Here is a 56,797-nt window from a genome sequence, read left to right on the forward strand (position 1 = left end):
GTTCGGTGACCAGCTCCTGCCAACGTGTGAGGAGATCGAGAAGACTCACCTCGTCGGCAGCGAGATCGACGGCTGAGCGAATCTTGTCCACGGCCGCGCGCTTCGAATTGACCGGAACGTGGGTAATGTCCCAACCGAACACCTGGTCGCGATGCGCGCGAACGGTCTCAGAGGACTGCACGGCCAGCAGGTAGCGGAGCTCCCGCGGGGCGCCGGTGACGAGGGAGACCAACTGGCGAAGTGGTCGCACCCATTCGAGCCACCACTCGACGATCGTCAACGGCGTCGAAGAGGTGAGGCGCACCACTGGCCCGAACGCCATCGTGAACTCGTAGAAGTCCAGCGCCCGAACGGTGTAGTCGTACCCGAACGTCATCGAGTGATTGCCGGCGCTCCAGGCGAGCTTCGCGTTACTTCCCACGGTCGCGGACCAGACAGGCTCGTCGCCGGCCTTGCGCGGCATATGTACGTGCGAGATCGGAGCGATGCCGGCCACGGACTCGAGCCCCTCGATCTGGAGCTCGATGGATGAGTACTTTCGGTGCTCCGTGGCGTCGAACTTGTCGAGCGATAGCACCGCGAATGCGCCCCTAGCGCGCCCTTGTGTCTCGAAGAAGTAGTCAAGCTGACCGTTCATGAGAGCGACATAAGCGCCGCTCGAGAGCCGACCCGTGAACGTCTCGAAGTCGTGTCGCTGTGGAAAGGAAGCTACGCGGCTCCCGTTCTCCGCCTGCCACACGATTGGCATCGCGCCGTGAAGAATGCCGGTCGGGTACTTGCCCTGCTCGAGGGTCAGGAGCCCAGGGATCTCGAGCTCGCCCCCGAGGTGATTTGGTACGTCCCAGGTGGCGAGATACTCGCCGGTTTCGAAGGGAAGCTTGATAGCGGTGGGTTCGACACCAGCGCTCATGATGTTCCTCCGTTACGCGCCGCAGCAAGCATTCGCTGGACGGGCGCTGGCAGCAGCTCCATGACCGAAACCTCGTGGACGAGTCGGGCGAGGTTCGCCCAGACCTCGGTGCGGACGTTGGCCGGACTGGTCCCATAGATGCGGGCAAGTGCCACCTCGACATCGTCCACTGCGCCAGGCTGGCGCGGTTCGGGTGTGCCTCGATCACCCGACGGATGGTCGGTCTCGGTGAGGATCCGACCCAGAGGGATCGGGGCAACGAGATCGGGGTTCCTCATGCTCGCAGCATTGAGAGAGAACCAGCATCCAAGCTCAACCGCGCGTGCTGTCTGTGCTGGCGTCCCGCGCCACCAGTGAAGAATCGCACCGCGGGTGGGCGTTTCAATTAGCGCATCCAAGACGCGACCCGGAGCACCACTGCTGTGGATCGAGGTGATGCGAGGCCGGACTGCGAGCTCCGTGAGCACCGCACGGAAGGTCGCCTCCTGCTGCGAGACGGTCACCTTGGATCGCCCCTCGAGCCCGACCTCGCTCACAAATGCGGTCTGTGAGATCAAATCAGCGAATCGCTTTCGATCGAAGCCACGCTGGGCGGCCTCGACGCCGGGGTGACACCCGACGCCCCAGATCGTCACCGGGTCGCGGCGTTCGTGGGTGAGGGCGAACTCGTCCAGCGACCGCGTGGCGACGAACACGACCGCGCCGAGCCGTTCGAGATCTCGCGCCGGGATATTCGGCTTGACATGGGCATGCATGTCAAGCGGTGGGAGGGATGGGCTCATCCGAGGATGCCTCGCAGTTCGTCAACACCGAGTCCGCAGAGTGCCAACGCATCCTGCGCGGCATAACCTTCCGGCAGCGACATCGCCATCACGTCGCGCGGGCGAACGCCGCGGTCGACGAAGTCACGCATCGGCTCCACAATGCTCTTGCCATGGACGAACTCATCGAACCGGCCGGCCCGGTCGTCGACGAGGTAGGTCGTGGCGTCGGTGACGCCCGAAGCGGTGAAGGCAGATTGCCGAACCAGGCATCCAAAGCAGACGCCGCAGGATGATCCCGCGGGCGCGCCGCTAAAGCGGCCATCGGTGTGAGAACAAGAGTTCGTGGCGCTCAGATAGCGCGAGGCCRCATCGACCCCAACACGAGCTGCGAGACGTCGGAACATCTCGCCCTTGGTGATTGCTTCAAAGGGGTTCTCGAGCGCGCCGTGGCCACCGGCCGCCTTCACGAGGGCACTGAGTCCTCGAAGGAAGCGCGGGTGGGTGGTGTGGGTAGACAGAGCCCCCCGCCGATCCGGTCCGAGTGGTGGGTTGAGCGACGCGAACCCGTTCTCCGGAATCCACAGCGTGGACTGGGCGCGCTCGGCGACCGCAAGGCCGAGCGCCAGGAAGAGGAATGATCGCGAGCGTGTGGACGATTCGTCCTTGAAGTTGGTGCCGTCGAGCCGCCGCGCCCCGCGACTCAGGTGGAATTGGTGATGCACCTGCTGGCGGTTCGGGGCTAGCTGTCCGATCGCCGTCACGAGATCACGCTGGACAGGCGAGATTGCCGTCGAGCTGAAATGCGATACGAGCGCCTGCGAGCCTCCCGCGGCAATGTCAAGCGCCGACATGAGCGCGCCGACCGCAGAGTCCGCGCCACCACTGAGGAGCACGGTGCGTGCGTGATGCTGGCCTTCAAGCGGCAGTGAGGGGATGGCCGGCGCGGGTGCCTGGCAGAAGATGAACCGCCAGTGGTCCCCCGTCAGGAAACCGATCAGAGTCGAGAGGTCCTCGGTGCGTGCCTTCCATACATCGGGACTCCCGACCTCGACAGTCAGGTCGAAGTCGCGTGCGTTCCAGCTCGAGCCCCCACGCTCGCGAAGAATCGAGCGGTCAGCAGCGAGCACCGCGAGGGCGATTCGAACGAGGTCGACATTGATCAGGTTCACCGCGCCGAGCTCGGCGAGGTGCGGGCCGGTCGAGCCGGTGAAGGTCGTGGGTCCGCTGGTGCTCCAGAGGAACACCTCGTCGAAGTCCCCGCTGGCGAGCGCTGCGTCCGCGGCGGAGCCCGAGAGGGTGAGGATCAGCCGGCTCATGATTCCACTCCGAAGATCACGCCGATATCCCTGATGCCTATCTCGATAGCAGTGGCCATCTCTTGCTCGGTCGCACCGGTGGCGCTCAGATCAGCCTGGGCCGCATACTCGGCGGCGACATCGCGGATCTGCTGCTCGACACTCTGCCGTTCGGCGCGACTGGCGCCCTTCTCGTAGAGGGTGGATGAGATCTCCGTGAGTGCCGTCTCAGCGATGGTCGTTTCGATGGTCTTGCGCACGACCTCCTCGGGCGAGGGTGCCCGGTCAGCGGGATGCTCGAGGATCCAGGCGACCACCTCAGCGACGATGTCGCGGGCTTCGGCATCAGCCAGCGTGCTGTCCGCCTGCGCCTCGAACGCTGCCTCGACGATCTTGATGCCGATGGCCACGGGGTCGCCGAGCGCCTGAAGCTGGTCGTAGTTGAGGCCTGCGCGCTCGAGAGTTGCGCGGTCGCCGGCGGAGTAAGCAAGGGCCAATCGACCAGCTCGACCCGCGGCGCGCGACATCCGCCCAACCGAACGGGTCACCCCGCCAGAAGAACGCCCACCGCCGCCACCGCCGCCTCCCCCCGCACCGCCGCCGGGTCCGTCGCCACCCCCGCCGCGGGAGCGGAAGAGAAGCCGGATGGCGGGTCCGAGATCGATCGTCGGCCCGGGTGCGCCTGGGGCGCCCTGCGGATTCTGCGCGCCGCTGTTGCCCTCGCTGCCGTCAGCGCCGGACGCTCCATCGTCACCAGTAAAGCCACCTCCGTCGCCCTCGAGCCAGGCTGCGATGTTGTCGCGGAGATCCTTGGCGTCGGCGCCGCCACTCCCGCCGAACGAACCGCTCGTTCCCATCAGGCCCAGCCCTTCTCGACGACCGCGATCGCCTTCACAACAGGATCGGCAGTTGCGCCGGCCTTCCACGAGGCGAGGACAGGTCCATACGTGTCCTTGTCGAGGAGGCGAAGCTTGACGACCGTCGCCGCCTCGACGTCCACACCACGCACCGATCGAAGCGCCGCGACGACGTCAGGCGCCACAACCGGCTGGGTAAGTGCGAGACGAAGCAGACTCTCCACCGAGTACTTCTGAATGGAGGGTTGGTCACGAGTACGTCGACCAAGGAAGCCGACGAGAGTGCGCGCATCCGCCTCCGGCAGGGCCTGGAGCGCCGCATCGGTGATGCCCGAGCGATCCACCTTGAGTGAAGAAGTGAGAGCGGATGCGAGATCACGAAGGCGTTCGGGCAACCCGGAGTCGATGACCTCGATCTTGGCGAACGACGCGGCGAGGTACAGGTACCCCGAGATATCCGTGGCATCGAGGGTTGGCGGCAGCTTCGCCCACCGGCGCAGGGTGTCACTGAATCCGTCGTCGAGGCTTGGTGCGGGCGCGACATCCTCCACGGCCGCGATCTTGAGCTTGGTCTTCACGGCTGGCTTCTCGGTCGTGGCCTCGGCTGGGGCGTCCTCGGCAGGGACCGCAGGAGTTGCAGGGCCGTTCGCAACGAGGTCGAGTGCCTCGAGCTTGTCGCGCAGCTGGTTCGTCGCAAGCCAGTCGAGCACCTGCTCGAAGTCTTGGGTCAGGATGCGCTCGAGCACCATCAGCTTGGCGACGGCATCGGGCTGCAGGTCGAAGCCACGACGCTGAGCGATGCTCTGGCGAACGTTCAGGTCGTTGAGGAACCGCTTGATCCGGCGAGGGTTCCCATGGAACTTCTCGTAGAGGATCGGGGTGAGGCGGGCGGCCGTGACCAGGTGGTCTGCGAGGGGGCTGCCGTCGGGCACCTCGATCGCGTTGAGCCCACCGCCGGAGATTCGGAGCGCATCGCACTGGTCCACGACCCTGCCGTAGGCCTCATCGTCCAGGCTGGACTTCCCGAGCAGGAGGAAGAGATACGCCTCGGTATCGAAGCGGCTGAGCGCGGGAACCGGGATCGTGGTCTGGACGATCTTGTGGAGATAGAGCTTGGCTGGCGTCTCGTCGTCATTAGGGTCTACGGGCGTCTTCAGCTTCTGCTGGATCGCATCCGCCACGCGATCCTCGTCCGCCGCGATCACGAACGACATGCCCTTGGCAGAGAGGAAGAGCCTGATCGCCTCGAGCGTCTCCACGACGGTGTCAGGGAGACAGCGGTCCAGGTCGTCGACGAGGACTACAACGCGTGAGATGTGCTGCAACGCGGGGTCCGCGAGGAGGGCCCGGAACTGCTGATGAAACTCGGCCATGCCCTTCTCGCCCTCGAGGCTCTCCGGGTCGTCGTTGACCAGGTCGAGCACGTCGTCGAAGTTGGGCAGCTGCAGGGTGATGGCGGTGCGCGTGGCCATCTTGACGGCCTTCGTCCAATTCACCTTGCGCACGAGCTTCCGGAATGCCTCGAGCCCTGCCTTGCCAACAGGATCCGCCTCGTTGAACTCACCGTTGAGCGCACGCAGCACCTCAGCGATGAGGCTCTCCTTGGGGCCGATCGCTGGATCGTATCGCCAAGGTTGGGTCGGTACGACAAGCACCTTGCCGTCGAAGCCCTTGGATCGGGCATCGATCTCTTCGACGACAAGCTCGAGCACGCTCGTCTTGCCACTCCCCCAGGCTCCTGACAGCCCGATAGCGATCGGATCGAGGTCGTCGTCGAAGATTGCGTCGGCCACTGTCTCAGCCACCGCACGAAAGGCGAGGAGGTCCTTCTCGGCCGGCTCGTCCGACCAGAGAGGAAATGTATTCGGCTGTGGTGATGTAGTTGTCGTCCCCATTTGCCCCTGATTATGACAGCGGCATACGACAGGCCAAGCCACCAACTCGCGCGCTCGGGACGAGTTGCCCTGGATCGCAGGCGACGATAGGGGGATCGGCGCGGACCCGTCGCGGCGCGTCGCGATTGCCTATGCCGCCAGATCCATGCTCCGGGCCGGAGGGTTCAGGGCCGCGCTACACCCTTGATCCCGAAGCGCCATCAACCATGTCATTCGTCGAGCGCCTTGACCAAGGCATCCTGGGCATCGCTGTAGAAGATGAACGAGACCTTCGTAGCGACCTCGTCGCTGACGTCGAGCAGTTGACGGCGAGCGGACACCGGCAAGAGCAAAGCGGTCGCCCCCTTCTCCATCGCGTGCTCGGCGAGCTGCGCGGCGTTGAGCACCGTCTCGACACCGCCGCCAAGCGACAGATTGCCGACCGCGATCAGCCCCCCTCGCACCGAACGCTGGAGCATCGCTGAGGCCATCGCGAGCAGAATAGGGAGGCCGAGGCCAGCGCCGGTCTTCGCGGCGTCGAGTGCGCGGACCTGAGCAGTGAGGTTGTGCTCGCGTGGGTCGCGGTCCCCGACGAGCTGTCTCGCCTGGGCGATGAGGTTCTGCTCGGCGACCTTGAAGCTCTCGCGAAGCGTGGCGGGCGCGGCTTGGTTGAGGAGCCCACGCGCCCCCGAGCCCGGAGTGTCGGCGGCCTCAATCCGGTAGAGTCCCGGCCCGACGTCGCCACTGCCTTCAGAGATCGCCCACACCTGCCCTGGGGGCAGCGGATCGAGGCCGATCGAGTCGGGGCTCGCCAGCTCGGGCGTCTTGCGAAACCTCAGCTGTGTGCCGACGCGGAATCCGCGGGGTCCACGGCCTTTGCTCCGCAGGTCGTAGATCGTCTGGACGGAAACCCGCAGCTCGGCGGCAAGCTCGGCCAAGGAGACGTAGTTCCCGGGTGCCGATTCAGAGGTGCCAACGCCATCCATATCTGGAAGGTGCGTGGGCGTTGCCGCGTACCTTCCAGATACTCCGAGAAGGCTCGAAAGCGCGCCGCGACGACTTGGCGAAGTGTCCAGTAAACGACTACCAAACATTCAAACTCCCTGGTCGGGGAGTGAAGATTTGGTGCTTTACCGGGAGTTTTGGTGGACCTGAGGGGACTCGAACCCCTGACCCCCTGCATGCCATGCAGGTGCGCTACCAGCTGCGCCACAGGCCCAGATGCCGCCCCGCTCAGCTCGAGGCAACCCCCCTAGCTTACAACAAGTCGAGGCGATCCTTCGACCACGCCAGGCATCAGTGGCCGGGTTTGACCGGCTCCGGCAGGTCGATCGGGACCACCGGGCAGTCTTTCCAGAGTCGCTCGAGTCCGTAGTAGACCCGCTCCTCCTCGTGGAAGACATGCACGACCAGGTCGCCGAAATCGAGCAGCACCCAGCGCGACTCCTGACGGCCCTCGCGACGAAGGCGCTTGTAGCCGGCTTCGAGAAGCTTGTCTTCGATCTCGTCGGCGATGGCGGCGACATTGCGCTCGCTGCGCCCGGTGACGAGCAGGAAGATGTCGACGAGCGGGAGCGGATCAGAGACGTCCAGGCCGACGAGGTCCTCGCCGCCCTTGGAGTCCGCCGCCGCAGCTGCGAGCTGCAGCATCCGTCGTCCGTTTTCAGTTGCTGTCATCAGAAGACTCCCGTCGTAACAGCCAGGATGAGGACACCCACGAGCGCGAGCGCGAGGACGCCGGCCGTGATCGCGAGCGTCAGCATAAGCTTGCCGCCCTTCTCGGGGGTAGGGGGCTTGATAATCTCGCCGGGCTGCTTCGCCGTGCTGATCGCAGCGCTTGCGGCGATAGGCGTCGGTGAGGAGTGAGCCGGCAGCTCACCGTCGACGAGCACAGCGTCGGTCTCTTTGCCGTCGGCGGTTCCGATGGCGTGACCCGTCGAACCGAGTCCTTCCGGCAGGTTGAACGTGCCGGTGATCAGCACCTCTCCGGTGGCATTGACCGGGGCGACGATCGATCCGCCGTTCGGAATCTGCGACAGGATCAGCGCATTCGGGGTCGCGACCGATCCGCTCGACGAGTGCGAGATGAGCTCGTCGAAGGAGGAAGGGAGCTCGGGCTCGGTCGGACCGTTCCCTGCGAGCAGCGCGGCTCCGAAATCGGGCGCCACGGATCGGGCGGGCTCCTGCTCAGGCTCCTCGTCGGCCTGCCCCTCGCCGAGGTCGGACGACTCTTCCACGATCTCGGCACTGGCGGCCGCCTCGTGAGGAGCCTCCTCGTCGCCGTCGTGCTGCTCGTCGACGCGGTCGTCAGCCGGATCGGCCTCGGCCCCATGTTCCACCGTGGGCTCTTCGACGGCCTCTTCGGCGCTGTCGTCATCGGCCGCAGAGGTGTCCGCGACCTCGGCGATCGGCCCAGAGGTCACTCCGAGAGCTGCGAAGGGATCATGATCGTCCGCCCCCCCGACCGCGGCTTCACGGTCCGGAGTTCCTCCCTCGGTGGACGCCACGTCGGAACCCCCGACCAGCGCCTGGGTGGCGTATGCAGCCGAGAGCTCGGGCGTGATGACGGGCACGGACGCCGTGCGGATCCGCTCCTGCTGGCGCGCCTGCCGACGGGTCAGCGGTGCGACGCCGAGGTCCACGCTCCGGTCGGGAGCGGGCGGCGCAGGCAGCAGCACCGGTTCGGCGGCGCGAGCGAGCGGAGCGGCGGGCGAGGGAGGAATGACGGGCGCGAGGGACTCCTCGATCGGAGGCGGTCCGGCGGGCGCGTCCTCGGCGCGCGCGTTGGCGGGCACCTCGTCGGCGGTGCCGACGGGGGCAGAACCCACGTCGATGATGGGGGTCGACCCCGTGTTCCGGATGTCCCGCAGCTGCTTTCGGGTCAGTTGCGGAGATTCAGGCTGCTCGGGTGTGCTCATTCCTCGCTCCGGTAGAGATGGTGCTTCGCAATGTATTGGACCACGCCATCGGGGACGAGGTACCACACCGGGTGTCCGCGGTGGACACGCTCACGGCAGTCGGTGGACGAGATGGCGAGGGCCGGCACCTCGAGCTGACTGACATTTTCGGACGGAAGACCGTCGATGTTCAGGACATGCCCTGGACGGGAGACCGCGACGAAGTGGGCGAGCTCCCACAACTCATCATGGTCTCTCCAGCTGAGAATCTGCGCTATTGCGTCGGCCCCTGTGATGAAGAAGAGCTCGGCGTGGGGCCTTTCGCGCTTCAGATCGCGAAGCGTGTCGATCGTGTAGGTCATCCCTGTGCGATCGATGTCGACCCGGCTGACGGTGAATCCGGGATTGGATGCTGTCGCGATGACTGTCATCAGATAGCGGTGCTCGCTGGGGCTGACCTCGCTCTTCATCCACGGCTGGCCGGTCGGCACGAAGACGACCTCGTCCAGGTCGAACGACTGCGCGACTTCGCTTGCGGCGACGAGGTGACCATGGTGGATGGGATCGAATGTCCCACCCATGACCCCGATTCTCGGGGCGCGTGTCACCGTCATGCGGTGCGGCTCAGTGGCCGTGCCCCGCCTGCTGCACGTCGTTCGCGTGGGCCCGGGCGTACGCCTCGGCCTTGTGCGCGTGTCGGTTCGCGACGTTGCGGTACGAGAAGGTCACGAGCGCGAGTGAGACGAAGACGACGAGGGCGATGATGCCGAAGCCGACGGTCTCGAGCGCCACGTTCCCGTGGTGCTCCGACTCTTCCGCTGCGAAGGCGATCAACGTGGCGACGGTCATTCGGGCTCCGTTTCGGCATGGCGCCGCGGGTCCGGGCGCTCGGACCAGTCTATGGGGTCAGGCGCGAACCTGCCCGGAGCCCCGGGCGAGCCATTTGGTGCTGGTCAGCTCCGAGAGTCCCATGGGTCCGCGGGCATGCAGCTTCTGGGTGGAGATGCCCACTTCAGCGCCGAATCCGAACTCGCCGCCGTCGGTGAACCGGGTGGACGTGTTCACCATCACGACCGCGGAATCCACTTCGGCCAGGAATCGCTCCGCGTTCGCGTCGTCCGTCGTGACGATCGACTCCGTGTGATGCGTGGAGTAGCGGCGGATGTGCCCGAGGGCCTCGTCCAGGTCGTCGACCAGCCGCATGGACAGGTCGAGCGAGAGGTGCTCCGTGGCCCAGTCCTCGTCGGTCGCCGCCACCACTCCGTCGGCGAGGCGGGCGACGGAGTCGTCACCGTGCACGGTCACCCCGCGCTCCTGGAGCGCGGCGACGACCGGCCCGACGAGGCGGGCCGCGGCATCCCGATGCACGAGCACGGTTTCGACCGAGTTGCACACGCTCGGACGCTGCACCTTGGCGTTCACGACGATGTCACGGGACCAGTCGAGCGGAGCCGTCGCATCGAGCACGATGTGCACGACACCCGCGCCCGTCTCGATGACGGGCACGGAGGACTCGGTCACGACAGTCTCGATCAGCTGGGCACTGCCCCGGGGTACGAGGACGTCCACGATGCCGCGAGCCTGCATGAGGGCTCGTGCCCCCTCGCGCCCGAACTCGTCGACGGACTGGATGGCCTCGGGATCGATGCCGCGGTCGGCGAGGGCGCCGCGCATCGCGTGGACGAGTGCAGCGTTCGTGCGCTCGGCGGCCGAACCGCCGCGGAGGACGACCGCGTTTCCTGATCGAAGCGCGAGCGCTGCGATGTCGACGGTGACATTGGGGCGCGCTTCGTAGATCGACCCGACCACGCCGAAGGGAACGGACACTTTCGTCAGCGCGACCCCGTTCTGCAGGGTGCGCTCGTCGAGCACCCGGCCCACGGGGTCCGGAAGCGCAGCGATCTCGCGCACGGCGGCAGCGAGGGCCGCCACGCGCGGCTCGTCGAGGCGAAGGCGATCCTGAAGCGCGGTCGAGAGGCCGGTGGCCCTTCCCCGCTCCAGATCCTCGACGTTCGCGGCCACGATGGCTGCGGACGCCGCGTCGATCGCGTCGGCGATGGCGAGCAGCGCGTCGCGCTTCTCCTCGTCGCCGAGGAGCCCGATGCCGCGCGCCGCCTCCTTCGCGAGCAGCATGCGTTCACGAGGCGAGGTCGCGGTGGTGGTCATCCGCTCAGTTTACCGAGGCGCCACCAGGCCGGCCGTGCGAAGCGGCCCGGTCGCCGCGGCCGCAGTCGGCTCCGGGTTCGGGTCGAACCACGTGCCGATCTCGGCTCCGGTCAGCGCCTCCCCGACCAGGTCGGCGCTCGTGACGAGCACTCCGATTCCGGATGCCGCAGCCAGGCGAGCCGCCGAGACCTTCGTGGCCGCCCCACCGGTGCCGACGCTGTTGACGACCACCGATCCGAACTCGAAGCCGTGCAGGTCATCGCCGTAGTGCACGCGGTCGATGGGCCGAGCACCTGGCTGGTCCGGCGGCCGTGTGTAAAGGCATTCGATGTCGCTGAGCAGGATCAGCGCATCCGCACGGACGAGCTCGGCCACCAGAGCTGCGAGGCGGTCGTTGTCGCCGAAGCGGATCTCGTGGGTCGCGACGGTGTCGTTCTCGTTCACGATCGGGAGGATGCGCAGTCCGAGGAGTCGTTCCATCGCGCGGCGCGCATTCGAGCGGTGTGTGGGGTTCTCGAGGTCGCCGGCCGTCAGCAGCACCTGGCCGGCGACGATCCTGAAGGGCGTCAGCGCGTCCTGGTAGCGGTAGATCAGGACGTTCTGCCCCACGGCGGCTGCGGCCTGCTGGGTGGCGAGGTCGCTGGGACGCTCATCGAGGAGGAGATACGGCATCCCGGTCGCGATCGCACCCGACGACACCAGGATGACTTCCGTGCCGCGGCCGTGCGCGGCAGCGAGTGCCTCGACGATCGGCTGGATCTTGCCGGCGTTCTCGCCGCTGATCGACGATGAGCCGACCTTCACGACGAAACGACGTGCGCCGATCAGGTCCGAGCGCGCGTGTGCCGTCACTCGTCATCCCCTTCGGCCCAGTTCTGCTGGGCGAGACGCTCCGATTCCAGTTCGGCGCGGGCGTCGGCCTTGGCATCCATCCGCTCGTGATACCGCTCGCGCCGCTCGGAGGTCGTGCGGCGGTTCGACGGATCGATTCGGGCATCCGTACCGCGGGGGGCTGTGATGAGCTCGGCGGCGGAGGTGAGCGAGGGATCCCAGTCGAAGATGACGCCGTCACCCTCGCCGATGACGACCGTCGCACCGGGCGTCGCGCCCGCGCGGAACAGGCCGTCTTCAACACCGAGCTTGGCGAGGCGGTCGGCCAGGTAGCCGACAGCCTCGTCGTTGGTGAAGTCGGTCTGCTGCACCCAGCGCAGCGGCTTGTCGCCGAGGATCCGGTAGAGCGGCCCGTACGAGCCGCCTTCGACACGGATGCGGAAGTCCTCCTCGGACCCCTTCGGGCGGATGACGATGCGCTCGGGTGCCGGCTTGACCGCCAGTTCGGTGCGGTGCTGCGCCACGACGTCGGCGAGTGCGAATGTGAGCTGACGCAGACCCGCGTGACTGACGGTGGAGATCTCGAACACGCGGTAGCCGCGCGCTTCGAGCTCGGGGCGGACGAGCTCGGCGAGATCGTTCGCCTCGGGGACGTCGACCTTGTTGAGCGCGACCAGCTGGGGGCGCTCGAGAAGCGGGGTCTGACCGTCGGGCACGGGGTAGGCGGCGAGCTCTGCCAGGATCACGTCGAGGTCGCTCAGCGGGTCGCGCCCCGGTTCAAGGGTCGCGCAGTCCAGGACGTGCACGAGAGCCGTGCAGCGCTCGACGTGACGGAGGAACTCGAGGCCGAGGCCCTTGCCCTCGCTCGCACCCTCGATGAGCCCGGGCACGTCGGCGACGGTGAAGCGCACATCTCCGGCCTGCACCACGCCGAGGTTCGGGTGCAGGGTCGTGAAGGGGTACTCGGCGATCTTCGGGCGGGCCGCGGAGATCGCGGCGATGAGGCTCGACTTGCCGGCCGACGGGAAGCCCACGAGGGCCACGTCGGCGACGGTCTTGAGCTCGAGCGCGACCTCCCCCTCCCACCCGGGCGTTCCGAGCAGGGCGAAACCGGGCGCCTTGCGCTTCTGCGAGGAGAGCGCGGCATTGCCCAGACCGCCGATGCCACCGGGTGCCGCGACGAAGCGCATCCCGGGCTCGATGAGGTCGACGATCGTCTCGCCGTCCGGGTCCTTGACGACCGTTCCGACCGGGACAGGCAGTTCGAGGGTCTCCCCCAGCGCTCCCGAGCGGTGGTCGCCCATGCCGAAGCCGCCGTTGCCGGCGTGGCGGTGAGGAGAGTGGTGGTATGACAGGAGCGTCGTGACCTGAGGGTCCGCGACGAGGATGACATCGCCGCCATGGCCGCCGTTGCCGCCGTCGGGACCGGCGAGCGGCTTGAACTTCTCGCGGCGGACGGACACGCATCCGTTGCCGCCCTTGCCCGCGCGCAGGTGGAGCGTCACGCGGTCGACGAAGGTGACCATGTCATTCTCCAGGGGTAAAGAGCGGATAAACGGGACGAGGGGCGAGCCGAAGCCCGCCCCTCGCTGAAACTCTGTGCGAGCCTCGGATCACTCCGCGGCTGCGACGATGTTGACGACCTTGCGGCCGCCCTTGGTGCCGAACTCGACAGCGCCGGGCTCGAGGGCGAACAGCGTGTCGTCGCCACCGCGGCCGACATTGGCGCCCGGGTGGAAGTGCGTTCCGCGCTGGCGGACGATGATCTCGCCGGCGAGGACCTTCTGGCCGCCGAAGCGCTTCACGCCCAGTCGCTGGGCGTTGGAGTCGCGACCGTTACGGGTGGAGCTTGCGCCCTTTTTGTGTGCCATCTCTGCGTGTCTCCCTGGGCTTACTTGATGCCGGTGACCTTGACGCGCGTGAGGTCCTGACGGTGGCCCTGGCGCTTCTTGTAGCCGGTCTTGTTCTTGAACTTCTGGATGACGATCTTCGGGCCGCGCTCTTCGCCGAGGACCTCGGCGGTGACGGTCACCTTCGCAAGCTTGTCGGCGTCGGTCGTGACCGAGTCACCGTCCACGAGCAGAACGGCGGGAAGCTGGAGCGTCTCACCGATCTTCGTCTTCTGACGGTCGAGGACGACGATCGTGCCGACCGAAACCTTCTCTTGCCGGCCGCCGGCGCGCACAACTGCGTAAACCACTTCACACCTGTTTTCGTCTTGGGAGCGCACGGCTCCGGTTGTCTTTGTGAGACTGGGAAGTCTTGATGCCCGGGCGTCGCTCGAAGCGACACTCTCGGAGGTTTCCGCCGTCAACATGCGGAACACGGCGCACCAAAGGACTACTTTACCGGATGCGGTGACAACCCGCAAAAGCTGGGCCACGCGTGTCGCGGCATCCGGTCAATATGATCAGCTCGTGGCGATCCTGATCGACGACCCGCGATGGCCCGCGCACGGCCGCCTGTGGGCGCATCTCGTGTCGGACAGCAGCCTGGACGAGCTGCACGCGTTCGCGGAGGCGAACGGGATTCCGCGGCGCGGCTTCGACCGCGACCACTACGACGTCCCGGACGAGGCGCACGCGCGGCTCATCGCCGCCGGCGCGCGGCACGTGGACGGTCGCACGCTGGTTCGTGCGCTGATCGCCTCGGGGCTGCGCATCACCGCGCGTCAGCGCCGCCTGTCCTGAGAGCCAGGACAGGCGACGCCGAACGCCGTCACTCCTGCGTCGGGAGGTGCGGCACGGGTGTGCCGGTCAGAGCCGCCGTCGTCACGCGGCGACGGGACCGGCCCTGCCCGGGAGCCTTCGGTTCGGGCAGCGCATTCAGGACGGAGTCGAGGAGGAGATCCTTCTCCGTCCGGGGCTTCGCCGGCTCGCGCTTCTTGCGGGGCTTCTTCGCACGCTCGGCGGGCGCTGCGGCCGCCGGTGCTGCCTCCGGCTCAGCCACGGCTTCGTCGACGACGGGGGCATCCTCGTGGTGGTGGATGGTGGATGCCGCAATCTGCGCAAGCGCGGACTTCACGCCTTCGGTGATCACGTGGGTGCCGTTGGCCGGGCCGGAGGGACCGCTGGTACGGGCCGGGCGGCGACCGCCGTTGGCGCTCTGCGTGCCGGTGCTCGGCGGGCGGTGGCGGACGACGGGATCGTGGTGGACCACGACACCGCGGCCCGCACAGACGTCGCACGCCTCGCTGAAGGTCTCGAGGAGCCCCAGTCCCAGCTTCTTGCGGGTCATCTGGACGAGTCCCAGCGACGTCACCTCAGCCACCTGGTGCTTGGTCCTGTCGCGGCTCAGGCACTCGACGAGCCGGCGCAGGACGAGGTCACGGTTCGATTCGAGCACCATGTCGATGAAGTCGACGACGATGATGCCGCCGATGTCGCGAAGACGCAGCTGTCGGACGATCTCCTCGGCGGCCTCGAGGTTGTTCTTCGTGACGGTCTCTTCGAGATTGCCGCCGGAGCCGACGAACTTGCCCGTGTTCACGTCGACCACGGTCATCGCCTCGGTGCGGTCGATCACGAGCGAACCACCCGACGGGAGCCAGACCTTGCGGTCGAGCGCCTTCTCGATCTGCTCCGACACGCGGAACTCGTCGAACGGGTCGTTGTCGCTCTCGTAGCGCTCGACGCGCTCGAGGAGGTCGGGAGCGACGCTCGCCAGGTAGCTCGTGATGGTCTGGTGAGCGTCCTCGCCCTGGATCAGCATCTTGGTGAAGTCCTCATTGAAGACGTCACGGACGATCTTGACCAGCAGGTCGGGCTCCGAGTGCAGCAGCGCCGGAGCCTGGATCGTCTTGATCTGCGTGCTGATGTGCTCCCACTGGTTGGTGAGTCGCTGCACATCGCGCGTGAGCTGATCCTCGGTCGCGCCCTCGGCCGCCGTGCGGACGATGACGCCGGAAGACTCGGGCAGCACCTCCTTGAGGATCCGCTTGAGGCGCGCGCGCTCGGTGTCGGGAAGCTTGCGCGAGATGCCGTTCATGGCGCCGCCGGGCACGTAGACGAGGTAGCGGCCAGGGAGCGAGATCTGGCTGGTCAGCCGAGCGCCCTTGTGACCCACCGGGTCTTTCGTGACCTGCACGAGGACCTTGTCGCCGGTCTTCAGTGCCAGCTCGATGCGGCGCGGCTGGTTGCCCGTCTCGACCGCATCCCAGTCGACCTCACCCGAGTACAGCACGGCGTTGCGGCCACGGCCGATGTCGACGAATGCGGCTTCCATGCTCGGCAGGACGTTCTGCACGCGGCCGAGGTAGACGTTGCCGATGAGCGAGGCGTCCTGGTTGCGCGCGACGTAGTGCTCGACGAGCACGTTGTCTTCCAGCACGGCGATCTGGATGCGACCGTACTTCGACCGCACGATCATCTCGCGGTCGACCGACTCCCGACGGGCGAGGAACTCGGCCTCGGTGACCACGGCCCGGCGCCTGCCGGCCTCGCGGCCGTCGCGACGGCGCTGCTTCTTCGCCTCGAGGCGGGTGGAGCCCTTGATGCGCTGTGGTTCGGTGATGAGCTCGACAGCGCGCTGACGCGGCTGGTGGACGGGTGCCGGAGCAGCGGGAGCGTCGGATGACTCGTCGCGTGGCTCGGGACCGCGACGGCGCCCGCGACGGCGGGCGGCGCTCGCCGTGGTGTCTTCCGCGACAGCCGGCGGGGGGGTGTGCGGACGCTGCGGCTCGGGGCGCTGCGGCAGCGCGATGACCTCGGGCGCGTAGAACAGAAGCTGGGTCGACACGGCCGAGACGAACGTCTCGGGCAGAAGTCCCAGGCTGACGGCCGTCACCGGGCCGGGGGCCGGCTCGGAAACCGGCTCGGCCTCCTGAATCGCCTCCGGATGGGCACCCGGCTCAGGGGCTGCACCGGATTCGGGGCCTGCGGCGGGCTCGCTCGGCTCGCGGGGCTCAGTCGGCACAGCCGCCGCGGCCGGTTCACCCGACTTGACAGGCTCAGCCTCGGCGAGCGATTCACTCCGCTCCGCCGGTTCCGACTCCGTGGCGGGCTCAGCCGTTCCCGCCTCCGCAGCGGGCTCAGCCTCGTCCTGTGCCTCGGCAGGGGCTGCCTCCTCTGCCGGAGCCGACTCGGCATCCGATGCCTCGACCGGCGCCTCGCCGCCCTCGACTTCTACGACCTGCACCGATTCGATCGTCGCCTCGAGCTCTTCGCGCGCGATCTCCGGCGACCCCTCCGTCAGAGGGGCGTCGGTCTCGCTGTAGGTGTCGAAGGGTGCGTTGTTCTCATCTGCCATCACCGGCGTACTCCCTGACAGGCGACGCCGCGCGTCACCCGCCGAAATCTTGGGTGGCCCCGCACCTGCGGTGCCACGAACTCACTCGGTCTGCAACGGGACCCGGCAATCGTCCGGGGCCTCTCGCTGCGAAGGGCATTCGTCGCCCTGAAGTCATCTGTGATGCGGTGGCGGCGCGGCCGCGACCCATCGACACCCATTATCGCACTTTCCCTTTGGGATTGCGCGGAGGCGCGATTCGGCAGCCGTCCGCACGGGTTCCCTGGCCGGCATCCACACCTGTCGGTGTCATAATCCGTGGCATGCCCACGCCTCCCTCCCACGCACGAACGCCTGTCATGGCGGTCTGGCTGATCGTCGCCGGAGCGATCGGGTGGTGGGCGGCATTCTCACTCACGATGGAGCGGCTGCATCTGCTGGCCGACCCTGACGCCGTCGCATCCTGCGATTTCAGCCCGCTCGTCCAGTGCACGCGCAATCTGGAGTCCTGGCAAGGGAGCGTCTTCGGCTTTCCCAATCCGATCCTCGGCCTCACGGGGTGGATGGCGCCCATCGTGGTGGGTGCGGCGATCCTTGCGGGCGCGCGGTTTGCCCGCTGGTTCTGGGTCGCCTTCTGGGCGGGGATCGCCTTCGCCTTCGCGTTCGTCATCTGGCTCATCAGCCAGAGCATCTACGTGCTCGGCACACTGTGCCCCTGGTGCATGGTCACCTGGCTGGTGACGATCCCCACCTTCTACGTCGTGACGATCCACCTGTTCCGGAGCGGGATCGTCCCAGCGCCCGCCTCTGTGCGCCGCGGCGCCGACAGGCTGATGGGGTGGGTTCCGCTGCTGGCTGTCGCCAGCTACGCGATCATCGCGATCCTCGCCCAGATGCGACTGGACGTGCTCGGCGCACTGTTCTGAGCGAGGGGCTGCCGGTTGTGTTCCGTAGAGCGGCGAGGGTTTCGATACGCTCCGCCTCCGGCGGGGCTACTCAACCTTGATACGCAGCCGCATCAACGCGGGCTTCGCTCGCATTGATCCGGCTCGTATCAAAACCAGATGTTCAGCTCGCGGGCTGCGGACTCGGGGCTGTCGGAGCCGTGCACGAGGTTCTGCTGAACCTTGAGACCCCAATCGCGCCCGAAGTCGCCACGGATCGTGCCGGGTGCGGCCGTGGTCGGGTCGGTCGTCCCGGCGAGCGAGCGGAAGCCCTCGATCACGCGGTTTCCCGCGAGGCGGATGGCGACGGAGGGTCCCGACATCATGAATTCGAGCAGCGGCTCGTAGAACGGCTTGCCCTCGTGCTCGGCGTAGTGCTTCTCGAGCGTCTCGCGGTCGGGCTCGACGAGGCGGATGTCGACGAGCGAATAGCCCTTCGCCTCGATACGGGCCAGGATCGCGCCGGTCAGCCCGCGGGCGACGCCGTCCGGCTTGACGAGGACGAGTGTCTCTTCGGTGGCCATGTCAGTCTCCGTTCACGTTCTCGGCCTCGGAGGCCAGTGCGGCGTTGCGCGAGTCGAGCGACGCCCCCTTGATGGTGGCATAGCCCCACATGCCGCCGAAAATCAGACCGACCACCGCGAGCGCCGGAAGCACGAATCCCCCGAGCACGAGGATGCCCTGGAGCGCCCAGCCCAGCCAGATCCCCCAGCGGTGCCGGAGCACCCCCGCCGTCAGCAGCATGAGGGCCGCCAGCGCGGTGCCTCCCACGATGCCCCACCACGGCTCGATGCCGGCAGGCAGCGCCTTGAGGCCGTACACAGTGAGACCGCCCAGGAACACGACGACGGACTCGAAGACGAGGACGATCGAGCCGAGCGACTCGGCGGCACCCCGTCGGCGGCGCGGCCGCGATGCTGCGGGCGCGGTCACTCCTGCCACCCCGACTTCCAGTCCTCCGCGGCCGCTCGCGCGAGCGCCTCCCCGGCCAGGAGCACGGACCCGGCGATGACGACGGCCCGCCGATCGGACGCCGACGCCCACTCTCGAGCGGCGGCCGCGGCATCCGAGACATCCGAGTGGACGGTCACGGGGAGCCCGGCGAGCTCCGCGAGATCGGCGATGCGATCCGCGTCGCTCGCCCGATCGGAGTGGGGCGCGGTCGCGAACACGTGGGTCGCCACAGGCTGGAGGGCCGACACGATGCCCGCGGCATCCTTGTCGGCAAGGATGCCGAGCACGACGCCCCACTCGTCGAAGTCGAACGCGGTCTGGAGCGCTCCGACAAGAGCTCGCGCGCCGTGAGGATTGTGCGCGGCGTCTACGAGGATGGTCGGGTTCACCCCCACGAGCTGCAGGCGGCCGGGGGAAGTCGCCTGCGCGAGTCCCTCGGCGAGGATGTCGCCGGGGATCGCGCGACTCGCACCGCCGACGAGCGATTCCACGGCAGCGATCGCGAGCGCGGCGTTGAACCCCTGGTGCTCGCCGTAAATCGGGAGGTACTCCTCCGCGTAGGTGCCGGCGAGGCCCCGCACCGTGATCTGCTGGCCGCCGACCGCCAGGCGGTCTTCGGCCAGCGCGAAATCCTCGCCTTCGAAGGCGATCGTGGCGCCCTTCGCCGCGGCCGCGGAGCGCAATACGGCTTCGGCCGCGGCATCCTGGCGAGCCGAGACGACAGCTGCGCCGTCCTTGATGATGCCCGCCTTCACCGAGGCGATCTCGCCGATCGTCTCACCCAGGCGGTCGGCGTGGTCGAGGTCGATGGGCGCGATGACCGCCACGTCGCCGTCCGCCGTGTTGGTCGAGTCCCACGACCCGCCCATGCCCACCTCGACGACAGCCACATCGACGGGCGCGTCGGCGAACGCGACGAAGGCGAGCACCGTGAGGAGCTCGAAGAACGTGAGCGGCGCGTCGCCGGCCGCTGCCAGTTCGGCGTCGACGAGGTCGACGAACGGCTCGACCTCGTCCCAGGCATCCGCGATCGCCGCATCGGCGATGGGCTCGCCGTCGATCATGATGCGCTCGGTGAAGCGCGCGAGGTGGGGGCTCGTGAAGAGGCCGGTCCTCAGCCCGTGCGCGCGCACGAGGCTCTCGATGATGCGGCTCGTCGAGGTCTTGCCGTTCGTCCCGGTGACGTGCACGACGCGATAGGTGCGCTGCGGGTCATCCAGCAGCTCGAGGACGCGGCGCGTGCGCTCGACGCGGGGCTGCACCCAGCGCTCCCCCTGTCGCTCCAGCAGAGCGGCATAGACGGCGTCCGCACGGGCGGTGTCGCGAGCGGTCACAGCGACGCCCCCCGGCTGCTCAGTACGGTCATGCGGATGCTCCGATCCGGGTCACGGCGACGTGGAAGCCGCCCTTGTTCGCGTAGGCGCCCGCCTTGACGTAGCCCACGTGCTCGGGCTCCGCCCCGAAGACCAGGGAGTGCCATACCTCCGGCGTGGTGTCGGCAGGGATGTGCACGCCGTGACCGTCGACGAGCAGCGCGTGCTCGAGGGCGAGGGTCTCACCGTCGACGTCGGCCAGCTCGAATGCGGACGCCACGGCGTCGGCATCCTCGTGGCTCGAGAAGAGCAGCTGCAGGCGGATGCGGTCGCTGACGTCGAAGCCGGCGGCCTTCCGGGTGTCCTGCACGGCGCGGATGAGGTCGCGCGCGAGCCCCTCCGCCTCGAGTTCGGGGGTGGTGGTCGTGTCGAGCAGGACGAACCCGCCCCCGGCGAGCAGCGCAAGCGCCTCGCCCTCCGGACGTCCGGCCGTCTCGAGCACGAGGTCGTACTCCCCCGGCTCGAGTGCGACCCCGCCCGCGGTGACGACACCGTCGGTCTCGCTCCAGTCCCCCGCCCGCGCGGCCTGGATGACCTGCTGCACCTGCTTGCCCAGGCGCGGTCCGGCCGCCCGGGCGTTGACTGACAGGCGGTGGGTGATGCCGTACTCGGATGCTGTCGACTCGCCGAGCTCGACGAGCTCGACGAGCTCGACGCTCTTCACGTTGAGCTCTTCGCGGAGGATGTCTTCGAACTGGCCGAGGGACGCGGCATCCGGAACCACCACCGTCAGGCGCGGAAGCGGGAGCCGCACCCGCTTGCCCTCCTTCTTGCGGAGCGCGTTGGCGACGCTCGACACCTGGCGGACCGCATCCATCGCAGAGCGGATGTCGTCGGCTGCCGGGAAGGCGGACGCGTCCGGCCAGTCCTGCAGGTGGACGCTGCGGCCCCCGGTGAGCCCCTGCCACACGCGCTCCGAGACGAGCGGGATGAGCGGCGCGGCAACGCGCGCGAGCGTCTCGAGCAGCGTGTACAGCGTGTCGAATGCCTCGCGGCTCGCGGGGTCGGCGTCCTCGACACCGACCCAGAACCGGTCGCGCGAACGACGGATGTACCAGTTCGTCAGCGCCTCGGCGAAGTCGCGCAGCTTGGCCGCCGCCATCGTCGAGTCCAGGCCCTCCAGGTCGGCCGCGACCTCCCGCACCAGGTCGCCCGTCAGCGCGAGGATGTACCGGTCGAGCACGTTGGTCGAGTCGGTGCGCCAGGATGCCTCGTACCCCTCGCCTCCCGCGCCGTGCGCGGCGTTGGCATAGGTCGCGAAGAAGTACCAGGCGTTCCAGAGCGGCAGCATGAACTCGCGCACGCCGGCACGGATGCCCTCCTCGGTGACGACGAGGTTGCCGCCGCGCAGCACGCTCGACGACATGAGGAACCAGCGCATGGCGTCGGAGCCGTCGCGGTCGAACACCTCGCTGACGTCCGGGTAGTTGCGCAAGGACTTCGACATCTTCTGCCCGTCGCTTCCCAGCACGATGCCGTGGCACGACACCCCCGTGAACGCGGGGCGGTCGAAGAGCGCCGTCGAGAGCACGTGCATGACGTAGAACCAGCCGCGCGTCTGCCCGATGTACTCCACGATGAAGTCCGCCGGCGAGTGCTCGTCGAACCACTGGTGGTTCTCGAACGGATAGTGCACCTGGGCGTAGGGCATCGACGCGGAGTCGAACCAGACGTCGAGGACATCCTCGATGCGGCGCATGGTGCTCTTGCCGGTCGGGTCGTCCGGATTGGGGCGCGTCAGATCGTCGATGTACGGCCGGTGGAGGTCGACCTCCCCTGCGGTGTTCCGCGGAAGGCGCCCGAAGTCGCGCTCGAGGTCCTCGAGCGAGCCGTACGCGTCGACGCGCGGGTAGGCGGGATCGTCGCTCTTCCACACCGGGATGGGCGAGCCCCAATAGCGGTTCCGGCTGATCGACCAGTCGCGCGCACCTTCGAGCCACTTGCCGAACTGACCCTGCTTGACGTTGTCGGGCACCCAGGTGATCTGCTCGTTGTTCGCGATCAGACGATCCTTGAAGTCCGTGACACGCACGAACCAGCTCGACACGGCCTTGTAGATGAGGGGGTTCCGGCAGCGCCAGCAGTGCGGGTAGGAGTGCTCGTAGCTCGCCAGGCGCACCAGGCGACCCGCCTCGCGGAGCAGCCGGACGAGCGGCATGTTGGCATCCATCCACAGCTCGCCGGCGACATCGGTCACCTGCGGGAGGAACCGACCCCCATCGTCCAGGCTCATGATGAGCGGGATGCCGGCCGCCTCAGTGACCCGCTGGTCGTCCTCGCCGAACGCCGGCGCCTGGTGGACGATGCCTGTGCCGTCGCTGGTCGTGACGTAGTCGTCGACGAGGATCCTCCAGGCCCGCTCGGTTCCCCAGGTCTCGGCATCCGCGTAGTAGTCGAAGAGCCGGTCGTAGTGGACGTCCGCGAGGTCGGCGCCGAGCACGACGCTCTCGACCGCCTCCTGCGCCGCGGCCGCGCTCTCGTAGCCGAGGTCCTTCGCGTAGCCGGCCAGCAGATCCTCCGCCAGCAGATAGCGGTGGGATGCGGCCTCGAAGGGGTCATCCCCCGCGTGCACGTCGGCGGCGCCGTTCGGTCCGCCCGAGACGACGGCATACCGGATGCCGGGCCCCACGGCGAGCGCGAGGTTCGTCGGAAGCGTCCAGGGCGTCGTCGTCCAGGCGAGGGCGCGCACGCCGGTGAGGCCGAGCGCCTCGGCCTTCGCGCCCACCAGGGGGAACGTCACGGTGACCGACGGGTCCTGACGCATCTTGTAGACGTCGTCGTCCATGCGCAGCTCATGCGTGGACAGCGGCGTCTGGTCACGCCAGCAGTAGGGCAGCACGCGGTAGCCCTCGTAGGCGAGGCCCTTGTCGTAGAGCGTCTTGAACGCCCACAGCACCGACTCCATGTACGACGTGTCGAGGGTCTTGTAGCCGCGCTCGAAGTCGACCCAGCGCGCCTGACGGGTGACGTAGTCCTCCCAGTCGCGCGTGTACTCGAGCACCGACTCGCGTGCCTTCGCGTTGAAGGTCGCCACGCCCATGCGCTCGATCTCGTCCTTCTCGGTGATGCCGAGCTGCTTCATCGCCTCGAGCTCTGCCGGAAGTCCGTGCGTATCCCATCCGAAGACGCGGTCGACCTTCTTGCCGCGCATCGTCTGGAAGCGCGGGAAGACATCCTTCGCGTACCCCGTCAGCAGGTGGCCGTAGTGCGGCAGGCCGTTGGCGAAGGGCGGGCCGTCGTAGAAGACCCACTCCTCGGCGCCGTCGCGGTTCGCGATCGACGCCCGGAACGTGTCGTCCCGCTCCCAGAAGGCGAGGGTGTCGCGCTCGATGTCGGGGAAACGGGGGCTGGGGACGACGGCAGCGGCGGCCCCGGTCGCCGAGCCGGTGCCCGCAGATGAGCTCGCGGGACGGTCGGCGGCGGGTCCGAAGGATCCGGCAGAAGGGCGGGGATAGGTCATCATGTCTCGCAGGGTCTCGTCTCATCGGCTTCTGCCGGGACGACCCTCGCGGACCGCGGTACCACCCTGCGTTGATGCCCCATCCGTTGAACGGGGCATCCACTTTCACTGCGGCTATGACGGGCCTGCCCCGCTCGGTTCTACTGAGGACCGGAGTCCTGTTCTTCCGAGAGCTCCCCGGTGATGGCCGGATCGATGCTGCTCCTTCGATTCTACCGGGCGACCGCAACCCCGCAGGCGACCGGGCTGCTCGCGGGCCGCCGGGAATGCCGCATCCTGATCCGAGGTTTCTGGACTCGTGCCAAGATCGATGTCCGTGACCACCGCTCCGCCCCTGTCTTCCCCCCTCCCCGATTCCGCCACACCGACGCGCCGCGTCGCCTGGGCGTCGATGGTGGGGACGTCGCTCGAGTCCTTCGACTTCTACGTCTTCGCGTACTTCGCCGCATTCTTCGTCGGTCCGCTCTTCTTCGATCCGCTCGGGGACTTCGGCGGCACGCTCGCCGCCTTCTCGACGATCGCGCTCGCGTTCGTCGTCCGGCCGATCGGCGCGGCGATCTTCGGGCACATGGGAGACCGCCTCGGCCGCCGCGCGACGCTGCTGTGGACGGTCGGCATCATGGGCGTCGCGACCGGCCTCATCGGCGTGCTGCCCACCTACGCGCAGGCCGGATGGATCGGCGCGTTCCTGCTGGTCGTGCTGCGGATCGCGCAGGGACTCTCGCTGGGCGGCGAGTGGGGCGGCTCGATCCTGCTGGCCACCGAGCACTCCGGACCCGTCAAGCGCGCGTTCTACGCCGCCATCCCGCAGCTCGGGTCGCCCGTCGGGTCGATCCTCTCGGCCGTGGTGTTCATCGTGATGACGATCGTCCTGCCCACCGAGGAGCTCGTCGCGTGGGGCTGGCGCATCCCGTTCCTGCTGGCGTTCCCGCTCCTCCTGGTCTCGCTGTACCTCCGCTGGTCGATCGACGAGACGCCCGTGTTCGAGAACGTCGTGACGGAGGGCCGGCGCGACCGCATCCCCTTCTTCGCGATGTTCCGGCAGCGTCCCGCCGCCCTGGCCATCGCGATCGGGGCGGCGCTCCTGGGCATCGGCTCCTACTCGCTGATGAACACTTACACGATCAACTACGGGGTCGACCAGCTGGGCTTCAGCTTCCAGGATCTGCTGGTCGCGACCACGATCGGCGCGCTCCTTCAGCTCGTGACGATCCCGCTGTTCGGCGTGTGGGCCAGCCGCATCGGTTCCGCGCGAGTGGTGGCGTGGGGCGCGCTCGGCACGCTCCTGATCGCGTTCCCCATGTACTACCTGCTGCAGTTCGCGACCTTCCCGATCCTCGTCGCGACGATGATCATCGGCGGGATCCTGCCGACCATGTCGTGGGCGGCGCTCGGCGGCCTGATGAACGACCTCTTCCCCGACCACTTCCGCTACTCGGCTCTGTCCATCGCCTATGCGCTCGCGGCGACGGTGAGCGGGTTCGTCCCGCTGGTGACCGCCGCGCTCGGCGGCGCGACGGACTTCGCGTGGTGGCATCCGGGCATCGTCCTGGCGATCCTGTCGGCCGTCACGCTGCTGTCGGCGTGGGCGGCGGCCCGCCTGAAGCCCGAGCCCGAGGTCGGGTGAGGTGGCACGGGCCCGAGGTCCCCTTGCGCCGCGCATCGCACCGCCCGACCTTCCCGCCGCCCTCGAGTCGGTGTTCGGGCTCGAGCGGCGCGCGGATCTGGTGGGCGCACGCATCCGCGATCTCTCCGGAGATGCGGATGCCGCGCACGCCCAGCTGACCGAGTGCACGGTGGATGCGGCATCCGTCTCGCGCCTCGACTTCACGGGAGCGACGCTGACGGATGTCGAGATCGGCGAGCTGCGGGCCACCGAGGTCGTCGCGCGCAACAGCCGGTGGCGCTCCGTGCGGATGACCGGAGGCCGCATCGGCACCTTCGACCTGAGCGGCGCCGAGCTCGGCGCGGTGGAGCTGCGCGGCATCCGGATCGACTATCTGTCGCTGCGCGGCGCGACAGCCACCGACCTCCTGGTGACGGACTGCGTGATCGGCTCGATCGATCTGCCGCTCGCCACGCTCTCGCGCGTCGCCTTCACCGGCTCGCGGGCCGATGAGGTGGACACCGACGGCCTGCGTGCCGAGCACGTGGATCTGCGCGGCCTCGACGCCGTGACCTTCACCCGCCCCGACACTCTTCGCGGGACGACGCTCTCCGAGAGCCAGGTGCAGGCGCTCGCGGTCCCGCTGGCGGTCGCGGCGGGCATCGACGTCCGAGGCTGAACCGCCGCGGCTCACGCTGCACTGAGCTCCGTCGCCACGTCAGGCAGAGCCCCTCCCTTCCGCCCTCGGCATCCGGGTAGAGGCCTGACGCGCCACACGACACGACGCCACAACTGCGGAGATCGCCACATGTACGGAGGAATGGTCGGGATTCCGTCCGGGGAATCGGCGATCTCCGTGGTTCTGGCTCTCACGTGGCCAGATGCAGTCCCAGAGCGATCGCGCGCATGATCACGTCCTGCACCGTGTGCCAGCGATCGATGACCTGGACGTATCCCACGCGGATGACGTGGTACCCCAGGAGCATGAGCTGCGCATCATGCTCGATGTCCGAGTTCCGCTGCGCGCCGACGTGGTGACCGCCGTCGATCTGCAGTGCGAGGCGGTCCCCGATCAGGAAGTCCACCCGGTGCCCCGCGATCCATGCCTGCGGCACGATCGGCAGGCGCAGCCACAGCAGCCGCGGAACCACGAACGTCTCCAGCCCTGAGTCCGAAAAGTGCGACGCCACGCTGAGCAGCCGGCGGGCGGCTGTCGACAGGTCGAATCGCTCGAGTGCCGCGCGCGTGACCAGACCCGCGCGCAGGGCCGATTCCCATATTGCGAGCGCGGGCTCGAACGGCTGGCACGCTGAGACCAGAGCAAGCACGTTCTCGATCGGGTCCACGAGCGAGTCAGGATGCCTCGGGATGAGTGGTTTCGACCAGTGCACCGTCGCTCCCACCGCACGGGACAGTCCGTGCGGGTTCAGTGCGACATGTGGCCGGTCTTCGTTCAGAACCCACAACCCGAGTCGCCGGGCCTGGGTGATGCAGCTCACCACGACTCCGGCGCGTGCCGCCGCGACGAGGTAGGCGTCGGCGGAGGGAACCGCGACCCACCCCTTGCGCACCTTGACGATGCACCCTTCAGCCATCGCCATCCTCAGGGCGTACCGGCGGATGCCCGCATCTGTCAGTGTCGCCACCCGCGCGACACCGCCGAGATTCCTCACCGCCTCGGCGACGGCATCCATCCTGGCAACGTCGGGACGACTGGCTGCGGCGACCTGCATGGCTTCGACCCTGCATCCGGCGCAGCCGACGGATGGGCCGGGCGGCTGAGTAGGGGCAAACTGCCGCGCACCGCCGCATGTGGAGGAGCGCAGCATGCTCTGCGACCGCGCCGCAGCCACATCTGCGGAGATCGCCACAACTCCGGACCCACACGGCTGATCGCGTCCGAAGAACGGGCGATGTCCGGAGATGCGGCGCCTGTCGCCGGCAGATCACGCGGGATCACCGGGACGATGGATGCCGCATCCCGCGGCGTCCTCTCACCGCGGACGGCTAGAATCGCTGGGCATCCCACACTCAGGCACGCTCACACAGTGCCGCACATATCGCACAAGGAGACCTCCATGGCCGATGCTCAGATTCCCGACAAGCCCGCCCTCGAAGGTCTCGAAGACAAGTGGGATGCCACGTGGACCGAGCAGGGAACCTACCTGTTCGACCGCGCCACGGCGGCTCAGGTCGGCCGTGAAGGCATCTACTCCGTCGACACTCCCCCGCCGACGGCCTCGGGAAGCCTGCACATCGGGCACGTCTTCAGCTACACGCACACCGACGTGAAGGTGCGCTACGAGCGCATGCGCGGCAAGACGGTGTTCTACCCCATGGGCTGGGACGACAACGGCCTGCCCACCGAGCGCCGCGTGCAGAACTACTACGGCGTCCGCTGCGACCCGAGCCTGCCGTACGCCGAGGGCTTCACGCCCCCGTACGAGGGCGGCGACAACAAGAGCAGCAAGGCCGCGGATCAGGTGCCCATCAGCCGCCGCAACTTCATCGAACTGTGCGAGCGCCTCACCGTCGAGGATGAGAAGCACTTCGAGGACCTCTGGCGCAAGCTCGGCCTCAGCGTCGACTGGACCCAGACCTACCGCACCATCTCGGACGACACGATCCGCACGAGCCAGCGCGCGTTCCTCGAGAATCTCGAGCGCGGCGAGGCCTACCAGGCCCTTGCGCCGACGCTGTGGGACATCGACTTCCGCTCGGCGATCGCCCAGGCCGAGCTCGAGGATCGCGACCAGCAGGCGGCGTACCACCGCGTCGCCTTCCACAAGAGCGATGACTCCGGCGACATTCACATCGAAACGACACGACCGGAGCTGCTCGCGGCGTGTGTCGCGCTCGTCGCCCACCCGGATGACGACCGCTACAAGCCCCTGTTCGGCTCGACGGTGCGCACGCCGATCTTCGACGTCGAGGTTCCCGTCCTCGCCCACCCGCTGGCTCAGCCAGACAAGGGCTCGGGCATCGCCATGATCTGCACGTTCGGCGATGTGACCGACATCATCTGGTGGCGTGAGCTGGACCTGCCGAACCGCACCATCCTCGGCAAGGACGGGCGCATCGTGGCGGAGGCTCCTGAGGCGATCGTGACGGATGCCGCGAAGGCGGCGTACGCGGAGCTCGCGGGCCTCACCGTGTTCAGCGCCAAGAAGCGCGTGGTGGAGCTGCTCAAGGAGTCGGGCGAGCTCATCGGTGATCCGAAGCCCTTCACCCACCCGGTCAAGTTCTATGAGAAGGGCGATCGCCCGCTGGAGATCGTCTCGACGCGCCAGTGGTACCTGCGCAACGGCGCACGCGACGAGGAGCTGCGCGACACGCTGATCGGCCTGGGCCGTGAGATCTCGTGGCACCCGGACTTCATGCGCGTCCGCTTCGAGAACTGGACGAACGGCTTGACCGGCGACTGGCTGGTCTCGCGCCAGCGGTTCTTCGGCGTGCCGATCCCCGTCTGGTACGGCCTCGACGACGACGGAGAGCGCGACTACAACCGGGTGCTCGTGCCGTCGCTCGACCGCCTGCCGGTCGATCCGTCGACCGATGTGCCCGATGGCTGCACCGCCGACCAGCGCGGCGTGCCGGGCGGGTTCGTCGGCGAGACTGACATCTTCGACACCTGGGCCACTTCCTCCCTCACGCCGCAGCTCGCCGGCGGCTGGGAGCGCGACCCGGAGCTCTGGAACCTCGTCGCGCCGTTCAACCTGCGCCCCCAGGGCCAGGACATCATCCGCACCTGGCTGTTCTCGACTCTGCTCCGGAGCGCTCTAACCGATCACCGGTCGCCCTGGTCGGATGCTGCCATCTCGGGCTTCATCGTCGACCCGGACCGCAAGAAGATGTCCAAGTCGAAGGGCAACGTCGTCACGCCGGCCGACATCCTCGTGCAGCACGGCTCGGACGCAGTCCGCTACTGGGCGGCCTCGAGCCGCCTCGGCACCGACGCCGCATTCGACCCGCAGAACCCCACTCAGATCAAGATCGGCCGACGTCTGGCGATCAAGGTGCTGAACGCCGCGAAGTTCGTGCTGTCGTTCCCCGTGCCCGAGGGCGCCGAGGTCACGCACGCGCTCGACGCGTCGATGCTCGCCACCCTCGACGGAGTGGTGCGTGACGCAACGAGGGCGCTCGAGGGATACGACCACGCGCGGGCCCTCGAGATCGCCGAGTCGTTCTTCTGGACGTTCTGCGACGACTACCTCGAGCTCGTGAAGGAGCGCGCCTACAACCACGCCGACGTCGGACAGGCATCAGCTGCCCTCGCGCTGCGCATCGCGCTCGAGACGCTGCTGCGCCTGTTCGCCCCTGTGATCGCCTTCGCGGCCGAAGAGGCCTGGTCGTGGTTCCACGACGGCTCGGTGCACGTCGCCGGCTGGCCGGAGCCGCTCGGGATCGAGGGCGACCCCGCCGTGCTCACCGCCGTGGGCGAGGCGCTCGTCGGCGTCCGCCGCGCGAAGACCGAGGCCAAGGCCTCGCAGAAGACCCCCGTCGCGCGCGTCACGATCGCCGCTCCCCCGGCATCCATCGCGGCGCTCCAACTGGCAGAAGGCGACCTCAAGGCAGTCGGCCGCATTGCGGAAATCGCGTATACGGATGCCGAAGCCACCGCGGTCGCCGCCATCGAACTCGCACCTGTGGAGGTCTGACATGCAGCTCGGAACACGCTGGACATCCGGCGACACTCCCCCCGCGGCCGTGCCCGAGGCGCTCGCCCACGGCATCCGCGGCGTCGACACCGCGATGCCCTCCGACGAGCTCGGGCAGCCGCGCCCGCGCTGGACCCTCACGTGGCTCGAGGGCCGGCCGATCGCCGAGCTCGACACCGGCGTCATCGTCACGCTCGATGACGAGGGGGTCGCGGTGGTGCGCCACGACGACGAGACGTCGTTCGGCGGGCACTGAGCGGGCTGAATCCACTCGGGGCCTCGGTAGGCTCGGCCCTATGGCGCCCGAGAACCCGCTGCTGACCGCGAGCACGCTTCCCTACCGGCTTCCCGACTACGCGGCGATCCGGCCAGAGCACTATCTGCCGGCGTTCGAGGAGGCGTTCGCGCAGCACAGGGCTGAGGTGTCCGCGATCACCCGCGCGCGCTCGATGCCGACCTTCGAGAACACCGTCGTCGCCCTCGAGGCCAGCGGGCGGCTCCTCACCGACGTGTCCCGGACGTTCTACACCGTCTCGTCGGCGGACGCCACGCCCGCGATCCAGGAGATCGAGGAGGCGCTGGCACCGCTCATGTCGGCGCACCACGACTCCATCCAGCTCGATGCCGAGCTCTACTGGCGGATCAAGACGCTCCATGAGCAGCTCGATGAACTGGAGCTCGGAGCGGAGGAGCGGTACCTCGTCGAGCGTCACTTCATCGAGAAGACGCAGGCCGGAGCCGGACTCGACGAGAAGGCCAAGGCGCGGCTGACCGAGATCAACCAGCGCCTGTCCACGCTGACCACCGCATTCGAGAAGAACCTCCTCGCCGACACCAACGACCTCGCGGTCGTCTTCGAATCCGCCGACGAGCTCGACGGGCTCTCCGAGGGGGAACTCTCGGCGACGGCTCAGGCTGCGGCTGACCGGGGTCTGGAGGGCTCGTACCTCGTGACGCTCACGCTGTTCACCGGCCATCCCTACCTCGCAAGCCTCACCAATCGCACGAGCCGCAAGCGGATCCTGGATGCTTCCCGCTCACGAGGTTCGCGAGGCAACGCGTTCGACAACCAGGACGTTCTCCTCGAGATCGTGCGGCTGCGCGCCGAGCGCGCGGCGCTCCTCGGCTTCCGCTCCCACGCCGCCTTCGTCACCGCCGACGAGACCGCCGGCTCGCCCGAGGCGGTGCATGCGCGACTCCGCGAACTCGCGGCCCCTGCCGCGCGCAACGCACGCCGGGAGCAGGCGGCGCTCCAGGGCATCATCGACGCAGAGCCCGACCCGTTCACCCTCGAGGCGCACGACTGGGCGTTCTACACCGAGAAGGTTCGCCAGGCCGAGTACGACCTCGACCGGGCAGCCCTGCGTCCGTGGTTCGAAGCCGAGCGCGTCCTCCGGGACGGCGTCTTCCGCGCGGCGACCGAGCTCTACGGCATCACCTTCACCGACCGGCCGGACCTCCGGGCCTACCACCCGGATGCGCGGGTCTTCGAGGTCCATAATCCGGACGCATCACCGCTGGGGCTGTTCATCTTCGACCTGTACACCCGCGACACGAAGCGGGGCGGCGCCTGGATGAACTCCATCGTCTCGCAGTCGCACCTGCGCGGTACGAAGCCCGTCGTGGTGAACAACCTGAATGTGTCCAAGCCCGCGCCGGGCAAGCCGACCCTGTTGTCGCTCGACGAGGTGACCACGCTCTTCCACGAGTTCGGCCACGCCCTGCACGGGCTGTTCGCCACCGTGACCTACCCGCATTTCGCGGGGACCAACGTGTTTCGCGACTTCGTGGAGTTCCCGAGCCAGGTCAACGAGATGTGGATCTACTGGCCCGAGATCCTCGCCTCCTATGCACGGCATGTCGAGACCGGCGAACCGCTCCCGGCCGACGTGGTGGCGAAGCTCGACGACTCCGAGACGTTCAACCAGGGGTTCGGGACGAGCGAGTACCTGGCCGCATCCTGGCTCGACCAGGCCTGGCATTCCCTGGACACCGAGGAGGCAGCACGCGACATCGATGTCGCGGAGTTCGAGGCATCCGCACTCTCCGATATCGGACTCGACAACCCTGCGGTGCCGACCCGCTACTCATCCACGTACTTCGCGCATGTGTTCTCGGGTGGCTACAGCGCCGGCTACTACTCCTACATCTGGAGCGAGGTGCTGGATGCCGACACCGTCGAGTGGTTCCACGAGAACGGCGGCCTCACCCGCGCCAACGGCGAGCGGTTCCGTCAGCGCCTTCTCGGAGTCGGCGGCTCGAAGGACCCGCTCGAGGCCTACCGGGACTTCCGGGGACGGGATGCCGACATCGGGCCGCTCTTGCAGCGACGAGGTCTCGCGGCCTGACCCCCCCCGGAAGTGGGGGGTCGTCCCGCACCCACCTCCCTGTCAGCATGAGCCTCGAGGCCCGCTCGGGCCTTCTCGCTCGTCGGGGATTTCTGGGAGGGATCCATGTCCAACATCCTGCAGGTGCGTCCTCTTCGGCGCGCGGCGGCGGCCGCAGTGGCCACTGGGCAGGGCAGCGACGGCTACGCATACAGGGTCACCGTCGTGGACAAAGGAGCCGGGGGCGGCAGGACGCGTACGGCCGACACCATCTCGGTGACCATCACGACCCCGGCAGGTGCGACTGTGTTCGGCGCAAGTGGTCCTCTCCAGGGAGGCGACATCGCCGAGCACTGATCCGGCCGGGCCGGTGTGGGTCGCTTCCTGGGGAGAAGCGACCCGCGGGCGCGGGTGCGGGTCGCTTCTTGGGGGAAGCGACCCGCACCGTCTTGCATGCCGGGTGCTGCATGCGTGAGCCACGCCGGGTCAGTTCACCACGTGCTCCGCGAAGGGCGCCCCGTCGACCGTCACGCTGACCAGTGCGGTACCGCGCTCCTCGGCGATGCGCACCGTGACCGTCTGCCCCGCGGCGCGCAGGAGCTGATCTGCCGTCCATACTGCGGCGTCGTGGCGCTGCGGATCCGTCAGCGCGCGCCGTTCCAGGTCGTCGAGGAGACGGACCTCGGTTCCGCGCAGGCGGGCCTCACGCAGCACGGTTGTCAGTGGCTCGTTGACGAGGCTCTTGCCGCGGATACGGTCTCGCTGCTCGGCCTCCAGAGCCCGGGAGCTCGCGGTGTCCACCTCTGCATCGGCGGCGAGACGCATCAGCAGCGGCTCGGTGGCGATCCGCACCGCGTGCAGTTCCCGCATCGACTCCAGATCCATCGCCCGCGCCCCGGCCGCCTTCTCCCGACTCGCTCGCTCGGCCGTCCGATAAGCGTCGATCTGCCGGGCCGACCGCTTGAGCCCCATCGCAAACGCCGACACGGCGGCGAGGCTCAGGAGGCTCGGCAATGCCAGTCGAAGGCCGAGCAGCGCCGACTCGGTGATGGCGTAACTCCATCCGACGAGGACCAGCGCTGCGAAGGTGCAGACGACCCACGCGTGCAGTACGCGTCCCCGCACCGCGAGTCCGCATGCGAGCAGGAGAGCCGCACGCAACTCCCAGAAGGCGAGGTCGGTGGCCGCGGTGCTCGAGATGATGGCTGACACCAGGGCGAGCAGCGTCAGTACCACGAAGGCCACCATGACGGCGTTCGTGCGCCACCGCACCAATGGCATGGGCGTCGGAAGCGCGAGCAGCGCCGCGGCTACGAAGCTGACCGCGAGCGCTGCCAGACCCAGCGGCGTGCGGGCGGGCTGCCCGACGAAAACGAGCGAGGCCACGGAGTAGCACACGATGAACCACGCGCACAGGACGAGCGGTACCGCTCCCCCGAAGGCGAACGAGTTGTCCACCCCGGCCGACCCCGGTCGACCTGGTACCCGGCGGCCGTCGTCGGGCGGTGGCATGTCAGCCGGCGCATTCGCCCAGTGCAGGATGACAGCGGTTCCGCGTGAGGGCGAGCTGCGCACCTCAGCCGAGCCACCCGGCACCGCCCGCATCCGCTCGAGGATGCCCTGCCGCACGCCGATCCGTGCCGAGTCCACCTGGCGCGTGTCGAATCCGACGCCGTCGTCGAGGACGACGATCTCGACCCCGGCACCCGAGGCCGTCAGATGCACATGCCGCGCCACGACCGGTCGGCTGGCAGGGTCACCGGCATGACGGATGCTGTTGCGCAGGGCCTCTGCGGCTGCATCGATCAGAGCCGCGCCCGCGGCCGCGGGCATCGGCACGGCAGCTTCCAGGACCATGTCGAACCGGGCGGCGGGATCACATTCGGACGTCGTGGCCCGCAGCCGCTCCGCAAGAGCACCCGCGGTATCGATGTGCACGGACGGTCGATCGGCCGCGGATCTCAGTTCACGCAACGCCTCGGCGGCCTGCACGCGGACCCTCTCACGGGACGCCCCCTGTGCATGGGCCAGCAATGCGGTCAGAACCCGGTCGTGCACGAGGAGCTGCACCCGCCGCCGACCGATGCGACTCGTCTCCGCGCGCGCCGCGGTCTCGGCTTCCGCTATGGCGACGGCCAGTGCATTGTCGGCCATGCGGCCGGCAATGACCACCGCGCAGATGAGGGTGGGGAACATGACCATATTGAAGAGCTGCCGTACAGCCTCGCCGGCGATGTCGTCGACGAACGGGTCGTCAGCCGTCAGTACGAGAGTGATCATCACGACGATCTGAAGCGTCCCGATATAGGCGGCGAGCAGCGCAATTCGCTCGCTCCATGCCAACGCCGCCGCGCAGGCGCCGATCAGGCCAAGGGGGGAGAGCCACAGCGTTCCCTCTACGCCCGGCGCTTTCGTGGCCAACAGCCACGCACCGGCGGAGACGTAGGCGAGAACCACACCGACGGCCTCGGCCATCCACAGTCTTCGGGCGGTCGCCAGCGAGCCCCAAGCCGAGGCCACCGCCGCGAGAATCGCCGGAAGCACCGTCACCGACAGCCCGATGAGGAGCGAGGCGCCCATCATCGGCCATTGCCCTACGATGACGTCGATGTGCGCCACCGTTCGCGCGCACGCAGCGATGCCGAGGGCCACTCCGATCATGCGCTCCAGGCGTTCCGCGGCGTAGCCGGGCCGCGGCGCCGCGGTCACCGCTCGCCATGAAGAGGACACCGTCATGGGGCGCCTCCTCGTCTCCGGTGGGCGGGGAACTCGGGCTCACGGTAGCCGACGACCGGTTCCGATGAAACCCCGGGCCGTGATCGGCGTGGCATAGGATCAGCCCAGATCCATCTCGCGGAGGTGCCATGCTCGTCGCCCTCGTCGATGACCACGACATCGTCGGAGTTGCCGTCGAGGCGGTCGTGGATGAGATCGATGGATTGCAGTTCGTCGGCGCCGAAGCGACCGTACGGGGCCTTCTCACGCGCCACCCGCAGATCGACATCGTACTGCTCGACCTTCGCCTCGCCGACGACTCGTCGCCGGCCGAGAACGTGGCGCAACTCGCGGCCGCCGGCGCTCGCGTCGTTGTCTTCACCTCCGGCGAGAGCCGGTTCCTGCTGCGGTCGGTGGCGAAGTGCCCCATCTACGGCGTGGTGCTGAAGTCCGCACCCCGGACGCAGCTTGCCGACGCGCTTCGTGCGGTCGCATCGGGCGCCATCGAGCTGTCCGCCGAGTGGGCGTCAGCGATCGACAATGCTCCCGACGTTCATCTCGCCCACCTGAGCCCGCAGGAACAGCGCGTTCTCGCGCTGTTCGCCCGTGGGCTGAAGGCCCAGAGCGTGGCGTTCGAACTCGGCATCTCCCCGCACACGGTCGAAGACCACGTGAGTCACATCAGAAGGAAGTTCGCCGAGGTGGGGCGCCCCGCGTACACGAAGATCGACCTGTACAGGCGCGCTGTAGAGGACGGCATCCTGCCMTCTCCGTAGACCGGCGACGGCCGGGTCAGGCGCTCTTGCGCTTGTGCCGCAGGACGAGCGTGGGGGGCGCGCCCTCGTCGACGGACGCCCGTGTGACGATCACCTTGTCGACGTCCTCAGCGGAGGGGATCTCGAACATGATCGGCCCGAGCACGTCCTCGAGGATCGCGCGCAGTCCGCGGGCACCGGCCTTGCGCGTGACGGCGAGGTCGGCGATCCCCTCGAGGGCGTCGCGCTCGAACTCGAGCTCGACCCCGTCGAGTTCGAACATCCGCTGATACTGCTTGACGAGGGCGTTCTTGGGCTCGGTGAGGATCTCCATCAGGGCCTCACGATCGAGCGGGCTCACCGATGCGACGACCGGCAGGCGGCCGATGAACTCGGGGATGAGACCGAACTTGTGGAGGTCCTCGGGCTGCACCTCGCTGTACAGGTCGAGATCCTTGTCCTTCTCGTGCAGCGGGGCGCCGAAGCCGATCCCATGCTTGCCGACGCGTGCCGAGATGATGTCCTCGAGGCCGGCGAACGCGCCTGCGACGATGAACAGGACGTTCGTCGTGTCGATCTGGATGAACTCCTGGTGCGGATGCTTGCGCCCGCCCTGGGGCGGCACGGAGGCGACCGTGCCCTCGAGGATCTTCAGGAGCGCCTGCTGGACGCCCTCACCAGACACATCACGCGTGATCGACGGGTTCTCGGCCTTGCGCGCGATCTTGTCGACCTCGTCGATGTAGATGATGCCCGTCTCGGCGCGCTTCGTGTCGAAGTCCGCGGCCTGGATGAGCTTGAGGAGGATGTTCTCGACGTCCTCGCCGACATACCCCGCTTCGGTCAGCGCTGTCGCATCAGCCACGGCGAACGGCACGTTGAGCCGCTTGGCAAGCGTCTGGGCGAGGTAGGTCTTTCCACACCCCGTCGGCCCGATGAGCAGGATGTTGCTCTTCGCGATCTCGACCTCGTCCGCACGCTGCTCGGCGGACTGGATGGTGCCGTGTGCGCGGATGCGCTTGTAGTGGTTGTAGACGGCGACGGCGAGCGCCCGCTTCGCGGCATCCTGACCGACGACATACTCCTCGAGGAATGAGAAGATCTCGCGCGGCTTCGGCAGGTCGAACTCCGACACCACGCCGGCGCCCTGCTCGGCGGCACGCTCCTCGATGATCTCGTTGCACAGCTCGACGCACTCGTCGCAGATGTAGACGCCCGGCCCTGCGATGAGCTGCTGGACCTGCTTCTGACTCTTGCCGCAGAAGGAGCACTTGAACAGGTCGGCGCTCTCACCGATGCGTGCCATGATGCTCCTCCAGTTGCGCGACCGGCTGGCGCGGCCGGCTGCACTCGAGCCTAACCGCTGACGCGGACAACGGGCGGGATTGCGACGTCGTTGTGCAGGGTTGCGACCCGCTGTCCGCCCGGAGCGGAACTTGCGGATCGCGCGCGAGCGCAACGCTTGCACGACGAAGCCCCGCCGCCCGAGGGCGACGGGGCTTCGGTGGTGGTCAGCGCCCGATGGCTGCCTGACTGCGCTTGCGCGTCGTCAGCACCTGGTCGACGAGGCCGTACACGACAGCCTCCTCGGCCGAGATGATCTTGTCGCGGTCGATGTCCTTGTTGACCTCTTCAATGGTCTTGTTCGAGTGCCTCGACAGCGTCTGCTCGAGCCAGGTCCGCATCCGCAGGATCTCGGCCGCCTGGATCTCGATGTCCGAGGCCTGACCATGGCCGGCCTCACCCATCGCGGGCTGGTGGATCAGGATCCGGGCGTTCGGCAGCGCCAGGCGCTTGCCGGGGGCACCCGCCGCGAGCAGCACGGCGGCGGCGGACGCCGCCTGACCGAGCACCACGGTCTGGATCTGCGGCGAGACGTACTGCATCGTGTCGTAGATCGCCGTCATGGCCGTGAAGGAGCCGCCGGGCGAGTTGATGTACATGATGATGTCGCGGTCGGGGTCCTGGCTCTCGAGCACGAGCAGCTGGGCCATGACGTCGTCGGCCGACGCGTCGTCGACCTGGACGCCGAGGAAGATCACGCGGTCTTCGAACAGCTTGTTGTACGGATCCTGGCGCTTGTAGCCGTACGCCGTCCGCTCTTCGAACTGAGGCAGGATGTAGCGGCTGCCGGGAGCCTGGACTCCGGGGAGCGCGAGACCCTGAGGCGAGGAGCCGAAGGTGGGGGTTTCCATATGTGTCGTTCCTGTCTTTCGCCGTCGATGCCGGTCAGTCAGCGGTTCCGCCGCCGCCGATGACGTCGGAGAGGTGTGCGCGGATGTGGTCGACGAAGCCGTATTCGAGGGCCTCCTCGGCGGTGAACCAGCGGTCGCGGTCGCCGTCCTCGTTGATCTGCGCCACCGACTTGCCGGTCTGGGCCGCGGTGATCTCGGCGAGGCGGTTCTTCATCGAGATGATGAGCTGCGCCTGGGTCTGGATGTCGCTCGCCGTGCCGCCGAAGCCGCCGTGCGGCTGGTGCAGCAGCACACGGGCGTTGGGCGTGATGTAGCGCTTGCCCTTCGTGCCGCTCGTGAGCAGCAGCTGGCCCATCGAAGCCGCCATGCCGATGCCGACGGTGACGATGTCGTTCGGGACGAACTGCATGGTGTCGTAGATCGCCATGCCGGCCGTGATCGAGCCACCGGGCGAGTTGACGTACAGGTAGATGTCCTTCTCAGGGTCCTCGGCTGCGAGCAGGAGGATCTTGGCGCAGATCTCGTTGGCGTTCTCGTCCCGCACCTCCGAGCCGAGCCAGATGATCCGGTCTCTAAGCAGCCTGTCGAAGACGCTCGTCGCGATAAGGGGTTCAGCGGCCATTTGTGCTCCTGATTCCGTGGTCGTCGGATCGAATCTACCGGCGCGCCGCGACCTGGCCGCCCGTGTTCGCCCTGGGCAGAGTGCGCCGCTCAGGCGAGCTCTCGCGCATAGGCGGTCACCGAGCGCGTGTACCTCGGCAGGTGCGGTGCAAGAGCCTGCAGTGCGACGGATGCCGCAGCCACCGCATCCCCACTGGACGCGAGCGCGAGCGCATAGAACGCCGCCGTCGCGTCGTGGAGGACGGCATCCGTCCCCTTCTCGTACTCGGACTTCAGCAGCGCGAGGCTCTCGCCGACCTGGCCGAGATTGCGCAGCGTGCTGGCGAGCTGGATGACGGCCTGCACCCGCCGGTCTTCATCGAGCCCGCCGGCCAGCGCGCGCCGGTACAGCGGCTCGGCCTCGGTCTCGAGCCCGGCCGAGTCACGCGCCCCCGCCCGTTCGAACAGAGCCGCCGGATCGTCCTCCGGCCGCTCCGCCGCCAGTGCGTCGATGAGGGCGATCCGCTCGTCATCGGTCGCCTCGGCCGACCACACGGCCGCTATGCGCTCATCCCAGTCCATCGCCGTCTCCCTCCGAGACGGCGAAGGGGACGGATGCCGCGGCATCCGTCCCCTTCGCATATGGCGCGAGTGCTTACTCGGCAGCCTTCTTGGTGGTCTTGCGGGGCTTCTTGGCGGGCTTCGCCTCGGCCTCCTCGGCTTCGATCACGGCGTCGGCCTCGACTGCCGCATCCGCGATCTCCTCGGCCTCTTCGACGACCTCGTCCTCAGCGTCGTCCTCGTCCTCAGCGGCGACGAAGCCGCTCAGGTCGACCGGAGCACCGTTGGTGTCGACGACCGAGACCTTGCCGAGCGCGACGGCGAGGGCCTTGTTGCGGGCGACCTCGCCCACCATGGCGGGCAGCTGGTTGCCCTCCTGGAGAGCGTTGACGAACTCCTGGGGCGCCATGCCGTACTGAGCGGCGGACTGGATGAGGTACTGCGTGAGCTCGTCCTGCGAGACCTGCACCTCGAACTTCTCGACGATGGCGTCGAGGATCATCTGCGTGCGGAACTGCTTCTCGCTCGCCTCGGTGACCTCGGCACGGTGCACGTCATCCTCGAGGCGACCCTCACCCTCGAGGTGGTTGTGCACCTCGTCCTCGACGAGACCGGCCGGGACGGGGATCTCGACCTGCTCGAGCAGGTGCTCGATGAGCTTGTCGCGCGCCGCGGAGCCCTGCGTGAACACGGACTGCTGTCCGACGCGCTCCTGGAGGCTCTCGCGCAGCTCGGCGATGGTGTCGAACTCGCTCGCGATCTGGGCGAACTCGTCGTCGGCCTCGGGGAGCTCGCGCTCCTTGACCGCCTTGACCGAGACCGATACCTCGGCCTCTTCACCGGCGTGGTCGCCGCCGACCAGCTTCGAGCGGAACGTGGTGTCCTCACCGGCGGTGAGCGAGTCGATCGCCTCGTCGATGCCTTCGAGCAGCTCGCCCGAGCCCAGCTCGTACGACACGCCCTCGGCACGGTCGATCTCGTTTCCGTCGATCTCGGCAACGAGGTCGAGCTCGACGAAGTCACCCGTCGCGGCGGGACGGTCCACCGTCACGAGCGTGCCGAAGCGGGCGCGAAGGCGCTCGAGCTCGGCGTCGATCGCCTCTTCGTCAACCTCGGCGGCGTCGACGGTGATGGTCGTGCCGGCAAGCTCCGGGAGCTCGAACTCGGGTCGCACATCGACCTCGACCTCGACCTGGAGGTCGCCCGAGAAGTCCTTCTCGTTCGGCCACTCGGTGACCTCGGCGCTCGGACGGCCCAGGACGCGCAGCTCGTTGGCGGCGACGGCCTCACGGTAGAAGACGTCGAGGCTCTCGCTCACGGCGTGCTCGAGAACCGCAGTGCGCCCGATGCGCTGGTCGATGATCGGCGCGGGGACCTTGCCCTTGCGGAAGCCCGGGATCGACACGTCCTGAGCGATGTGCTCGTACGCGTGCTTGATGCTGGGCTTGAGCTCATCCGGGGTGACCGTGATGTGGAGCTTGACCCGGGTCGGGCTGAGCGTCTCGACRGTGCTGTTGACCATGCCTGTTCGTTCTCCTCGTCTGGCCGCGCAGGAGCGCGTCGGCTGAAGGTGTGGGTCTGAGAGTTCTGAGGGCCGTGATGTCGGGGCGACAGGATTTGAACCTGCGACCTCCCGCTCCCAAAGCGGGCGCTCTACCAAGCTGAGCTACGCCCCGGGGTTGTGCATACGCGCGCGCATGCCGAACGGCCCCGAGAAGTCTAGCCGACGCGCACCGGCGTCGCCTGTAAAGGGCCCCGAAGGTGTTGACATCAGCGAGCCGGGATGGGACGTTCCCCTCGGGGTTTCTGTTTCGGGGAAGGAGCGCACCATGGTGACACGCTCGGGCGCGGGGCCGGACTACGAGCATCGGCGGCGCCGGCATCCCCGGCGGCCGCACTCCGCGCTCGCGGAGCGCTGGACGCTCGTGGACGGCGTCGACGTCTTCTACCGCGAATCCCCCGGGCCTCCCTCCGGTCGCGTGATGATGCATGTCCACGGGTTCGGCCTGTCGGGTCGGTACCTGCTGCCCACAGCCGAGCGGCTGGCCGACGAGTTCCACACCCTCGTGCCCGACCTGCCCGGCTTCGGTCGCAGCGGCCGGGCGACAGGAGGTCTCGATGTGCCCGACCTCGCCCACGCCGCGGCGCGGTTTCTCGACGATCGGGGTATCGAGCGCGTGACGCTGGTGGGCAATTCGATGGGATGCCCCGTCATCTGCGAGTTCGCGCACCACTACCCCGATCGGCTCGAGCGCGCCGTGCTCGTATCCCCCGCCGGCGGGGTGTTCAACCAGCCGCTGACTCGCGCGATGGGGCAGCTGAGCAAGGACGGCGTGCGCGAGCCCCCTGGCCTCATCCGGGTAGCCGCCCCTGACTACCTGCGGTTCGGCGTTCCGAGCACCTTTCAGATGTTCCGGGCGCTCACGCAGTATCCGACGCTCGATCGACTGCTCGCGCTGCGGATTCCGACCCTCGTCGTCATGGGTCGCCGGGATCCGCTGCTGCCTGGCCCTGCGCGCATCGAAGAGGTCGCCTCGCAGACCGACAGCCATGTGCTCGCGGTGGCGATGGAGAACGCCGCCCACGCCATCAACTTCAGCCATCCCGAGGAGCTCGCCCATGTCATCCGGCTCTTCATGGACGACCTGCCGATCGTCGACCACAGCGACGGACTTACTCACACCCATATCTACGAGGTCCACCGCGGGACACATCACCCGCCGGCGAAGACGGCGTGAAACGGGCGGTGTCGGGGGCTGGCGGCGTGCGCCGACGCGCGATACGTCTGCACAACTCCGTCGACCTCTGCTCGAGACGCCGGTCGCAGCACCCGGTGGCGGAGTTTGGTTCGCGATCGACGGAGTTGCGCATGACAGCACCCAGCTGCCTCCCGCCGGTTAGCTATCGCCGGCTCGGAGCTTTGGAGGGGATGACGGGAATCGGCCACTCCGTCTCTCCACACGCCGGCTTCGCCGTCGCGCGGAGCCTCGGACGGAGCGGGACCGCCCGCACGCCGGATCGGTTCCTACGGCATCACCACGAAAGCTCCGCCGCACCACCTTCGGCCGCGCGTCGGAGCTTTGGAGGGGATGACGGGAATCGGCCACTCCGTCTCTCCACACGCCGGCTTCGCCGTCGCGCGGAGCCTCGGACGGAGCGGGACCGCCCGCACGCCGGATCGGTACCTACGGCATCCACACGAAAGCTCTAAAGCCCGACCTTCGGCCGCGCGTCGGAGCTTTGGAGGGGATGACGGGAATCGGCCACTCCGTCTCTCCACACGCCGGCTTCGCCGTCGCGCGGAGCCTCGGACGGAGCGGGACCGCCCGCGGGCGCGATCGGTTCCTACGGCATCACCACGAATGCCCTGCCGCACCGACTTCGTCGGCGCGTCAGGGCATTGGAGGGGATGACGGGAATCGAACCCGCACCATCAGTTTGGAAGACTGAGGCTCTACCATTGAGCTACATCCCCGAGCGCACTCGGGCACCGGTCGAGTCTAATACACACCGCTCCCGCGGCCCGACGCCGCACGGGTCTCGGGCTCAGGCGGCTCGATCAGCCCATCGCAGCGAGCGACGCCAGCCACCAGACGACGTAGTTGAGGACGATCGTCCCGACCGCCACGGTCCAGCCGACACGACGTCGGAAGACGCGCACCACTGCCGCGATGACGCCGAACGTCGTGATCACCGTCGGTCCGACGACTCCGAGCGCCACGGCCCAACTGTCGGCGTGGCCCTCACGAGCAGCCCACAGAAGCGCGAACAGCACGAGGACGACGGCGTTGAATCCGGCGCAGACGCACAGGATGATCGTGAAGATCACGTCAGCCAGACGCGCATCTTCGGTGCGGGTCGCCTGCGACATGCGGGCCCCCTTCCTGACGAGCGGCATCGGCCGCGGACCGTCAGGCTAGGACGCCGCCCAGAAGTGCGCTCAGGGCCTTGCGCGAGCGCGGATCATGCGCTTCGGGGGTCCCCCAGCGCATGGACGAAACTGGCGGGGAGCACGACGTTGCCAGGCGAACCCCCGAAGAACTCCGCAACCTCGTCAGCCGTGTAGCCCGCGATGCCGCAGCCCACCTCGGTGACCAGGAAGCGCAGTTCCGGGTGCTCCCGTGCGAACTCGACGAACCGGCGGGCCTGTGCCTCGAAGACGGCCAGCCCCGACATCGTGTCGATCCCGTACGACTGGCCCTGCAGTCCTTCCGCCTGGCCCCACACCGCACCGAAGCGGTCGAACGCGAAGCGCGCCGCTCCCCCGCCGTGCGCTCCCTGCGCGTTCGAGCCGAAGACGAACACCTCGCCGGGCTCCAGTGAATCGATGCGCATCTCAGCCCTCCAGCGGCTCCGCCGAGGCGTGCGTCGAGGTGTGGCCGCGATATGTCTCCGCGTTGCGCAGGATCCCGGCCCGCTCCTCCGCAGTGAGCTCCCGCCGGACCTTGCCGGGCACGCCTGCGACCAATGACCCCGCTGGGATCTGGGCGTTCTCCAGCACCACGGCACCACCGGCGATGAGGCATCCCTCACCGATGACGGCGCCGGACAGCACGACGCTGCCCATGCCGACCAGTGAGCCGTCGCCGATCGTGCAGCCGTGGACGACGGCGTTGTGCCCCACGGACACATTGCGCCCGATCACGGTCGGATGCCCCGGATCAACGTGCACCGAGACGTTGTCCTGCAGATTGCTCCCCGCACCGACCGTGATCGCATCGCCGTCACCGCGCAGCACGGCGTTGTACCAGACGCTGGCACCCTCCGAGAGTGTCACCGCGCCGATCACCCGCGCGCCGGAGGCGACGAACGCGGTCGGGTGGATCGAGGGTTGGGCGCCCGGAAGCGAGAGGACTGACGCGTCTGCGGCGATGGTCATCCCCCGACGATACGGGAGGCATCCGCCTCTGGTGAGCCCAGCCTTGGCTTGCTTGCGGAATGAATGGTGGTGAGTAGCGTTGGACCACACCACGACAGCGATCGTCCATTCTCGGAGGGCATGACATGACGAAGACCCACACGACTCCGGCCACCGCCGCAGGCCCCGAGGTCGCCGCGGGGGCCGCCCAGTTCCTCACCCCGATCACGCTCGGGCTGCAGGCGCTCGCCGTCAACGGCAAGCAGGCGCACTGGAATGTTCGCGGCGCCAACTTCATCGCCATCCACGAGCTGCTCGACACGGTCGTGGCGCACGCGCAGGCGGGGGCTGACGAGGCCGCCGAGCGGATCGTCGCCCTCGGCCTGCCGGTCGACGCCCGTCTCGGCACCGTTTCGCAGAAGACCACGCCGACGGCTGTCGCAGCGGGCTTCTCGCAGTGGGACGACATCGTCCGCGCGGTCATCGCCGACATGGACGTCGTCATCGCCGATGTCCAGGCCGCCATCGACGGCCTGGATGAGATCGACCTCACCAGCCAGGACATCGCGATCGGCATCAAGGCATCCCTCGAGAAGGACCGCTGGTTCCTCTTCGCTCACCTCGCCGGCTGACTTCCGCACACGCAGACGAAACCCCCGGGCACAGGCCCGGGGGTTTCGTCGTGTTCGGGATGCCGCGCACTCACCTGACGTGCGTCACACGCCCGTCGAGCAGCGTCGCGGCAACCCGCATCGATCTCAGGTCGCTCTCGCCCACCGCGTAGGGGTCGCTCTCGCAGACGACCAGGTCGGCGAGCGCGCCCGGGGAGATGACGGAGGGGTGGGACGAGCCGAGATGCGTCGAGGCGGCGAGCGCCGTCGACATGCCGAGCGCCTGGTCCGGCTGCCACGGCTCGCGGCCGTCGCGCGTCCGGTGCACCGCGGCCGCCAGCGCGGCCCACGGGTCCAGAGGCGAGACGGGAGCGTCCGAGCCGAAGACGAGGTTCGCCCCGGTCCCGGCGAGCGATGCGAGCGGGTAGGGCAGCGCTGTCTGGCCCGCCCAGATCATGTCGGTCATGTCCCGGTCGTCGATGGCATGCTCCGGCTGGACGCTTGCGGTCACGCCGAGCCGGCCGAAACGGGGGATGTCGGCGTGCGAGACGAGCTGCGCGTGCTCGATGGTGCCGCGCGCCCCCGTCACCGCGAAGGCGTCGAGCGCGTAGGTGTTGGCGAGGTCCCCGATGGCATGGATCGCGCAGGCGAGGCCGCCGCCCGTCGCCAGAGTCATCAGCTCCGCCAGAGCGCTCGGCTGGACGGTCAGCACGCCGTGATTATGCGGATCACCGGGATAGGAGTGCGAGCACGCGGCCGTCCGCGTGCCGAGCGACCCGTCCGTGATCACCTTGAACGGTCCGACACGGACCAGATCGGATGCTGCACCCCGAGCGATGTCGCCGGTGCGCAGCTCCTCGGCCAGCGCGCGGGACAGGTCGTGGGGATAGATGCCGAACTCGACACGCAGTGTGTCGAACCCGTCGCGCGTCCGGCGAGCCCACGCTTCTTCGTTCCACGCCATGTCGAGATCAACGAGGCCCACGATGCCGCGGGCTGCGGCATCCGTCGCCATCTGCTGGACGAGTCGATCACCCGTCACAGGGTCCACGAGGTTGAGCCGGCGCGAGATCTCGAACGCCGGCTCCTCCCGGAGAAGGCCGGACGGCTCGGATTCGAAGCCCTCGAGCCGGAGCGCGGCCGAGTTCAGCCAGACGCTGTGCACATCGGCGTTGATGAGGTAGGTCGGGATGTCGCCGGTGGCCGCGTCGAGCACCTCGAGCGTCGGCTCGTCCGTCCAGAACGCGTCACGGAAACCGGTGCCGACACGTCGACCGTCGCTGACGGCCGCCTCGCCCATGAGCGATGCGGCGTGCGCCGGGCCCGTCGCATGCCCGAGCGGTGCACGCTGCGAAGTCAGCGCCCACTGCATCACGTGGACGTGGTGATCCCAGAGTCCGGGAATGAGGGTGCCCCCCGCCCCATCCAGGACGTCACCGCGCGGTCGAAGCGCACCCGCCGGGGCGATGTCCTCGATGACCCCGCCGGCGAGGAAGACGTCGAAGGGGCCCTCGTCGGGAAGGAGCTCGCTGCCGGGCCCCACGATCCTGACGCCCGTGATGGTCCCGATCGTCTCGCCGATCGTGGTCATGCCGGGCTCCGACGCGCATCCTGTGCCCGCCGCATCTCGTCGGCGAGGGTCGGATTGGCGAAGGGGCCTTCGCCGCTCAGCTCTCCGATGATCGTCTCGATGATCTCCGGAGTCCGATTCTGGCTCAGCTTGCGCTTGGCGACGACGCGGGTGGGTGTCAGACGGAAGCCGACGGTGCCCTTCTCGAGCCGCTCGACGAAGGCCGGGTCATTGGGCAGCTCCCAGAGGAGCCGCGGGTCGCTCTTCCGGCTCTCGAATCGCTCGACCAGCCGGTCGAGCACCCGGAGATTCTCCTCGGGCGAGAGGATCTCGGGGACGCCCGAGAGGTGGGCCGAGACGAAGTTCCACGTCGGGACGTTGGCGCCGTCTCCGTACCAGCCGGGAGAGATATACCCGTGGGGTCCCTGCACGACCACGAGCAGCTCGCGCTCCCCGAGCCCGTGGATGAGGTCATCCGGCTTTCCGACGTGCCCGACGATGGTGAGGTCGTCACGCTCCTCGTCGAGGAGCACCGCGTAGTGCGATGCCACGAGACCATCGGCGGTGTCGCTCACGAGGGTCATCCACGGGTTCCGGTCGATGAGACGGCGGAGCTCGATGACGTCGGTCATCGCGAAGCTCGGGTTCTGACGCATGCATCCAGCCTAGGAGCACACCTCAGCGCTGACAGAAGGGGCACCAGTAGAGCTTGCGCGCCGCCATCTCCTCGACCACGATCGCCGTCCCACAGGTGCGACAGGGCAGCCCGGTGCGGTGGTAGACCCAGTGCCGCTCGTCGCGGCTCGCCATCGCGGCACGCCACTGCTCGGGCTCGAGGTCGTCCATCGTCATCATCTGGCCGGTCTCCACGCCGATGGACAGCATCCGGACCCAGTCCCGCCAGAGCTCTCGCACCACCTCTTCGGGCACGCTCTTCCCGGGAGTGTGCGGGTTCAGGCGCGCGCGGTAGAGGAGCTCCGCGCGATAGACATTGCCGATTCCGCTCACGACGGTCTGGTCCATCAGCAGCAGTCCGATCGGCGTCGGCTTGCGACGAATGACCGCGGCGAAGCGCTCTTCACCTTCCCCCGGATCGTCGACGAGCGGATCCGGCCCGAGCTTGGCAATGGTCGCCGCGACCTCGAGCGGCGTCTGCAGCTGGCAGGCCGTCGGTCCTCGCAGATCCGCGCACGTGACATCGGTCAGCAGGCGCAGGCGCACCTGTCCGACCACCGGAGGCGGCCAGTCGCCTTCATCGCCGGGAAGACCCCGCGTCTGCTCCGACATGCGGACGCGGACACGCGCTCTGCGGGGGGCGCCGATCGACGAGAGCGAGTTCTCGCCCGCGGCGTCCATGATCGCCTCGTCTTCGGCGAAGGTCCCGCGCTGATTGGTCTGGCCGATCCGCCCGTTGGCAGAGGCGATGGTCGGATCGACGACGATCTCCCCGGCGAAGTCCCACGCGCCGTACATCCCGAGGTGCACCCGCAGCCACAGGTCGTCCTCGAACTCGAGGAACATCTGCTTGCCGACGGCCCGCACAGACTCCGCCTCACGCCCGTCGAGCAGCGAGGCTCCTTCGGCGAATCGCCCCTGGGGACTCGACGCGGACACCGCCCGACCGACGAAGTTGCGATCGAACTGGCGTGCGATGCGGTGGACCGAATGTCCCTCCGGCATCAGTCGATCAGCCCGCCTCAGGGTCGAACGAGCTGCTGTCGTCGGCCAGCACGTCGGGGTCGCCGGCGGTCGCGCGGGGGTCGGCCTCGAGCGCACCCTCGGTCTCGTAAGCGCCGACCTGGCGGATGCGCCGCGCGTGACGCTCCTCGTTCGAGAACGGGGTGGCGATGAACGCGTCGATGAAATCGGTGACCTGCTCGAACGTGTGCTGGCGCGCACCGACCGCAATGACGTTCGCGTCGTTGTGCTCCCGCGCGAGCTCAGCCGTCGCGATGCTCCATACGAGCGCCGCCCGCACGCCCCGCACTTTGTTGGCAGCGATCTGCTCGCCGTTGCCCGACCCGCCGAAGACGATCCCCAGTGTCTGGATCCCCGCCTCCTGATCGCGAACGACGGCCTCGGCGGCGCGGATGCAGAAGGCCGGGTAGTCGTCGAGCGGCTCGTAGTCGAGCGGACCGTGGTCGACGATGTCGTGCCCCTGCTCCGCGAGATGGTGCTGAAGCTGCGTCGAGAACTCGAGGCCGGCATGGTCGGTCGCGATGTGGATGCGCATGGATCAATCCTATGGATGCGTGCGGGATGCGGGCCTCGAGCGCCCGCACATGGGGTTTGGAAGGAGCGTCAGGGTGCGATGCCGGCCGCGGCCGGCTTGAAGCCGGCGCGGATGTTCTCGCAGCATCCCGGGCGGCACACATCGAACCAGGGTCCGAGGTCGGTCTCGTGCGGGCGCTGGGCTGCCGGCGTCCCCGACGTCCGCTCGAGGAGCAGGTCGACGAGACCCGAGACATAGACGGGGTCCACGCCCGGAGTCGGCGTCCGCACCGCCCGGATCCCCGCCTCGGCGGACGCCTCCATGGCCTCGGTGTCGAGGTCCCAGAGGACCTCCATGTGGTCGCTCACGAAGCCGAGCGGGACGATGGCGATCGCCTGGATGCCGGCATCCGGAAGCGTTGCGATCACATCGTTGATGTCGGGCTCGAGCCATGGCTGCGACGGCGGGCCGGAGCGCGACTGGTACACGAGCTCCCAGCCGACCTGTGCTGCGCTCGGGTCCCCGTCGGCGAGGGCGGACATGATGCGCTCGGCCACCGCGGTGTGCTGCGCCGCGTACGCCCCGCCCTCGCCCCAGTCGACGTCGCGCGGACCAGAGCGCTGCGCGTCCGCGAGCGGCACGCTGTGCGTGGAGAAGAGCACCCGGATGGCCTCGGGGGCGATGCCCTCGGCGCGGAACCCGGCGATCGCCTCCCGCACACCGGCTTCGAACGGGGCGACGAAGCCGGGATGGTCGAAGAACTGCCGCACCTTGTCGATCGTCACCGTCTCGCCGAGCCCGGTGTCGGTGAGCACCCGCGCGAAGTCCTCGCGGTACTGGCGGCAGCTCGAGAACGAGCTGTAGGCGCTGGTCGCGATCGCGATGAGCTTCGTGTGACCGGATGCCGCGGCATCCGTCACCGCCTCATCGAGGTAGGGAGCCCAGTTGCGGTTGCCCCAGTACACGGGCAGAGCGATGCTGCGGCGGGCGAGCTCGTCCTCCAGTGCGGCCTTGAGCGCCCGGTTCTGCTCGTTGATCGGGCTGACCCCGCCGAAGTGCCGGTAATGGTGGGCGACCTCCTCGAGGCGCTCGTCGGGGATGCCGCGCCCGCGCGTCACGTTGCGGAGGAACGGGATCACATCGTCCTGCCCCTCCGGGCCGCCGAAGCTGGCGAGGAGGATCGCGTCGTAGGCGACCGGGACCTCGATGTGCGGTGAACCCGACGATGCCTCGGCCGACGCGAAGAGCACCCGCACGTCATCGGGCTGTTCGACCTCGACCTGGTTCTCGCTCGCTTCGACCACGCTTCCATCCTGCCATCGCCCGTCCGACCCGGCGTGTCGACGATATGATGACTTCATCATGCCATTCAGCCATGCGGAACGCCCCCTGTACGAAGTGAAGGCGAACCTCTTCAAGGGGCTCGCGCATCCGTTCCGGATCAGGCTCCTCGAGCTGCTCTCCGCGTCGCCCGAGCTGAGTGTGGCCGTCCTGCAGGACGCCACTGGACTCGAGGCGTCCCATCTCTCCCAGCACCTCGCGGTGCTGCGCAAGCACCGGCTCGTCGAATCCGAGCGCCGCGCGAGCCATGTGTACTACCGTCTGGCCGACCCGCATGTCGCTGAGCTGCTCGGTGTCGCCCGCGCGCTGCTGCTGGCGATCCTGGAGGCCGACGGGGTGCGCCTGGGCGATGCCATCCAGCTTCCGGCGCTGCCGACGGCGCGGCGATGACGGAGATGGAGGGCCGGAGGAAGATGACTCGTCGGCTGGGCTCCGCCATCATGTCGCTCCTGCCGAATCCCGCCGACTATGCGGGGCTGCCACGCTCGTGGCGGGCAGATCTTCTCGCCGGCGTGACCGTCGGAATCGTGGCCCTCCCCCTCGCTCTGGGCTTCGGAATCAGTTCCGGCCTCACCGCGGAGCAGGGACTCATCACGGCGATCGTCGCAGGACTCATCGCCGCGATCTTCGGCGGCTCCCACGTGCAGGTGTCCGGGCCCACCGGAGCGATGGTCGTGATCCTCGTTCCGATCGTCGCCGAGCATGGGATCACGGCCGTCGCGACGCTGAGCCTGCTCGCGGGGGTCGTCGTGGTGATCGCAGGGGCGCTGCGACTGGGACGAGCGGTGTCGTTCATCCCTTGGCCGGTGATCGAGGGGTTCACTCTCGGGATCGCCGTCATCATCGGCGCACAGCAGATCCCGCTGCTGACCTCTCCCCACTCAGCCGGGGCAGGCGAGCACAGCTCCAACGCCCTCGTTGCCGCCGTGCAGTCGATCGCGACCGCAGACTGGTCCTACGTTCCGTGGGCGGTGGGTGCGGCATCCGTTGTCGCCGCCTGCATGCTCTGGGCGCCCTCCATCCATCGGGGACTCCCCGGATCGCTCTTCGGCATCGCCGTGGTCACCGCTGTCGTCACCGTCGTTCCGACCCCGTTGGCCGTGATCGGTGCGCTCCCCTCCTCGCTCCCCCTCCCGTCACTGCCCGATGTGAGCATCGGCGAGGTCGGGCCGCTGCTGCTGCCGGCCTTGACTGTCGCCGCGCTCGCGGCCATCGAATCGCTCCTTTCCGCGCGCGTCGCATCATCCCTCGCAGACACCGGCGCCTTCGATCCCGATCGCGAACTCATCGGACAGGGTCTCGCCTCGATCGGGTCGAGCCTTTTCGGCGGGATGCCGGCCACGGGCGCGATCGCGCGCACCGCGGTCAACGTCCGATCGGGCGGCCGCACCCGCGCTTCCGCCATCGTGCACGCCGTCGTGCTCCTCCTGGTGGTGCTCATGGCAGCGGGGCCGGTAGGACTCATTCCCCTCGCCTCACTCGCGGGCGTGCTGATGGTGACGGCGACGCGGATGGTGCAGCCATCGACCGTCCGATCGATCCTCCATTCGACCCGCTCGGACGCGCTCATCTTCGTCGTCACGGCGATCGTCACGGTCTCGGTCGACCTCGTCGTGGCTGTCGCCATCGGTGTCGTGGTCGCCGCGATCTTCGCCGTGCGCGGCCTGTCGCGCGCCACGGGGGTGACGTGGGAGCCGATCGCAGGGGGCGCGCATCAGGGCGACGAGCGCATAGCGATCGTGCGGTTGAACGGTCCGCTGGTCTTCGCCGCCGCCGATCGAGTCTTCGACGCGGTGACGAACGTGGGGGACGTATCCGTCGTCGTGCTGCGGATGTCGCGGCTCGAACTCGTCGACGCGACAGGTGCGCATGTGCTCGCCGATATCGTGCAGGCTCTGGAGCGCCGAGGCGTGACGGTGCTGATCAAGGGACTCCAATCGGGCCATGAGGAGCTCTTCCGCACAGTCGGCGTGCTCGACGCCCTGAGACATCACAAACACCTCTTCTCCGATCTCGATGCGGCGGTGGAACACGCGCGGAGCCACATTCGACGAGAGCGCGATGCCGCGAGCGCGTAGGGTGGAGCGTTGTCGCGCGCGCCAGCCACCGCTGGCATCCGCCGGTTCTCGAAACAGCCAAGCCACATGCGAGACGCGTCGGCGCGACATCACACCGTCCCCCATCGCAGTCGGGAGAACAGCGAAGTGCCTGGAGAGAATCTCACCCGCGTCGAAGCGCAGGAGCGCCGCGCGATCATCGATCCTTCGGGGTCGGGAATCTCGTACGAGATCAGCCTCGACCTGACGACCGGCGAAGAGACCTTCGGATCGCGCACGGTCGTCCGCTTCGGAGCGACACCCGGCGCGTCGACCTTCATCGATCTCATCGCCCGCGACGTGCACGCGATCACGCTGAACGGCCGCGCGCTCGACGGCGCCGCCTTCGCCGACTCGCGGATCGCGCTCGACGCACTCGAGGCCGAGAACGAGCTGGTCGTCGACGCCGATGCGCTCTACACGAACACGGGCGAGGGCCTCCACCGCTTCGTCGACCCCGTGGACGACGAGGTCTACCTGTACTCGCAGTTCGAGGTGCCGGACTCTCGCCGCGTGTTCGCGGTGTTCGAGCAGCCCGACCTGAAGGCGACGTTCCAGTTCACCATCACGGCTCCCGAGCCGTGGAAGGTGGTCAGCAACTCCCCGACTCCCGAGCCCCATCGGCACGGCGACGGCACAGCCACGTGGCGGTTCGAGCCGACGCCCCGCATCTCGTCCTACATCACGGCGCTCATCGCCGGGCCGTACGAGCAGGTCACGTCCGAGCTCACCAGCTCCTCCGGCCGAGTCATCCCCCTCGGCGTCTTCGCTCGCAAGAGCCTGTGGGAGTATCTCGACGCCGACTACGTCTTCGACACGACGCGCAAGGGCTTCGCGTACTTCGAGGAGAAGTTCGGCTACCCGTACCCGTTCGCCAAGTACGACCAGCTCTTCGTGCCGGAGTTCAACGCCGGCGCGATGGAGAACGCCGGCGCGGTCACCTTCACCGAGACGTACGTCTTCCGCAGCAAGGTCACGGATGCTGTCAAGGAGCGTCGCGTCGTCACGATCCTGCACGAGCTGGCGCACATGTGGTTCGGCGACCTCGTGACGATGAAGTGGTGGAACGACCTCTGGCTCAATGAGTCGTTCGCCGAGTGGGCGTCGACGATCGCGACCGCCGAGGCCACGGAATGGACCGAGGCCTGGACGACGTTCAACGCGATGGAGAAGACCTGGGCCTACCGGCAGGACCAGCTCCCGTCGACGCATCCCGTCGTCGCGCAGATCAACGATCTCGAGGACGTCCAGGTCAACTTCGACGGCATCACGTACGCCAAGGGCGGCTCGGTGCTCAAGCAGCTCGCCGCGTGGGTCGGCGTCGAGGCGTTCTTCGCCGGCGTCGCCGCCTACTTCAAGAAGCACGAGTGGTCCAACACGGAGCTCTCCGACCTCCTGACCGAGCTCGAGACGACGAGCGGTCGCGAGCTGGCGACCTGGTCGAAGAAGTGGCTGGAAACAGCAGGCGTGAACACGCTCTCCCCCGAGATCGCGACGGACGCGAGTGGGGTCATCACGCGCTTCGCCATCGTCCAGACGGCCCCCGCCGACTACCCGACGATCCGGCCGCACCGCCTCGGCGTCGGCTTCTACCGCCTGCAGGGCGACGCCCTCGTGCGTGTTCACCGGATCGAGCTGGATGTGGACGGCGACCTCACCGAGGTACCCGCGCTCAAGGGGCAGACCCGACCGGATCTCGTGCTGCTGAACGACGAGGACCTCGCGTACGCGAAGATCCGCCTCGACGACCGTTCGCTCGCCACCGCGATCGGGCACCTCGGAAAGATCAGCGACCCCCTCGCCCGGTCACTGGTCTGGGGCGCCGCCTGGGATCAGACACGGGATGCCGAGGCCTCGCCGAGCGCCTACATCGACCTCGTGCTGCGCAACATCGGAGCCGAGACCGAGTCCACGACCGTGCGCACCACCCTCGCCCAGCTGCAGCTGGCCGCGAACTCGTATGTCGCGCCCGAGAAGCGGTCCGCTGCGCGTGAGAAGGTCGCGGACGCGCTTTGGGAGCTCGCCCGCGCCGCAGAGCCCGGCAGCGACAGCCAGCTCCAGCTCGTGACGGCATTCGCGAGTGCCGCCTCGACGGCCGCGCACTGGGACCGCGTGCGGCACGTGCGTGCCGGTGAGATCGACTTCGACGGCCTGGAGATCGACACCGACCTGGCATGGCAGCTGCTGGTTTCGCTCGCGGCCGGCGGGGTGATCGGCGACGCCGAGATCGACGAGGCCCTGGCCGCCGACAACACCGCGAAGGGCGGGGAGTTCGCCGCTCAGGCGAAGGCGGCGCTCCCGACCGCCGCAGCGAAGCAGGCGGCGTGGTCGTCGCTGATCGACAGCGACGAGCTGCCCAACACGCTGGTGCGGTCCACTGCCGTCGGCTTCACCCACCCCGCGAGCGTCGAGCTGCTGAACGACTTCGTCCAGCCGTATTTCGACATGCTGCTTCCGGTCTGGGAGTCGCGCAGCTATCAGATCGCGCAGTACCTGATCGTCGGGCTCTTCCCCGCGCCGCTCGCGAGCATCAGCCTGCGCAACGCGACTCGCTCGTGGCTCGCCGCGAACAAGGATGCCGCGCCCGCTCTGCGCCGTCTCGTCGGCGAGAACCTCGCCGGCGTCGAGCGTGCCCTGCTCGTCCAGGAGCGCGACGCGCAGTGATGGCAGACGGATGCCCCACCCCCCGTCGGTGGGGCGCGGCATCCGCTTCCGGAGCTTGACGATGCGACACTCGAACGCTGAAGGAACCGCCGCATGATCGACTGGGCCCAATTCTGGAACTCGGTCGGCGCGAATCTCCTGATCGCCGGGCAGAAGCTCCTGGCGATTCTGGGGATCATCCTGGCCGCCCTCATCCTCGCCTGGATCATGAGGGGACTCATCGGACGCATCGTCGACCGGATCGTCTCTGGCGCGAAGACCAAGGCCAACGTGGACGACACACAGGCCCTGGACCGCTCGCCCCTCGCTCAAGTGCGGCTCGTGCAGCGCACGAGGACCCTCGGATCCATCCTCACCAACATCGTGAACACGACGATCGTGATCGTGGCCCTCATCCTCGTGGTCTTCACGATCAGCCCGGACATCATCGGCTCGTTCACCCTGCTCACCGCCGCGATCGGCGCCGGCCTCGGCTTCGGCGCCCAGAACATCGTGAAGGACGTGCTGAACGGCATCTTCATCGTGGCCGAAGACCAGGTGGGCATCGGCGACGTGGTCGACCTCGGGCTGGCGACGGGGATCGTCGAGTACGTGAGCGTCCGTGTCACACACGTGCGCGATGTCAACGGCACCCTCTGGTACGTGCGCAACGGCGAGATCACGCGTATCGGCAACATGTCGATGGGCTGGTCGCGCGTCATCATCGACCTCGCGGTGCCGGCGGATGCCGACATCGGCGACGTCGAATCGGCGATGCTCGAGGCGGCGAAGGATCTCTCGGTCGACCCCAAGTGGCGGAGCCGGATCCTCGAGAAGCCCGAGGTCTGGGGGCTGGAGTCCGTGTCGGGCGATGCCCTCGTGATCCGCCTGGTCATGAAGACCCGCGCGAACGCTAAGGACGACGTCGCCCGCGAGCTGCGGATGCGGCTCAAGCACGCGATCGACGAGCTCGGGCTCACTCTCCCCCAGCTCAACTCGATCACCCTCACCGGCGTCGACGCCGCGCAGCGCGTGCGCGGCGCGAACCCGCCGAAGACGAAGCCCATCACCCAGCCGATGCCCGAGAAGCCCGTCTGGAAGCCACGCCTGCCCCGGCGCGCTCCCAAGCCCGATGATGACACCGAACGCCCGGACGGAGGACCGACGCCATGACCGAGAACCCGGATGCCGCACCGCTGAGCTTCTACGACGAGGTCGGCGGTCACGAGACCTTCGTCAGGCTCGTGGCGGCCTTCTACCGCGGGGTCGCGTCAGACCCGGAGCTGCGGTCCATGTACCCCGAAGAGGACCTCGGTCCGGCGGAGGAGCGGCTGAGGCTGTTCCTCGAGCAGTACTGGGGCGGCCCCACCACGTACAGCCAGGAGCGCGGACACCCCCGGCTGCGGATGCGGCACGCCTCCTTCCATGTGAACCCCGCAGCCCGCGACCTGTGGCTCCGCCACATGCGTGCCGCCGTAGACGAGCTGCAGCTGTCGCCCCTTCACGAGGCGACGCTGTGGGACTACCTGCAGCGTGCCGCGCACGCGATGGTCAACACCTTCGAGCCCAGCGGCATCGGACCGTCCTCCGACGGCCGGGGCGCAGCATCCCTGCCCCTCACCGCGTCGCCGCTCGGCGACACGTCCGCTCGACCCCCCCCCCCCCCCCGGATACAAGAACCGCTCGACGACGAAGGAGTCGCCATGCCCCCCGCCACCACCCATTCCGCCGATGTGCTCGTCATCGGATGGGGCCTCGCCGGCCTCGTCGCGGCCGGCGAAGCCGCCGCCTCAGGCAAGTCCGTCGTGATCGTCGACCAGGAGCCCCGTACGAATCTCGGCGGCCAGGCGTGGTGGTCGTTCGGCGGTCTCTTCTTCGTCGACTCGCCCGAGCAGCGGCGGATGGGGATCAAGGACTCCCTCGACCTCGCACGCCAGGACTGGTTCGGCAACGCGGCGTTCGATCGGGAGGACGATGCGTGGCCCCGCCGGTGGGCCGAGGCGTACCTGCAGTTCGCGGCCGGCGAGAAGCGCTCCTGGCTGCGCGAGAAGGGCGTCGGCTTCTTCCCCGTCGTCGGCTGGGCCGAGCGGGGCGGATACACCGCTCTCGGTCCCGGAAACTCGGTCCCCCGCTTCCACATCACGTGGGGCACCGGCCCGGGCATCGTCGCGCCGTTCCAGGCGGCCGTGGAGGCGGGCGAATCCGCCGGCCTCGTCACGATCCTCCCCCGGCACCGCGTCACCGCCCTCACGCTGTCCGAAGGCACCGTGACCGGTGCGACGGGCGACCTCCTCGCTCCCTCCGGGGCGACACGCGGCGTCGCATCGTCACGGGAGGTCGTCGGATCGTTCGAGATCTCGGCCGCCGCCACGATCGTGTCGTCGGGAGGCATCGGCGGAAATCACGAGCTGGTGCGAGAGTGGTGGCCCGAGCGTCTCGGCACACCCCCGGCGAGCATGGTCACCGGCGTCCCCGCCTATGTCGACGGATCGATGCAA

51 protein-coding genes, 3 tRNA genes and 1 pseudogene (1 of these 55 cut by a window edge) are annotated in these 56,797 nt (G+C 68.3%); 17 read left to right on the forward strand and 38 right to left on the reverse strand.

Features of this window, described 5'->3' with window-relative positions:
• The 16 genes from AC1DP3_RS11280 to rplU form a co-directional block, all read right to left on the reverse strand.
• A partial coding sequence (locus AC1DP3_RS11280; RefSeq protein WP_477293287.1) for an ApeA N-terminal domain 1-containing protein occupies positions 1–910 on the reverse strand: 910 nt, incomplete at its 3' end.
• Complete coding sequence (locus AC1DP3_RS11285) at positions 907–1,692, reverse strand: TatD family hydrolase (RefSeq protein ID WP_477293289.1); 786 nt, start codon at positions 1,690–1,692, stop codon at positions 907–909. The genes AC1DP3_RS11285 and AC1DP3_RS11280, both read right to left, overlap by 4 nt.
• The gene (locus AC1DP3_RS11290; RefSeq protein ID WP_477293291.1) at positions 1,689–2,843 is read right to left on the reverse strand and encodes a hypothetical protein; all 1,155 of its coding nucleotides are present in this window, start codon (positions 2,841–2,843) and stop codon (positions 1,689–1,691) included. The genes AC1DP3_RS11285 and AC1DP3_RS11290 overlap by 4 nt, the downstream gene beginning before the upstream one ends.
• Positions 2,844–2,986: 143 nt before the next feature.
• Complete coding sequence (locus AC1DP3_RS11295) at positions 2,987–3,826, reverse strand: hypothetical protein (protein WP_477293293.1); 840 nt, start codon at positions 3,824–3,826, stop codon at positions 2,987–2,989.
• Entirely contained in the window at positions 3,826–5,721 is a 1,896-nt protein-coding gene (locus AC1DP3_RS11300; RefSeq protein WP_477293294.1) for a KAP family P-loop NTPase fold protein, read from the reverse strand. Before AC1DP3_RS11300 ends, AC1DP3_RS11295 begins: the two co-directional genes overlap by 1 nt.
• Before the next feature lie 209 nt (positions 5,722–5,930).
• A complete protein-coding gene (locus tag AC1DP3_RS11305; protein WP_477293296.1) occupies positions 5,931–6,794 on the reverse strand; it encodes a S16 family serine protease in 864 nt (287 codons plus the stop codon).
• Between the two features lie 49 nt (positions 6,795–6,843).
• A tRNA-Ala gene (locus tag AC1DP3_RS11310) sits at positions 6,844–6,919 on the reverse strand.
• 77 nt (positions 6,920–6,996) lie between these two features.
• Positions 6,997–7,377: a ribosome silencing factor gene (gene rsfS / locus AC1DP3_RS11315; protein WP_477293298.1), complete on the reverse strand. Its 381-nt coding sequence runs from the start codon at positions 7,375–7,377 to the stop codon at positions 6,997–6,999.
• On the reverse strand, positions 7,377–8,618 hold the full coding sequence (locus AC1DP3_RS11320) for a hypothetical protein (RefSeq protein WP_477293300.1): 1,242 nt from the start codon (positions 8,616–8,618) through the stop codon (positions 7,377–7,379). The genes rsfS and AC1DP3_RS11320 overlap by 1 nt, the downstream gene beginning before the upstream one ends.
• On the reverse strand, positions 8,615–9,211 hold the full coding sequence (nadD, locus tag AC1DP3_RS11325; protein ID WP_477293301.1) for a nicotinate-nucleotide adenylyltransferase: 597 nt from the start codon (positions 9,209–9,211) through the stop codon (positions 8,615–8,617). Before nadD ends, AC1DP3_RS11320 begins: the two co-directional genes overlap by 4 nt.
• Before the next feature lie 10 nt (positions 9,212–9,221).
• Positions 9,222–9,446, reverse strand: coding sequence for a hypothetical protein (locus AC1DP3_RS11330; RefSeq protein WP_477293303.1), 225 nt, complete (start codon positions 9,444–9,446; stop codon positions 9,222–9,224).
• A gap of 57 nt (positions 9,447–9,503) precedes the next feature.
• Positions 9,504–10,763: a glutamate-5-semialdehyde dehydrogenase gene (locus AC1DP3_RS11335; protein ID WP_477293305.1), complete on the reverse strand. Its 1,260-nt coding sequence runs from the start codon at positions 10,761–10,763 to the stop codon at positions 9,504–9,506.
• A 9-nt stretch (positions 10,764–10,772) separates the two neighbouring features.
• The gene (gene proB / locus AC1DP3_RS11340; protein ID WP_477293307.1) at positions 10,773–11,615 is read right to left on the reverse strand and encodes a glutamate 5-kinase; all 843 of its coding nucleotides are present in this window, start codon (positions 11,613–11,615) and stop codon (positions 10,773–10,775) included.
• Positions 11,612–13,120, reverse strand: a complete 1,509-nt coding sequence (obgE, locus tag AC1DP3_RS11345; protein ID WP_477293309.1) for a GTPase ObgE — start codon at positions 13,118–13,120, stop codon at positions 11,612–11,614. The genes proB and obgE overlap by 4 nt, the downstream gene beginning before the upstream one ends.
• Before the next feature lie 87 nt (positions 13,121–13,207).
• On the reverse strand, positions 13,208–13,465 hold the full coding sequence (gene rpmA, locus AC1DP3_RS11350) for a 50S ribosomal protein L27 (RefSeq protein ID WP_477293311.1): 258 nt from the start codon (positions 13,463–13,465) through the stop codon (positions 13,208–13,210).
• Between the two features lie 20 nt (positions 13,466–13,485).
• Positions 13,486–13,794 (reverse strand): 50S ribosomal protein L21, encoded by a 309-nt coding sequence (rplU, locus tag AC1DP3_RS11355; protein WP_477293313.1) that lies wholly within the window; start codon positions 13,792–13,794, stop codon positions 13,486–13,488.
• A gap of 217 nt (positions 13,795–14,011) precedes the next feature.
• Between rplU and AC1DP3_RS11360 the strand changes: the two genes are divergently transcribed.
• The gene (locus AC1DP3_RS11360) at positions 14,012–14,284 is read left to right on the forward strand and encodes a DUF4031 domain-containing protein (protein ID WP_477293315.1); all 273 of its coding nucleotides are present in this window, start codon (positions 14,012–14,014) and stop codon (positions 14,282–14,284) included.
• Positions 14,285–14,312: 28 nt separating this feature from the next.
• On the opposite strand, the gene AC1DP3_RS11365 is transcribed toward AC1DP3_RS11360, so the two are convergent.
• On the reverse strand, positions 14,313–16,841 hold the full coding sequence (locus AC1DP3_RS11365) for an Rne/Rng family ribonuclease (RefSeq protein WP_477293317.1): 2,529 nt from the start codon (positions 16,839–16,841) through the stop codon (positions 14,313–14,315).
• A gap of 302 nt (positions 16,842–17,143) precedes the next feature.
• Here AC1DP3_RS11365 and AC1DP3_RS11370 point away from each other — a divergent pair, with 302 nt between their 5' ends.
• Positions 17,144–17,746 carry a vitamin K epoxide reductase family protein gene (locus AC1DP3_RS11370; RefSeq protein ID WP_477293319.1) on the forward strand — a complete coding sequence of 201 codons (603 nt, stop codon included), beginning with the start codon at positions 17,144–17,146 and terminating at the stop codon, positions 17,744–17,746.
• 128 nt (positions 17,747–17,874) lie between these two features.
• On the opposite strand, the gene ndk is transcribed toward AC1DP3_RS11370, so the two are convergent.
• The 4 genes from ndk to ileS are packed head-to-tail and all read right to left on the reverse strand — an operon-like array spanning position 17,875 to position 23,551.
• A complete protein-coding gene (gene ndk / locus AC1DP3_RS11375) occupies positions 17,875–18,288 on the reverse strand; it encodes a nucleoside-diphosphate kinase (protein ID WP_477293321.1) in 414 nt (137 codons plus the stop codon).
• Position 18,289: 1 nt separating this feature from the next.
• The gene (locus tag AC1DP3_RS11380) at positions 18,290–18,706 is read right to left on the reverse strand and encodes a DUF4233 domain-containing protein (RefSeq protein ID WP_477293323.1); all 417 of its coding nucleotides are present in this window, start codon (positions 18,704–18,706) and stop codon (positions 18,290–18,292) included.
• Positions 18,694–20,052 (reverse strand): bifunctional folylpolyglutamate synthase/dihydrofolate synthase, encoded by a 1,359-nt coding sequence (locus AC1DP3_RS11385; RefSeq protein ID WP_477293325.1) that lies wholly within the window; start codon positions 20,050–20,052, stop codon positions 18,694–18,696. The genes AC1DP3_RS11380 and AC1DP3_RS11385 overlap by 13 nt, the downstream gene beginning before the upstream one ends.
• Before the next feature lie 28 nt (positions 20,053–20,080).
• The gene (ileS, locus tag AC1DP3_RS11390; protein ID WP_477293662.1) at positions 20,081–23,551 is read right to left on the reverse strand and encodes an isoleucine--tRNA ligase; all 3,471 of its coding nucleotides are present in this window, start codon (positions 23,549–23,551) and stop codon (positions 20,081–20,083) included.
• Between the two features lie 310 nt (positions 23,552–23,861).
• Here ileS and AC1DP3_RS11395 point away from each other — a divergent pair, with 310 nt between their 5' ends.
• Together AC1DP3_RS11395 and AC1DP3_RS11400 are read left to right on the forward strand one after the other, a co-directional pair.
• Complete coding sequence (locus tag AC1DP3_RS11395) at positions 23,862–25,178, forward strand: MFS transporter (protein ID WP_477293327.1); 1,317 nt, start codon at positions 23,862–23,864, stop codon at positions 25,176–25,178.
• A gap of 1 nt (position 25,179) precedes the next feature.
• Positions 25,180–25,836, forward strand: coding sequence for a pentapeptide repeat-containing protein (locus AC1DP3_RS11400; protein WP_477293329.1), 657 nt, complete (start codon positions 25,180–25,182; stop codon positions 25,834–25,836).
• Positions 25,837–26,026: 190 nt separating this feature from the next.
• On the opposite strand, the gene AC1DP3_RS11405 is transcribed toward AC1DP3_RS11400, so the two are convergent.
• Complete coding sequence (locus AC1DP3_RS11405; protein WP_477293331.1) at positions 26,027–26,890, reverse strand: endonuclease domain-containing protein; 864 nt, start codon at positions 26,888–26,890, stop codon at positions 26,027–26,029.
• 345 nt (positions 26,891–27,235) lie between these two features.
• Between AC1DP3_RS11405 and valS the strand changes: the two genes are divergently transcribed.
• The 4 genes from valS to AC1DP3_RS11425 all read left to right on the forward strand — a co-directional run bounded on the left by valS (position 27,236) and on the right by AC1DP3_RS11425 (position 32,499).
• Positions 27,236–29,815, forward strand: a complete 2,580-nt coding sequence (gene valS / locus AC1DP3_RS11410; protein ID WP_477293333.1) for a valine--tRNA ligase — start codon at positions 27,236–27,238, stop codon at positions 29,813–29,815.
• Position 29,816: 1 nt separating this feature from the next.
• Positions 29,817–30,071 (forward strand): hypothetical protein, encoded by a 255-nt coding sequence (locus tag AC1DP3_RS11415; protein ID WP_477293334.1) that lies wholly within the window; start codon positions 29,817–29,819, stop codon positions 30,069–30,071.
• 40 nt (positions 30,072–30,111) lie between these two features.
• Positions 30,112–32,163, forward strand: a complete 2,052-nt coding sequence (locus AC1DP3_RS11420) for a M3 family metallopeptidase (protein ID WP_477293336.1) — start codon at positions 30,112–30,114, stop codon at positions 32,161–32,163.
• 105 nt (positions 32,164–32,268) lie between these two features.
• The gene (locus tag AC1DP3_RS11425) at positions 32,269–32,499 is read left to right on the forward strand and encodes a hypothetical protein (RefSeq protein WP_477293338.1); all 231 of its coding nucleotides are present in this window, start codon (positions 32,269–32,271) and stop codon (positions 32,497–32,499) included.
• A 129-nt stretch (positions 32,500–32,628) separates the two neighbouring features.
• Here the strand turns inward: AC1DP3_RS11425 and AC1DP3_RS11430 are convergent, their stop codons facing one another.
• Positions 32,629–34,878: a sensor histidine kinase gene (locus AC1DP3_RS11430; protein WP_477293340.1), complete on the reverse strand. Its 2,250-nt coding sequence runs from the start codon at positions 34,876–34,878 to the stop codon at positions 32,629–32,631.
• A 128-nt stretch (positions 34,879–35,006) separates the two neighbouring features.
• Between AC1DP3_RS11430 and AC1DP3_RS11435 the strand changes: the two genes are divergently transcribed.
• Complete coding sequence (locus AC1DP3_RS11435; RefSeq protein WP_477293342.1) at positions 35,007–35,633, forward strand: LuxR C-terminal-related transcriptional regulator; 627 nt, start codon at positions 35,007–35,009, stop codon at positions 35,631–35,633.
• A 16-nt stretch (positions 35,634–35,649) separates the two neighbouring features.
• On the opposite strand, the gene clpX is transcribed toward AC1DP3_RS11435, so the two are convergent.
• From clpX to AC1DP3_RS11465, 6 genes are all read right to left on the reverse strand, one after another.
• Positions 35,650–36,918: an ATP-dependent Clp protease ATP-binding subunit ClpX gene (gene clpX / locus AC1DP3_RS11440; protein WP_477293344.1), complete on the reverse strand. Its 1,269-nt coding sequence runs from the start codon at positions 36,916–36,918 to the stop codon at positions 35,650–35,652.
• A 205-nt stretch (positions 36,919–37,123) separates the two neighbouring features.
• Positions 37,124–37,807, reverse strand: coding sequence for an ATP-dependent Clp protease proteolytic subunit (locus AC1DP3_RS11445; protein ID WP_477293346.1), 684 nt, complete (start codon positions 37,805–37,807; stop codon positions 37,124–37,126).
• A gap of 34 nt (positions 37,808–37,841) precedes the next feature.
• Complete coding sequence (locus AC1DP3_RS11450; protein ID WP_477293348.1) at positions 37,842–38,429, reverse strand: ATP-dependent Clp protease proteolytic subunit; 588 nt, start codon at positions 38,427–38,429, stop codon at positions 37,842–37,844.
• A gap of 89 nt (positions 38,430–38,518) precedes the next feature.
• Positions 38,519–38,989, reverse strand: coding sequence for a tetratricopeptide repeat protein (locus AC1DP3_RS11455; RefSeq protein ID WP_477293350.1), 471 nt, complete (start codon positions 38,987–38,989; stop codon positions 38,519–38,521).
• Between the two features lie 73 nt (positions 38,990–39,062).
• Positions 39,063–40,490 (reverse strand): trigger factor, encoded by a 1,428-nt coding sequence (tig, locus tag AC1DP3_RS11460; RefSeq protein WP_477293352.1) that lies wholly within the window; start codon positions 40,488–40,490, stop codon positions 39,063–39,065.
• 80 nt (positions 40,491–40,570) lie between these two features.
• A tRNA-Pro gene (locus tag AC1DP3_RS11465) sits at positions 40,571–40,644 on the reverse strand.
• A 153-nt stretch (positions 40,645–40,797) separates the two neighbouring features.
• On the opposite strand from AC1DP3_RS11465, the gene AC1DP3_RS11470 reads away from it, so the two are divergent.
• Positions 40,798–41,706 (forward strand): alpha/beta fold hydrolase, encoded by a 909-nt coding sequence (locus tag AC1DP3_RS11470; RefSeq protein ID WP_477293354.1) that lies wholly within the window; start codon positions 40,798–40,800, stop codon positions 41,704–41,706.
• 663 nt (positions 41,707–42,369) lie between these two features.
• Here AC1DP3_RS11470 and AC1DP3_RS11475 read toward each other — a convergent pair.
• The 4 genes from AC1DP3_RS11475 to AC1DP3_RS11490 form a co-directional block, all read right to left on the reverse strand.
• Positions 42,370–42,443, reverse strand: a tRNA-Gly gene (locus AC1DP3_RS11475).
• Positions 42,444–42,527: 84 nt separating this feature from the next.
• Positions 42,528–42,839, reverse strand: a complete 312-nt coding sequence (locus AC1DP3_RS11480; RefSeq protein ID WP_477293356.1) for a hypothetical protein — start codon at positions 42,837–42,839, stop codon at positions 42,528–42,530.
• Between the two features lie 92 nt (positions 42,840–42,931).
• Entirely contained in the window at positions 42,932–43,303 is a 372-nt protein-coding gene (locus AC1DP3_RS11485) for an A1S_2505 family phage non-structural protein (RefSeq protein ID WP_477293358.1), read from the reverse strand.
• Position 43,304: 1 nt separating this feature from the next.
• Positions 43,305–43,847, reverse strand: coding sequence for a gamma carbonic anhydrase family protein (locus AC1DP3_RS11490; RefSeq protein WP_477293359.1), 543 nt, complete (start codon positions 43,845–43,847; stop codon positions 43,305–43,307).
• 125 nt (positions 43,848–43,972) lie between these two features.
• On the opposite strand from AC1DP3_RS11490, the gene AC1DP3_RS11495 reads away from it, so the two are divergent.
• On the forward strand, positions 43,973–44,458 hold the full coding sequence (locus AC1DP3_RS11495) for a Dps family protein (RefSeq protein ID WP_477293361.1): 486 nt from the start codon (positions 43,973–43,975) through the stop codon (positions 44,456–44,458).
• 70 nt (positions 44,459–44,528) lie between these two features.
• On the opposite strand, the gene AC1DP3_RS11500 is transcribed toward AC1DP3_RS11495, so the two are convergent.
• From AC1DP3_RS11500 to AC1DP3_RS11520, 5 genes are all read right to left on the reverse strand, one after another.
• A complete protein-coding gene (locus AC1DP3_RS11500) occupies positions 44,529–46,028 on the reverse strand; it encodes an amidohydrolase (RefSeq protein ID WP_477293363.1) in 1,500 nt (499 codons plus the stop codon).
• Positions 46,025–46,663 carry an FMN-binding negative transcriptional regulator gene (locus tag AC1DP3_RS11505; RefSeq protein ID WP_477293365.1) on the reverse strand — a complete coding sequence of 213 codons (639 nt, stop codon included), beginning with the start codon at positions 46,661–46,663 and terminating at the stop codon, positions 46,025–46,027. The genes AC1DP3_RS11500 and AC1DP3_RS11505 overlap by 4 nt, the downstream gene beginning before the upstream one ends.
• 22 nt (positions 46,664–46,685) lie before the next feature.
• A complete protein-coding gene (locus AC1DP3_RS11510) occupies positions 46,686–47,687 on the reverse strand; it encodes an Fpg/Nei family DNA glycosylase (protein WP_477293366.1) in 1,002 nt (333 codons plus the stop codon).
• A 7-nt stretch (positions 47,688–47,694) separates the two neighbouring features.
• Entirely contained in the window at positions 47,695–48,240 is a 546-nt protein-coding gene (locus AC1DP3_RS11515; RefSeq protein ID WP_477293368.1) for a ribose-5-phosphate isomerase, read from the reverse strand.
• 68 nt (positions 48,241–48,308) lie between these two features.
• Complete coding sequence (locus AC1DP3_RS11520) at positions 48,309–49,523, reverse strand: ferrochelatase (RefSeq protein ID WP_477293370.1); 1,215 nt, start codon at positions 49,521–49,523, stop codon at positions 48,309–48,311.
• Positions 49,524–49,581: 58 nt separating this feature from the next.
• Here AC1DP3_RS11520 and AC1DP3_RS11525 point away from each other — a divergent pair, with 58 nt between their 5' ends.
• The 6 genes and pseudogenes from AC1DP3_RS11525 to AC1DP3_RS11550 all read left to right on the forward strand — a co-directional run.
• Positions 49,582–49,950 (forward strand): ArsR/SmtB family transcription factor, encoded by a 369-nt coding sequence (locus AC1DP3_RS11525; RefSeq protein ID WP_477293372.1) that lies wholly within the window; start codon positions 49,582–49,584, stop codon positions 49,948–49,950.
• Between the two features lie 23 nt (positions 49,951–49,973).
• A complete protein-coding gene (locus AC1DP3_RS11530) occupies positions 49,974–51,638 on the forward strand; it encodes a SulP family inorganic anion transporter (RefSeq protein WP_477293374.1) in 1,665 nt (554 codons plus the stop codon).
• A 126-nt stretch (positions 51,639–51,764) separates the two neighbouring features.
• A complete protein-coding gene (gene pepN, locus AC1DP3_RS11535; RefSeq protein WP_477293376.1) occupies positions 51,765–54,320 on the forward strand; it encodes an aminopeptidase N in 2,556 nt (851 codons plus the stop codon).
• Between the two features lie 93 nt (positions 54,321–54,413).
• Positions 54,414–55,472, forward strand: a complete 1,059-nt coding sequence (locus AC1DP3_RS11540) for a mechanosensitive ion channel family protein (protein WP_477293377.1) — start codon at positions 54,414–54,416, stop codon at positions 55,470–55,472.
• A pseudogene (locus AC1DP3_RS11545) lies at positions 55,469–55,843 on the forward strand (globin); the annotation flags it as partial. The gene AC1DP3_RS11540 and the pseudogene AC1DP3_RS11545, both read left to right, overlap by 4 nt.
• Positions 55,844–56,002: 159 nt before the next feature.
• Positions 56,003–56,797: the 5' portion of an FAD-binding dehydrogenase gene (locus AC1DP3_RS11550; protein ID WP_477293664.1), read on the forward strand. Its footprint extends 873 nt past the window's final position; the window shows 795 of its 1,668 coding nt (coding positions 1–795); the start codon lies at positions 56,003–56,005; the stop codon falls past the right edge of the window.

The organism is Microbacterium sp. P5_B6 (assembly GCF_056400345.1).

Bases quoted from the DNA above. Each gene is read 5' to 3' on its own strand.
- AC1DP3_RS11430 (WP_477293340.1), bottom strand. From the start codon at position 34,878: ATGACGGTGTCCTCTTCATGGCGAGCGGTGACCGCGGCGCCGCGGCCC.
- AC1DP3_RS11395 (WP_477293327.1), top strand. From the start codon at position 23,862: ATGTCCGTGACCACCGCTCCGCCCCTGTCTTCCCCCCTCCCCGATTCC.
- AC1DP3_RS11335 (WP_477293305.1), bottom strand. From the start codon at position 10,763: ATGACCACCACCGCGACCTCGCCTCGTGAACGCATGCTGCTCGCGAAG.
- AC1DP3_RS11480 (WP_477293356.1), bottom strand. From the start codon at position 42,839: ATGTCGCAGGCGACCCGCACCGAAGATGCGCGTCTGGCTGACGTGATC.
- AC1DP3_RS11525 (WP_477293372.1), top strand. From the start codon at position 49,582: ATGCCATTCAGCCATGCGGAACGCCCCCTGTACGAAGTGAAGGCGAAC.
- AC1DP3_RS11295 (WP_477293293.1), bottom strand. From the start codon at position 3,826: ATGGGAACGAGCGGTTCGTTCGGCGGGAGTGGCGGCGCCGACGCCAAG.
- AC1DP3_RS11285 (WP_477293289.1), bottom strand. From the start codon at position 1,692: ATGAGCCCATCCCTCCCACCGCTTGACATGCATGCCCATGTCAAGCCG.
- AC1DP3_RS11540 (WP_477293377.1), top strand. From the start codon at position 54,414: ATGATCGACTGGGCCCAATTCTGGAACTCGGTCGGCGCGAATCTCCTG.
- nadD (WP_477293301.1), bottom strand. From the start codon at position 9,211: ATGACGGTGACACGCGCCCCGAGAATCGGGGTCATGGGTGGGACATTC.
- obgE (WP_477293309.1), bottom strand. From the start codon at position 13,120: ATGGTCACCTTCGTCGACCGCGTGACGCTCCACCTGCGCGCGGGCAAG.
- rsfS (WP_477293298.1), bottom strand. From the start codon at position 7,377: ATGACAGCAACTGAAAACGGACGACGGATGCTGCAGCTCGCAGCTGCG.
- ndk (WP_477293321.1), bottom strand. From the start codon at position 18,288: ATGGCCACCGAAGAGACACTCGTCCTCGTCAAGCCGGACGGCGTCGCC.
- clpX (WP_477293344.1), bottom strand. From the start codon at position 36,918: ATGGCACGCATCGGTGAGAGCGCCGACCTGTTCAAGTGCTCCTTCTGC.
- AC1DP3_RS11490 (WP_477293359.1), bottom strand. From the start codon at position 43,847: ATGACCATCGCCGCAGACGCGTCAGTCCTCTCGCTTCCGGGCGCCCAA.
- AC1DP3_RS11515 (WP_477293368.1), bottom strand. From the start codon at position 48,240: ATGCGCATCCACATCGCGACCGACCATGCCGGCCTCGAGTTCTCGACG.
- ileS (WP_477293662.1), bottom strand. From the start codon at position 23,551: ATGACCTATCCCCGCCCTTCTGCCGGATCCTTCGGACCCGCCGCCGAC.
- valS (WP_477293333.1), top strand. From the start codon at position 27,236: ATGGCCGATGCTCAGATTCCCGACAAGCCCGCCCTCGAAGGTCTCGAA.
- AC1DP3_RS11530 (WP_477293374.1), top strand. From the start codon at position 49,974: ATGACTCGTCGGCTGGGCTCCGCCATCATGTCGCTCCTGCCGAATCCC.
- AC1DP3_RS11485 (WP_477293358.1), bottom strand. From the start codon at position 43,303: ATGCGCATCGATTCACTGGAGCCCGGCGAGGTGTTCGTCTTCGGCTCG.
- AC1DP3_RS11455 (WP_477293350.1), bottom strand. From the start codon at position 38,989: ATGGACTGGGATGAGCGCATAGCGGCCGTGTGGTCGGCCGAGGCGACC.
- AC1DP3_RS11305 (WP_477293296.1), bottom strand. From the start codon at position 6,794: ATGTTTGGTAGTCGTTTACTGGACACTTCGCCAAGTCGTCGCGGCGCG.
- AC1DP3_RS11510 (WP_477293366.1), bottom strand. From the start codon at position 47,687: ATGCCGGAGGGACATTCGGTCCACCGCATCGCACGCCAGTTCGATCGC.
- AC1DP3_RS11405 (WP_477293331.1), bottom strand. From the start codon at position 26,890: ATGCAGGTCGCCGCAGCCAGTCGTCCCGACGTTGCCAGGATGGATGCC.
- AC1DP3_RS11415 (WP_477293334.1), top strand. From the start codon at position 29,817: ATGCAGCTCGGAACACGCTGGACATCCGGCGACACTCCCCCCGCGGCC.
- AC1DP3_RS11320 (WP_477293300.1), bottom strand. From the start codon at position 8,618: ATGAGCACACCCGAGCAGCCTGAATCTCCGCAACTGACCCGAAAGCAG.
- AC1DP3_RS11370 (WP_477293319.1), top strand. From the start codon at position 17,144: ATGCCCACGCCTCCCTCCCACGCACGAACGCCTGTCATGGCGGTCTGG.
- AC1DP3_RS11450 (WP_477293348.1), bottom strand. From the start codon at position 38,429: ATGGCCGCTGAACCCCTTATCGCGACGAGCGTCTTCGACAGGCTGCTT.
- AC1DP3_RS11365 (WP_477293317.1), bottom strand. From the start codon at position 16,841: ATGGCAGATGAGAACAACGCACCCTTCGACACCTACAGCGAGACCGAC.
- AC1DP3_RS11495 (WP_477293361.1), top strand. From the start codon at position 43,973: ATGACGAAGACCCACACGACTCCGGCCACCGCCGCAGGCCCCGAGGTC.
- AC1DP3_RS11420 (WP_477293336.1), top strand. From the start codon at position 30,112: ATGGCGCCCGAGAACCCGCTGCTGACCGCGAGCACGCTTCCCTACCGG.
- rpmA (WP_477293311.1), bottom strand. From the start codon at position 13,465: ATGGCACACAAAAAGGGCGCAAGCTCCACCCGTAACGGTCGCGACTCC.
- AC1DP3_RS11500 (WP_477293363.1), bottom strand. From the start codon at position 46,028: ATGACCACGATCGGCGAGACGATCGGGACCATCACGGGCGTCAGGATC.
- AC1DP3_RS11505 (WP_477293365.1), bottom strand. From the start codon at position 46,663: ATGCGTCAGAACCCGAGCTTCGCGATGACCGACGTCATCGAGCTCCGC.
- AC1DP3_RS11330 (WP_477293303.1), bottom strand. From the start codon at position 9,446: ATGACCGTCGCCACGTTGATCGCCTTCGCAGCGGAAGAGTCGGAGCAC.
- AC1DP3_RS11425 (WP_477293338.1), top strand. From the start codon at position 32,269: ATGTCCAACATCCTGCAGGTGCGTCCTCTTCGGCGCGCGGCGGCGGCC.
- AC1DP3_RS11470 (WP_477293354.1), top strand. From the start codon at position 40,798: ATGGTGACACGCTCGGGCGCGGGGCCGGACTACGAGCATCGGCGGCGC.
- AC1DP3_RS11445 (WP_477293346.1), bottom strand. From the start codon at position 37,807: ATGGAAACCCCCACCTTCGGCTCCTCGCCTCAGGGTCTCGCGCTCCCC.
- AC1DP3_RS11300 (WP_477293294.1), bottom strand. From the start codon at position 5,721: ATGGGGACGACAACTACATCACCACAGCCGAATACATTTCCTCTCTGG.